Here is a 57671-nt window from a genome sequence, read left to right on the forward strand (position 1 = left end):
ACGAAGCCCAGCGGCGTGAAGCCTTGAGGCAGGACAGGCCACAACTGGACAGCAATCGTTTGCAGAACCGTGAATACACGCCGCAGAGAATGGCTCCGGATCAGACCCGGGTGCGTGAACAACTGCAGCAGGATGGCAACAGGGAGCGGAACTGGTCACAGCCTCAGCGAACCCTGGAGCAGCCACGTGCGTTGACTGAGCGGCAGGACAGAGTGTATCAGCCGCAGCCTTCGGTTCAGCGGGAGCAGTCTGTGCCCCGTTATCAGCCAGAACTGCGCAGCAGGCCTGAACCTCAACAAAACCGCAGTTTTGAACGTCAGGCTACACCACGTTTCGAGGCTCCTAAAATGCAGAACGTGCCACGTGAGCGTCCGCATACTGCGCGGGAACAAGGCCGGGATCAGCAGCCGCGGGACCTGAACTAGACCGCAATGCTCAGTCCGTCAATCCCGGTGAACACACCGGGATTTTTTTGTAACAAGGAGTGCAGATGTCAGTGCTGAACAGAGTATGTAGGCCGTTTTGGGGAACTGTTGTCTGGTTGTTGGTGATCTGGCCGGCTGCGGCAGACACCTTACAACAACGGATTGAGCAACTGACGCGATCGCACAAAGCGACAGTGGGCGTCTCTGTGGTGGACCCCTGGGGTTATCCGGTGGTGGAGCTTAACGGCTCTACCCAGTTTCCACTGCAAAGTGTGTTTAAGTTTTATCAGGCACTGTATGTGCTGCATCTGGTGCAGCAGAACCAACTTTCCTTGCAACAGCCGATCCGGATTGAACGCAAGAGCCTGCTGCAAAACAGCTGGAGTCCGATGCTGAAACAGCATAAAGAGGACAACTTCAGCCTGACACTGGCCGAGTTGCTGCGTTATGCCGTGCGTGACAGCGATAACAATGCCTGTGATGTATTGTTTGATTTAACTGGCGGGCCAGCGCAACTGGAACTTTATTTGCGCCAGTTGGGGATTCAGGAATTACAAATTCGTGCCACAGAGCGGCAAATGCACAGTGGCTGGTCGGTGCAATTTGAAAACTGGAGCAGTGTCGGGGCCGCCAGCCGCATATTGCAGCGTTTTCTGTCTGGTCAGCTGTTGAATGCCCAATTGCAGCGTCAGCTTTGGCTGTGGATGAGCCACAGCAGCACTGGGCAAAACAGGCTGCGTGGCCAGTTGCCAAAAACCGCTATTGTGGCGCATAAAACCGGCACCTCTGGCATTCAGGCGCAAATCCGGGCTGCAGTGAATGATACGGGGGTCATACTGCTGCCGGATGGCCGGGCTGTACTGGTTACGGTTTTTATTACGGCGTCGCGTGAAAGCCTGGATAAAGACGAAGCACTGATGGCTGCTATAGGCCGTGAGGTCTGGGATTTTTACCTGCAGCCGCCCCGTTATCAGGGGCTGACCGAATTGGTGGATGCGGACGTACCCAAATAAGCCGGAGCTTCAGAATTCAGCGTCTGTGAGACTCGCTTCTTGCTGTTGCTTGGGTATACACTGCGGTCAAATCAGATGTAATTCAGGAGTTTGGTATGCAGTTATTTGGTTCTGTAGCATCCCCTTATGTACGACGCTTGCGTTTATTGCTGGCCGGTCAGCCTTATGAATTTGTCGCCCTGAATATATTTGAATCGGCAGGGCGGGCGACTCTGGTGGCACACAACCCGGCGCGCAAAGTGCCGGTGCTGGTGGATGGCGGGCAACATGTGTTCGACTCCAATGTGATTTATCGTTATCTGGCGCAAAAGCTGACATTGCCAGCCTTAAGCTGGCCGGAAGAAAATACCCTGACCCTGATTAATGCCGTCAATGATTCATTGGTGGAGCTGTTGTTGTGTCAGCGCTCCGGCCTGGATACCGGCGAAGACAAACTGTTTTTTAACCTGCAGCATGAGCGGATTGAAGCTTGTCTGGATGCATTAAACGAGCAGGTGAAGCAGGGCGGTTTTGCCCGCTGGGATTATCTGGCGATGAGTTTGTTTGCACTGGTGGACTGGCTGGAGTTTCGTAAACTGGCAGACCTGAAACCTTATGCAGCCCTGCGTCAGTTTGTACAGCAGAATCAGCAGCAACCCGCTGTAGCAGAAACGGATCCGCGTTTAAGTTGAATCTGACTCAAAATTGAAAAAAAAGGCCGGGTAACCGGCCTTTTTTCTGTACTGAGTGTGGCACTTTAATCGACACCGATAAAACCACCGGTCTGGTGAGCCCAGAGCTGAGCATAAATGCCACCGGCCGCGATCAGTTGCTGGTGAGTGCCCTGTTCGACAATCTTGCCTTTGTCCAGCACCACCAGCCTGTCCATCGCAGCAATGGTGGACAGGCGGTGAGCGATAGCAATCACAGTTTTGCCAACCATCAGCTGATTCAGACTGTGCTGAATGGCGGCTTCCACTTCGGAATCCAGTGCTGAGGTGGCTTCGTCCAGGATCAGGATAGGTGCGTTTTTCAGCAGCACCCGCGCTATGGCAATACGCTGGCGCTGACCTCCGGATAACTTGACGCCACGTTCACCCACTTGCGCATCAAAACCTGTATTACCGTTGGGGTCGGTCAGCTCGTTGATAAACACATCCGCCTCCGCCAGCCGGGCCGCGTCCAGCATTTCCTGTTCGGTGGCGTCCGGACGGCCATACAGAATATTTTCCCGCACACTGCGATGTAACAGGGAGGTATCCTGAGTCACCATGGCAATGTGCGCGCGCAGGCTTTCTTGTTGCACCTCACGGATGTTCTGACCGTCAATGCGGATTTCCCCGCTGTCAGCGTCATAAAAGCGCAGCAGCAGATTGACCAGGGTGGATTTACCGGCACCGGAGCGACCCACCAGACCGACTTTTTCACCTGGCTTGATCGATAAGTTCAGCTGATTAATCACCGGGCCCTGCTCGTTGACGGCTTTACCGTAATTAAAGCTCAGACCTGAAAATTCAATCTGTCCCTGGGGTACCGACAGTGCAGGGGCGTCCGCTTTATCAACAATTTGTTGTGGTTTGGCCAGGCTGCTGATGCCGTCGGCCACAGTGCCGATGTTTTCAAACAAAGCGCTGACTTCCCACATGATCCACTGCGACATGCCGCTTAACCTTAAAGACAGGGTGACCGCGATAGCAATAGCGCCAACACTGATCGCATTCGCGGACCATAACCAGATGGCCAGCGTGGCAATGGCAAACACCAGCAGGTAGTTGATGCTTTGCACCCAGACATTCAGCCAGGTGGCGAGGCGCATCTGGCGATACACCGGCTTTAAAAATAACTCCATACTCTGCCGGGCATAGGCGGATTCCCGGTCGGTATGGGAAAACAGTTTAATGGTGCTGATATTGGTGTAGCTGTCGACAATACGGCCCGTCATTTCTGAGCGGGCGTCAGCCTGTTGGGTGGAAACCTGTTTAAGACGCGGCACAAAATAGCATTGCAGTGCAATATACAACACCAGCCAGACCAGCATAGGCAACACCAGGCGCCAGTCCGCCTCAGCAATCAGGTACAGCATGGACCCGAAATAGACCAGCACATACACCATCACGTCCAGCAGCTTCACGGCGGTTTCCCGCACGGCCAGTGCGGTTTGCATCACTTTGGTGGCGATACGGCCGGCAAATTCATCCTGATAAAAACCGAAACTCTGTTTCAGCAGGTAACGGTGCGCCAGCCAGCGGATTGACATTGGGTAGTTACCCAGAATGGTCTGGTGGATCATGGCGGAATGCAAAAACACCAGCACAGGCAAAACCACCACCAACATCAGTCCCATGCTGATCAGTGTGCTTTGCTCTTCCTGCCAGAAGGTGTCCGGATTTTTTGTCACCAGCCAGTCCACCAACTGGCCCATATAACCAAATAAAGACACTTCCAGTGCCGCCAGCAGGGCAGTGAGCACCGACATGACCAACAACGGAATTACCATGCCTTTGCTGTAGTGGCGGCAGAATGCATAGAGACCTTTGGGGGGTTGAGTCGGTTCTTCGGCAGGAAAAGCCTGAGTCAGGCGTTCAAAAAAATTCAGCATACAGATCCTCAAAGTGCTGAGCGGCAAGCGCGCCATTTTACGATATTCGGCCGCTTCTGGGGCCGCTAATTTGACAACACAGAGTTTTTCTGCGGTAAAACGAAAAAACACTCACGCATCCTTTCTGGTGTGAATCGATTCTTTGAAAGAAATGAAACCCAACTTTCGGCTAAATCTCAGTTGGTTAGCTGGTTTATCTGAGCGAGTGAGGCAGAAAAATGAAAAATTCACCCTTAAAACAGCCGCTTGGCTTGCTTGCAGTTAAGCCCACGCTTCCTAAACTTGCAGAAGGTTGACACAAAACAGACCTGTAGCAGCAGAGGTGGACTGTGATTGATGACAGAGAAATTGAATGGCAATTGACTGAAGCGCAAATTCAGGCCAATGCCGTGTTGATGTGCTATCGGCAGGTAAAGGAACAAGTGGAGCAATGTGAGGACTATGCCGAAGACGTCAGCGACCAGCACAGATTGTGTGATGACCTCTATCAGTCGATCCACAGCTTGCTGTGGCACCATCACCAGTTGTCCAGAGTGTTCTGGCCAGCTAAATGTTGTGGTGAACCTGGCCTGGAATTATGCCATAAAGCCATGGCCCTCAGAGCCGAACTTAATTTACCGGACTTGCAGCACCCGCTGCGCAATGAAACCTTGTGGCGGCATGGTGCTGAACTTTATCGGGTGGTGCATGAGCAAACGGATCCCAGATATCAGATGCATCATGTTGCCAGTGAAAACAAGGTGATCACCTGGATGGACAATGATGCCATGTTTTGCCTTTATGAGCCGGCTACTGAACGTTTTATGCTGCATGGCGATGAGTTTTTTCTGGTCAGCCTCTGTGAGCTTGCCAGTGAGCTGCACCTGATGATCCAGCAGCGGCTGGAGCACCTGCGCCGGTTCTCTGTGCATTCTTCGCATCAGCATTCTTCCGCTACGCCGGGCTGGGGTCACAGGGCCTGACTGTGTCAGGCGTTTGCCCGGCAGAGGCCTCAGCTGGGCAAAAAAGACGCAGTCAGCATTTTGCCCGTTGCATTTACCTCTTAATTCATTATGATGTGTGCCACGTCGGTACGTAGCGCAGCTTGGTAGCGCACTGTCATGGGGTGTCAGGGGTCGTGGGTTCAAATCCCGCCGTACCGACCATTTAAATGCCTGAATCCTATAAGTAATTCTCCACTTCAAGCCATTCATCTAATTTTTCTGTACCAAATCAGTACCAATATACAGTTACTCATTCGAAAGGCGATTTGGACCTTTGACACTATCTTAGCTGTGTGTAGTCCACTGACCCATTTAACTATGCGCTCCGATATTCATTGATGGACTTCTTTTAGGTAAACTTTTCAAAAAGCAAATTTTCTACTTTGAGTGCTCGTGCAATTTTTTGCTTGGTCGTTGGTCAAACTTGTCCAGAATTGTGGGCTTTATCGGTTGCTCGATACTTTTACATTTTTTGTTGAAACCTTTAAAAGGTTTGGTTTAGCGCCGATATATACGGAAAGTAAGGCTGAAAGTTGCAGCGACAGTAGTTGCCAGAAGTTGCAAGATGCGGCCTGACAGCAAGGATAAGTCATCGTAGAGCTGGAAGTTTAACGGTGTCCTACAATTAGTATTGCAGGACACATTTTAAGAAACTTCAGTCGTAAAAACAGTTGAAGTTTTAGCAACAGCTAAGTTAAGTTGAGTGTAACAGTAAGTGAACTTGTGGTTCGGTTGACTTTAGGTTTGGTTTAAGTAGCGCAATAGTGTTGTGCTGGAGTTGGGGATTAGTATAATTCGCCCCCAATTTCTTAATGGATTGTAATGGGGTTTTGTTAATGGCTGTTTTTTTTCTTGTGTTGAAAGATGACCAGCAATCTCAAGCTGACTTTGATAAGTTACGGACCAGATTAATTGAGAAATTTGGAGTTGAGAATTTGTATTCAATCTCACCTTCACAGCACTTAATGGCGCATAACGAATTATTTATGCCTCAACAAATAGCCGATTTTATTGGTGAAGACTTTTCAAAAGGAAGTAATGGTCCATATCTTTTGGTGCCTGTAAGTGCTTATTGGGGGTATCACGATAACGCGCTTTGGTCTTGGCTTGCTGGAAAGGTTTGAGTTTATGAGTCAGTATAACACCGCGCCAGGATCGCAGACACAAGGTGGCGATCAGACAATAAAGCAGGTTGCACAATGGATGCAAAAGCAGCAGAACAGAATAGATGAGGAGTTAAAAGAAGCTACAAGTAAACTTGTGGCTCTTGATAAAACAACTGCTTTGACAGACCAAAAAGTAAGTGAAATCAGTACAAGCCTTACATCATTCAAACAAGATACAAAGACTGATTTAAAAGAGCTTAGAGATTCCATAAGCAGCCTGAAAACGACAATCGCTTGGGCTGGTGGCGCAGTTGCTATGCTGGGGTTTGTGATCGGTCTTGCAATAGCTTTGCTGCGATTTATTCCAAAATGAAGATTAAACATAAATAAAACCCTACACTGACCGGGTTTTTTATTCCCCAAACAACCGCCCTCTGGCGGTTTTTTCGTTTCTGTAACTAAGGAAAAGCTATGGCTATTAGTTCCTCCATTACCAAAGATGGCTGAATGCATTGCAAAAAATAAGTGATAGCCTCCAAAGTATCAAAAATCATCAGACTAAATAGCAATTTCAGCGGCCGGCACTTCCACCCACTCAACGTGGCCACGCTGGTAAATCTTCGTCGACTTCGAATCAGTGTGCGCGGCCCGGGCCTGCGGATCTACGCCAGCTTCTGTGAACAGGTGAATGCTCAGGGCCCGGATCTCGTGGAACGTCGGCCGAGCTGATTTCTCCAACTCTCCATAGAGGTTCAGGTTGTCACGAATAGCTGAAAACTCTTCGCTAATCAGCCGGGATACAACCTGGGTCTCATGAGTGACCAGCTTTGACATTGGTACCCGGGCTGACTTCGGTTTGTGCACCAGGTAAGGCGAAAATAGGCCATCAGATCGGCTGTCGTCCACAATTCGTTTTAGCTCTGGTGTGATTGGGATTGCCACCCGGCTGGCTTCTTTCTTGTGGACCTTCTGGCGGTGGATCTTCATTACGCCGTGCACCATCAAACCGTTCTGCAGTGCAGGTTTGTCGAACCACTCGCAGTCCCGGTACTTAATGCGGGACACTTCCAGAACTGCATGGGTTGTTTGCAGGGCCAGGCGCATTGCGATGGCCAGCCAGTGCGGTGCGGCATCAAGTATTTGTTTGTAGGCCTCGAAAGAGAGGCGCTGTCTGGCTTTGTCTTCAACTGGCTTTGTTTTCTTCAGGTCCGCTGGATTGCTACTCATGGCTGACATGTCGCACAGGTAGTCGAACACCTTTTTCAAGTAGGAAATTTTCCGGTTATACACATTGTTCGATTTACCGGCGCAGAACTCGTTCAGATACGTGTTCACAAGTTGCAGATCGATGGTTTTTGACATCACCGCACCGAACTTGGCCTGCAGCCGTTCAGTGTCTGCCAGAAACGTCCGCCAGGCGTTGTCGCCAAGCTTCTCCTCTTTCCGGACCCGCTCCACGATGATTGGCAGCCAGTACGACAGGGGACGGTTAAACTGATCACCTCTTTCGCTTATGACCAGGTTTGCTTCTAAAAGCAGCTGAGAGTCCTTCTGCTTTGGGTGCTGTGGTTGACTAAATCTTATAACGACAAACCTCGGCATTGAGTTGCACCGACAAATGCATCAGCTCTTTGCTGATTGCGGCAGAGGCCGAGGTGTCGCTTGAGGTTTCTTGAGCAATCACCACAATCTGATGCACATTTTTATTGATCATCTCCGAGACAGTGGTTTGTTCTTCCGCTGCACTGGCGATCTGGTTATTCATATCGTTGATGGTAGACACCGACAGCTGAATTTCCTGCAGGGCAGCATCGACCAGCTCAGCCTGCTGCACAGTGTTCTGGCTGTGTTGTTTGATTTCATTAATGGCTTGCACGGCCTGGTCTGAACCCTGTTGCAACGACACAATCATCTGGTTGATTTCATCGGTGCTTTTGGCGGTGCGGGCGGCCAGAGTCCGCACTTCATCGGCCACCACGGCAAAACCGCGGCCATGCTCACCGGCGCGGGCTGCTTCAATAGCGGCGTTCAGCGCCAGCAGGTTGGTCTGATCGGCAATGGAGCGGATCACATCCAGTACGGCCCCTATATTTCTGGAGTCTTCGCCGACTTTGTCGATCACCGAAACGCCCAGTTGTACCTGCTGCTCCAGACCACCGATCACACTGATGGCTCTGTGCAGTTTGGCGTTGGCTTCGTGCACCTGGCTTTCGGCATGATTCGCCGCCTGAGCGGCCTGGCTGGCACTCTTGGCAACGTCTTCTGCGGTGGCTGACATCTCGTTAATGGCCGTGGCCACCTGATCGCTTTCGCTGTGCTGCTGTGCCACACCCGCTTCAGTTTTTTGCATCAGTGCGGCCAGGTTTTCAGCGGACTGGCCCAGGCTGCGCATTGAGCTTTGTACCTGACCAACCAGGGCAGCCACTTTGCCGGAAAACTGGTTAAAGGCATTGGCCAGAGCGCCTAACTCATGACCGACGGAAGCATCCAGTCGTTTGGTCAGATCGGCCTCGCCTGAGCCGATGTCTTGCATTGCCTGAACCACTCTCAACAGCGGGTTTAAGATGGCTTTGGCAAACAGGGTGCCGATAAAAATAACCAGGGCGACCAAGACCAGGGTGATCAGGGCATTTTGCACTAAACCGGAGTAAATCTGTTGTTCCATCACGGCACGTTGTTGCTCGATCATCTGTTCCAGATCGTCAATATAAAAACCTGTGGCCAGTACCCAATCGTCCAGCAACACGGCTTTCGCCAGCTTAGCTGCAGCCACTGTGCTGCCCGGTTTGGGCCAGTTGTAATTGATGTAATCCCCGCCTTTTTTCGCGGCGGCTATATACTCCTGCACTAAATAGCGGCCTTCCGGCGATTTACTGTCGAAAAAGTTGTTGCCTTCCCGCTCAGGTTTGTCGGCACTGACGATCTGCACACCCTGTTGGTCGTAGACAAAGAAGTAGTTGTTGCCATTTTCATACCTCAGACTGCGCAGAATGGCCTTTTTAGCCGTTTCATCTGAAGCTGAGCTGACGGCAGTGCTGGCCAGTTCCAGCAGGGTATCGAGCTGCTGCTTCCGCTCGTCATACAAAGAGGCGCGCAGGTGGGTGACCCGGTCTTCGGCTTCCTGCTGCGCCGTGACATAGGCTTTGCCTATCAGCACCAATGCCAGGATAAAAACAGGAAAAAAAGCCAATAAAATCAGCTTGGTTTTTAAAGAAACAGCATTCATAACAGCCTCGTTTTAAAAGTGCCACTTCAGCAGCAGGTTCAGATTGTATTCGTCGCTTCGCACTGCGGGTTGATCCCGGACACCGAATTTATTCAGCCACAGCACATATTCAAAACCAAGATAGATTTTGTCCTTAATATTCAGCGGTTTGCTTAAAAGCCATTTAAACTGCGACGTCATATTCAGGTTGGCTCTGTAATGGTCTTTTCCGCTTGCCCAGTCGATAAAACCATCGTACAGAAATTCCTGCTCCCCCAAGGCAAAAGGTAAACCCCAGGTGATGGTGGTTTGCCAGTTGTCACTGCGCCCGTCATTGTGGCGGCGGTACAGATTGACCTGCAGGTATCGGAATAACGGCACATCCAGATTCAGCCCAAGGCCATACAGCAGGTGAGTGGCGCTGTTGGACATTTCCACTGTGGTCGCCACACCAACATCACTGATCAGGCCCCACTTGGTGTCTGCCAGCCCCAATTTGGAAAAGCTCCAGCGCGGAGCCCATTCGGCATAATTGCTTAAATCGCCCTGATCCGGCCGGATATGGTCAAGAAAGAAAAAGCTGTCGCCCCAACTGGTTGCGGCAGCATGTTCAAACGTATAGATATCCCGGTTATTGTCACCCAACCGGTAATGATCGCCACTGAGGTAACTGACTCTGTAATCCTGCCAAATTACAGCAGCCTGAGCGTAGGAACAGCACAACAACACAGCAAGCAAAAGCGTCTTTTTCATAAGCAGGGGAAGTGTGTAAAAGTAGGTGAACTAATACTGGCAGCTAAGCTTGGGAAGTCAACCTAAGTTGTGGATTTAATTGATAAATAATATCTAAAGTGAGTGGTTCTTCGGTTTGTTCCTGAATGGGGTTTTAAAACTTTAATAAAAAGTCGCAGTGGTTTTGCTGATGAGTTAACAGACCACTGAGGCTTGAACTGCACAATAACAAATTCAGCTCAAACTACATCTGACTGCGGGCTGTCGCTGACAAATTGTGCCGGGAATTTCTGTTCGGATTCCATCCAACCTAGTAGTTCATTCAGTGGTGCAGTGCGAGGTTTCAGCTGCTGCAAAAACGTCACTGGCAGATAAAAATGATTGTCAAAAAACACAAAGGGCTGCTGCTTTTGCTGTGCATTTTCCATGACTGTATTTTCAGGACCACACAAGGATGCACTGCAATAAATGCGATTTTTATGGTCCAGGATAAGTCTGGACTGATGCTCTGCGCACCAAAACCTGAATTCGGCTGTTACTGTGATGATGTTCAACATGGCATTTGCTCTGTGTCCACTGCAAATGTGCTTTTCTGATCAGCAAAGCTAAGCCAGGGGGCTGGTTTAGCCAGACCAAACCCCTGGCCGTACTCAACGCCCAATTGTTGTAACAATTCACAACTTTGCGGATCAAGAACATACTCGGCAATCACTTTGCGTTTCATACTTTGGGCCACATTGGCAATGGCTTGCACAACCACCGCATCTGAACTTTCGGCTTTAAGGTGAGAGATAAAGGTGCCGTCGATTTTGACGTAATCGACATTCAATGCCTTGAGTGAACCAAATGACGCCATACCCACACCAAAGTCGTCCAGTGAAAAGATGCAGCCATAAGCTTTGATAACTTTTATAAAGTGCTGGGCCTGTTTAAGATTGCTGATAGCGGCTGTTTCGGTAATTTCAAAACAGAGCCGGTGACCAGCAACACTGGTCTGGGCGAGTGCTGTGTCCAGCCAATCCAAAAACTGTGGATCACACAACGAAATGGCTGAAATATTTACAGCACATTTATGGAGATTTTTTTGATACTCAGGGTGTTTTTCCAGTTCCAGAAGAACATGCTGAATCACCCACTGATCAATGCTTGGCATCAGACCCTGCCGCTCAGCAACAGGTATAAAATCACCGGGGGTCATCAGTGGCCCTTGTTCTGGTTGCAACCGCAATAGAATTTCGATTTGAAAGGCGCTCTGCCCATCCAGGGAAAAAATAGGCTGAGCCCATAATTGAAATAAATTCTGCTGCAGCGCCTGTTGCAACAATGCCAAAACCGCTCGCTCATGGCCCATCTGACTCCATGCTGGGTTATGGTCATTTACCACATAATACTGGTTTCGCCCTGAGTTTTTGGCAACATAACAACCGGCGTCGGCGGCTTTCATAGCTTCCACTGCAGAGACGGTGCTCCGGTTCAGTTCCATGCCCCCTATACTTGCACCAATATGAAAAACCTGTTGCTCAAAGCAAAATTCAAAACCGGCCAGTTTTGCCAGGACCAGATCCAACTTTTTGCACACAAGATTTAATGGTAAATTTCTGATTATAATACAAAATTCATCACCACCTACCCGGGCAAGTGAATCTTCTTTGGCAAGGCAGCTTTGCAACAATGCCGCGACCTGAATCAATAACTCATCGCCTGCCTGGTGACCGCAGCTGTCATTGACCGCTTTGAATCTATCCAGATCGATAAAACACAAACAGGCCTTTTCTCCGGTCCGTACACTGGATTCTAACTCTTCACTGAATGCCAGCCGGTTCAGTAAACCGGTCAGAGCATCGTGTGTGGCTTGGTACTGGATCCGCTCCTGTAAGTTCTGTTCGACCGTGACGTCATGAAGGGTCAGGGCGACGCCACGTTCTGTCCGGACCATCTGGAGCTTGAACCAGTCGCCGTTGAAATCTTTGCCTTTGGTGCGGAGCAGGGCCTGATAAGGCACTTTATGCCAATAAACTTTATGCAGTTGCTGTTCCAAATCAGGCTGACCTAATTTGTGGCAGACAACCCGCACGCTGGTGTAGGACTCTATTAACTTAAGGGGGGAGAAATAATGCCTTGCCATCGCATTGCAACTAAAGAGGACAAACTTGTGCTTGCTGCCAGAGGTACTTTTGACAAACAACAATACCCCATCCAGTGAAGCATCGGCCGCGGACTGATACAGCGACTGGATGTCTTTGACATACAGTTCCCGGTTTAACCAGTTGGACAGCGCCAGGCTGAACACAGTGGCCAGCGCAGAACCAAACAGGAAGATAAAAATGGCGCCTGTCACCGAGACCAAATCACTTTGCACTCTGAGCCTGAATTCATTGTTAAAAAAGCGGACTGTCTGGTCTGCATAAGGCTGCGCCGGTAACAAGTGATTTAAACTGAATACCGTTTGTTGCCGGTCAGAAAACTCTACGGCCAGATGTTGGTACTGTAAATCATTGGTCAGGGTTAACAGCATGCCACGAATATCAATAATGGCGACTACCTTGCCGTGAGGGTGGTTATCGCGCAGTAAAGGCAGAGCGACTGCAACGAAGTACTTTTGATTAAGTCGTATCGTCTGATACAGAGGCTCAGCAACCGTCTGTGTTGGTAATAAGATGGCGAGTACCTGCCCTTTCAGTAATTGCGGATGGTGTTGGCGGATGGACCATTGGATGATGCCAGCTGCGTCAGTAAACAGCAGATTCTCAAAGCCTGGCAGCATTTTGGCCAGTTCTTTGGCTTTGACATTAAACCAGTCATTGGGGTTACTTAATGCCACAGGCCAGCTGTTGCTCAGCGTATGCAGTGCCCTTAGACGGTCGGCAGAAAATATTTCCAGCGAGGTACTCAGTTGCTCCGACAGATTCTGTGCCTTGATTTGGCTGTCTTCAAGTTCCTGAATGTAATAAAAACGGGCAGTCAGGGCAGACAAAAGTACGACAAACATAAAGTTCAGTAAGGGCAGTAATTCCCAAATCCGCCTCATTGACAGCTCCCATAGGTATGACCAGTCTAGGGTACCGACAAATTGTTTCGGTTTTATTTTAAAAAAAAGGGCCACCAATGGGCCCTAAAAAACACAAACAACAGGGAGTTCAGCGACAAGGACACTGAACACCTCTGTAGCCTAATCGAGCACAATGACAGCCAGATGAATCAGGCCGGTCATGTGGCTAAAAACGACCTATGACCCGGACACTGTCGTCCACCAGGCTCTCGTCGGTAAACCCAATAAAAGCGGGTTCCCGGCTGACCAAATCTTTGATTCGTTCAAGGCTGTCTACTTCCAGGGGAGGCTCACCATTGCCGGTAAACAGCATCTTTGCCCAAAGGGCCACATAGCGGCTGTCAGGCAGGCCCAGTACCTGTTCAATGAACACTTCACGAAGCGGATGACGCTCTTTGAGCATCACAGGTTGAGCGCCTGAGCCGCCGGGGAAGGATGTCACTTTACCAAGATAAATCTTTTTCACATCGTCCATGCTGATGGTGGAGCTATTGCTGGCGTTGACAATCACAACATAGTCCGCAAAAGCGGGCAGGGCTGCACATAAGAAAAAGGTGATGACTGCGATAATCTTCATGGTGACTCCTAAAAGGAAAAATCCAGAGCCACGGCAATTGCTGTTGCATCTGTGTCACCATCCTGGTCTTTATCGATAAAAACTGCCGCATCACCTTTGTCACTGAAATCCGTCAGTTCCAGCTTTATTGCTGCTTTGGAGCTGAGGTTATAACGGGTTCCCACACCCACAGAGCTGTAATGATCATCCAGATTAACCGGGTTGCCTATGCTGGTTTGGGTTCCCTTAAAGGAAGAATAAAACAGATAAGGGGTCCAGGGGCCCATGCGGTAAGCCAGAGAGCTGAACCAGGAACTGTAGATGGTGTGGTAGTTGTTCCATTCGGTGATGAAATAGAACGCGCTGTAATCGACGGACAGTGACACATCGATAAAGCGGCTGTCAGTCCATTGGCCGCCATACAGAGGCTCAGAGCGAGACTCCTCGTCAGCGTAAAGCCTGTAGTTTTCTTTCCCGTCCAGGTAGCTGAGCCTCAGGTTGAACCAGTCGATATTGGTATCGACCACCAGACCTTTCAGCTGCTTATACTCTTTGCTGGAACGAATATTCCGTACCCCGGTAAAGTGACCTTGATCATCGTAAAGCTGTTCGGTTTTGTACTGTTCTATGGTGGTCAACAGCTTATTTGGATCGGTATTCTGCTGACCGGCATAGAGTTTGAAGGCGGTAGTGCCAAGCTGCCAATTCATCCTGTGTTGCAGACTGGCACCATGGAAATTGGTAATTGCCAACGAATAGGCATCTGACGGGACTCTCAGCCAGGGATAGGCGATGCCGATATCCATAGCGTCGGAGTAGTGATACACAGGTAAACGCATCCGCCCCAGTTGCAGCCTGCTGTCTGGTGTGAGTTGGTAACTGGCGTAAAACCACTCCAGGTCGGGTTGAAAATCATTCACGCCTCGGGTCATCAGCTGGCCCGTGATACTCAGACTGGATGTGGCTTTGTATCTGCCCTGAATGCCCAGGCGCGATTCCGTCTGAAAATCTACATCATTTTTATACTGTCTTGCCGCCTCCGGTAATCTGGCCCAGTAGCCATCACCTTGCAGGACCGAGCCGCCGACAATGGAACCAAAACCAGATACTGAAAAATCGTCATTGGCATAACTGGCTGGCAGCTGCATGAGCGAAGTCGCAACCAGGCTGACGACCACTTGTTTCATCAAACTATCTCAGAGTAATAAATTCATTAGTTGGCGTGAAATTAAAAGTCTGAGTTGCAACTTCAATGTCAGAATAATGAAGTTTTTATGAAAGCACGGGGTTGGCTGTTTTGTTCTGCAACCCAGCAACTATCCGGTAACTGTGCTGGCATGCACCTGGGTCGTGCATCATGCAGGTGAGCATCAGCTCGTCAGGTTGATGCCGGCCGACAAAATCCTCTATACCTTGTTTGACTGTGGCTGCATCCCCCACCACAGAGCAGGCCAGTGCCTGGTTGACATAGGCTTTTTCATGCGGCAACCAGATGTCGTCCATACTGGCGACCGGTGGCGGTAGCTGGCTGGCCTGACCACGCACCAGGTTGACAAACTGCTGCTGGGCAGAGGTAAACAATAGTTGCGCCTCAGCCGTGCTGTCTGCTGCGTACACATTGAGTGCCAGCATCAGGTATGGTTTGTCCAACTGGGCCGAAGGCCTGAATTCCTGGCGGTATAACGCAGAGGCCTGGGTCATCAGCGCAGGGGAAAAATGAGAGGCAAACGCATAAGGCAAGCCCAGCTGTGCCGCAAGCCTGGCGCCAAACAGGCTGGAGCCCAGGATCCACAAAGGCACATGCAGACCCTGTCCCGGTACCGCCAGCACGTCCTGCCCGGCGGTGGCATTGGCAAAATACCGCTGCAGTTCCTGCACGTCGGCCGGAAACTGCAGATCAGAGTTTGGACTGTGCCGTCGCAGAGCCTGGGCTGTGGTGTGGTCACTGCCTGGCGCCCGGCCCAGACCCAACTCAATCCGGCCTGGATACAGAGTGGCCAGGGTGCCGAATTGTTCAGCTATCACCAATGGCGAATGATTCGGCAGCATAATGCCACCGGCGCCCAGCCTCAGGGTGGAGGTGGCAGCAGCCAGATGGCTGATCAGCAGCGACGTGGCTGCGCTGGCAATACCGGGCATATTGTGGTGTTCGGCCAGCCAGTACCTGTGGTAACCCAGTTGCTCAGCGTGTTGGGCCAGGGCTTTGCTGGCGGCGAAACTGTCAGCAATGCTGTATCCACTGGAAACGGGGGCTAAATCGAGAATGGATAAAGGAATCATCAGAGCTCCAAAAAGCGGCCTGTGAATTTTTGACCGCTTGGTATAAAACTACTGATGCAATGGGGGCCGGCTGCCATCCTTTCAAGAATTCTGCGTTTAATGGCCGCTGACAGCAGAGAAGGGCTACAGCTGTGTACTGAAAGCCTCCACCCAGCCCTGGTAAACATGTACCCCTATCAGCACATTGACCGGGAAGGTAATGCCCAAGGAGGCCAGCATGGCCAGGCCAATATTGGCGTCCGGAACACTGGCCCGCACGGCTGCCGGGGCGGCAATGTAAGAGGCGCTTGCAGCCAGAGTGGTTAACACCAGCAGTGAACCTGAGGGCAGCTGCAGAAGCAATCCCAGGCCTAAACCCACAGCGGCCAGTGCAAAAGGTGCAACAGCGGCAAACAGCATCAGACGCCAATGTGCCCAGGGGAGCGGATGACAGACTTTGGAGGTGCAAAGCCCCATTTCCAGTAAGAACAGTGCCAGCATGGTTTTAAAGCCACCAATCAGCGCCGGCTCAATTGGCGCCAGGCCTTCAGGCCCATACACATAACCAATCAGCACCCCACCACCCAATAACAAAACGCCGCGGCTGGTCAGGGCTTCCCGCCAGATTTGGCTTTGTTTGCCCTGATGGGTCAATGCACCATAAAGCCCCAGCATAATGACGATGGCCGGCAGTTCCAGCATCACCAGGTAGAGTGTGGTTTCAGGCAGCAGCACCAAACCGGATTTCTCCGCCAGTGCCAAAACCACCGCAAAAGTACCGGCACTGACGGAGCCATAATGGGCGGCAATACTGACCGCATCGGCATTGTTCAGCCGGACCAGGTAACGCAGCAGGGGGTAACACAACAAGGGAATGGCAATCCCCATGGCGGCCACACTCAGCAGATCCGGCAGCATGGCCAGGCTGGCCTGCCCATGCAGGGCTAAACCACCTTTTAAACCAAGCACCAGCATCAGCAGAATGGATAAGGTTTCATAAATGGACTGAGGTACTTTCAAATCTGACTTCAACAGACCTGCCAGCAGACCAAAGGCAAAAAACGCAATCACAACATCAGGCATATCACACCCCTTATCAAAACTGGCTGGGCATTTTGCCTGCCTTTGGGTATATTTGATAATTAATTGTTTTGAGGTGTCGCATAGATAATTATCAATATGAATATCCGGCATTTAACCTTCAGATTGTTACAGGTGTACCAGCAGGTGGTGCGCACAGGCTCTGTTTCTGCTGCCGCCAGAGTCTTGCATCTGACCCAGCCGACCGTCTCTTTGCAGCTAAAAAAGCTCACTGAGGAAATTGGCGAAACCTTATTGGAACCCAAGGAAGGCAAACTGGTCCCGACCTTTGCCGGTCAGGCCCTGTTTCAGGCGGCCAGCGATCTGTTCAGCCGTTTTGACGACTTGGCCAATGAACTGGCCGACGCCAGAGGCGGGCAGGCGGGCAGGCTCAGTATTGGCATTGTCACCACGGCCAAATACGTGATGCCGGCTATTCTCGGCGCCTTTGACCGGGCTTATCCCAAGCTGCAGGTGACACTGAATGTGGGGAACAGAGCGCATATTCTGCAGCGTTTTGCCGCACAGGAAGACGACCTCTACCTGTTCAGCCAGCCGCCCAGTGGTGAATTGGTGCAGGCCGGCCGTATTATGAAAAACCCCTTGCAGCTGATTGCACCCATGGACCATTGGGCAGCAGCGCAGCCACAGCCTTTGCAGTTTTCCCAGTTAAAAAATGAGCGGTTTTTAATACGTGAACCTGGTTCTGCCACCCGAATGCAGTTTGAAGCCTGGCTCAGTGGCCAGGGCATTGAGCTGACCCGCACTATGCAAATTGAAAGCAATGAAGCGATCCGGCTTGGGGTGGCGTCGGGGCTGGGGTTGGCCGTGTTGTCGGATTACACCTTAAAACACGCTATGCAAGGTTTGACGCTTATTGACGCTGCGGGCTTTCCGTTGCACAGCCACTGGTATCTGGTGGCGCGTAAAGACAAACGCCTTGGGGCGCCAGCCCAGCGGTTTATTCAGTTTCTCGCCAGTCAGCTGCAGTCTTGTGTCGACCCAAACCAGGTCGTCAGTGATATACAGCAACTGCCTGAGCATTTTGTTTTAACCTGAAAATGTAAAAATAAAGTTTACCAGGTAAGCAAATTGTCATTTTTATTGCCTAGTATAAAGCCGCAGCCAGGGAGGCAGAACAAAATCACCAGGGAGGTACTGGCATAACAACAAAAAATGGGAATAGTGATGAAAACATTTGCTTTACTGGGTCTGGCGCTCTTCAGTGCAGCCAGCTCAGCCAACCTGCTGATCACCGAAGTGCTGTACGACGCACCCACCAATGACAACACCGAAGAATTTGTCGAGCTGTACAACACCAGCTGTAGCAGCATCAATTTGCAGGGGTACAGCCTGCAGGATAATGGCGGCAGCTTTGCGTTATCCGGTACAGTTCCAGCACGCAGTTACTTTTTGGTTGCCAAAAACACCAGTGCTTTTCAGTCCTTGTTTGGCGTCAGTCCACAGCAATCCGGCATGACATTGGCCTTTGGCAACAGTGGCGATTATGTGCGGCTTAAAAATGGCAGCACTGAAGTGGATGCAGTGGGTTGGGAAGGCGGTTTGTCCGGCTGGAACCTGAATGCGGTCGATAAATCCATCAGCCGAACCAGCAGCACCGACAGCAATTCGCCAGCCGATTGGTCCGTGTCTGCAAGCACAGGCAACCCGGGCTCTGGTGTATTCAGCACTGACTGCGGCGGGGGCGGAGAACCCGGTGGAGACCCTGTCAATGAAGCTGAGTATTATGCAGCCGCCGCCGGCAAAAGCGGCAGCCAGCTGAAATCGGCGTTAAACGGCATTTTACGGGGGCACCTGCGGCTCAGTTATGCGGAAGTCTGGACGGCACTGGAATACACAGACGAAGATCCGGCCAACAGCAACAATGTAATTCTGCTGTACACAGGCCGCTCTCAGGCCAAGAGCTTCCGCGCTGGTGCCAGCAATTCGCAGGATGCCTGGAACCGGGAACACGTCTGGGCGAAAAGCCATGGTTTTCCCAATGAAAGCCAATACGCGTACACCGATATTCACCATTTAAGGCCAGCCGATGTATCGGTGAATTCAACCCGCGGCAATAAAGACTTCGACGTCGGCGGCACAGAAATAGGCGAAGCGCCAGGCAATAAAACCGACAGCGACAGTTTTGAACCGCGCAATGCGGTAAAAGGCGATGTGGCCCGCATGATGTTTTATATGGACGTGCGTTATGAAGGTGGCGACGACAGCGGGGTGACTGATCTGGTACTGCGCAACTATGCACCAACAGGCAGCAGCGCGCCAGAAATGGGCAAACTCTGCGTGTTATTGCAGTGGCATTTGCAGGACCCGGTGGATGCCACTGAAACCCGCCGCAACAACCGCATTTACGAACGCCAGCAAAACCGCAACCCCTTTATCGATAACCCGCAATGGGCTCAATCGATTTATGGTGCCGCCTGCGGTCTGTAACCAGAGTGAAAAGCCGAGGACCCAACAAAGCCCACTGAGTGGGCTTTTTTCTGCTTTGATTCTGTCGCCACTTGTGACGGGTTCTTTCTGCGGGCATTATGGTTTTTTTTTGCGCGTCTGGACTTCTGTATGTCTTTATGGATCCCTTTTACCTTGTTGGCGGCGCTGATGCAGGCTATCCGCAATGCGCTGCAAAAGACGTTATCGACACAAACCTCGGTACTGGGCGCCACGCTGGCGCGATTTCTGTTTGCCAGCCCGCTGGCGCTGCTCTACCTGCTGGGGTTGTATCAATGGCAACCTTATGACTGGCCAGAAATCTCGGCTGCCACTGTCGCTTATGTGCTGGGGGCGGCAGTGATGCAAATTCTGGCGACTGCACTGATGGTCAAACTCTTCACCTGGAAGAACTATGCAATAGGGGTGGGGCTGGCAAAAAGCGAAGCGGTGTTGGCCGCGTTGCTTGGTGTGCTGTGCTGGCAGCTCGAGATGAGTATGACTGGCTGGTGTGGTGTTGCGCTTGGTGGTGTAGCGGTATTTTTGCTGGCAGGGGCCAGCAAAACCAAAGCACTGAGCTGGCCTGTGCTTGGTCTGGGGCTGGGCTCGGGCCTTGCGTTTGCACTGGCCGGGCTTTGGGTGCGTGACGCTGCGCTGTCGACGGGCCTGGTGTTTTTGCCTGCTGCGGCCTGGGTATTGCTGGCGGTGATCCTGACCCAAAGCCTGTTGCTGGGAGCTTGGGTACTGCTGAAGGAGCCTGCAACCTTGGTTACCTTGTGGCGCTATCGGCGCTTAACCTTTCTCAGCAGTCTCACCAGTGCACTGGGCTCATTGGGTTGGTTTACCGCGATGAGTCTGCACAGTGTGGCTTATGTCAAAACGCTGGGACAGGTGGAAGTTTTATTCAGCCTGCTGATTTCAACCCTGGTGCTTAAAGAGCGGCTGAAAGCCGGGGACCTGGCCGGTTTGGTAATGGTGGTGGCAGCCGCTGTGCTGGTGATGTGGGCCTGATCAAGTCCATGCCCTCAGCCTTTTTGCTGTCAGCGCAGTTGCGATCAGCGTATTTGCCGTTACACTAGGGCCGGTTTAAGCGCCTGCATTGCACAACCCAGCAGATTACAAAAAGGCGCAGCCAGAATGGAGCCTCAGTACCATGTCGTTAATTTCTGCCGGACAAGCATCAACCCAACTTCAGGCGACCGCCGATTTTCTTGCCCTGACCCGTGAGCAGCCAGACCAGTTGCCCGCTTTCGAATTTCAGCTGCCCAATGGCACCCGCATTGCCGTCTGGCATACAGGAGTGTTAGTGGCAGAGCCTGCAGAACCCGGGGCGCAAGACATCGTATTGTCCTCTGGTATCCATGGCAATGAGACGGCTCCGATCGAACTATGCAATGCGATACTGCGTGATGTGTTGCAACAAAAGCTGCAGCTGACCGAGCGGGTGCTGTTTTTATTGGGTAACCCCTGGGCTATCAATGCCGGGGTGCGGGAAATTGAAGATAATTTAAACCGGCTGTTTTCCGGCCATCACAGCCAGGCGGGTGGTCCCAACAACGAAGGTGGGCAGAGTAAAGAACGGGAACGGGCCAGGCTGCTGGAAGAGAGCGTGCTTACGTTTTATCAGCAGGCCCCGTCCGGTCAGCGTGTACGCAAGCTGTACGACTTACACACCGCCATTCGTGGCTCGCGTTTTGAAAAGTTTGCGGTCTATCCGTTTTTGCATGGCAAAAACTGGAGCAAAACTGAACTGCAATTTCTCAAAAGCTGTGGCATTGACACCTTCTTGCTGATGCAAAGCCCGGCCAGCACCTTCAGTTATTTTGCGGCGCAAAGCTGTCAGGCCCATGGCTTTACGCTGGAACTTGGCAAAGTGCGGCCTTTTGGGCAGAACGATTTAAGCCGCTTCAGTGCCGCCGATAGCGCGCTGCGGGCTCTTATCAGTGGTCAGCCGCTGCAGTTTCCTGAGTTTACCGAAGCCGACTTTAACTTTTACGAAGTACGCCGCGCCATCAACAAACAAACCGACGCGTTCAGGTTGTGTTTTGCAGACAGCATCGAAAACTTTACCACTTTCCCGGTTGGCACTGTGCTGGCTGAAGATGCAGGCGTGCAATACCAGGTTGAAGTCGAAGGCGAAGCGGTGATTTTCCCTAACCCGAAAGTCGCTGTGGGGCAGCGGGCCATGTTGCTGGTGAAGCCGGTATCTGTGGCCGGCAAAGTTGGCTGACGGCGAAAAAAAACGCAATCAGTACAAAATGCCATACAGCAAGCAGCCTTCAGGGCTGCTTTTCTGTGCACTCTTGGTTGCAATGCAGTTTACGTAAAGGTAAAGTTGCGGCCGTTTACTTGAAATAGAAAGAACTAAAGAAGGTCGGTTCAGGCCTCAAATTGTCAGGGCTCCGGGGGCAATCCAAGCGTTCGCGTTTTGTGTTGTACTCTGGGTGACCATCGTCTGACGGAAACAACCAAAAGAGACACCTATGACGAACCCGAATAATGCCACCATATCCACGGTGCACAGTGCTGGCTTTACCAGCGGCTATGCGTTAGAAATTCCCACCCTGCGAGTGCTCAAAGATGATGGCACTGTCTATGAAGGCGCAACCCTGCCTGAACTGAGCAAAGAGCAGGCGCTGAAAATGTACGACACCATGCAGTTTATCCGTGTGCTGGACGAACGTATGCTGGCGGCACAACGTCAGGGCCGTATCAGCTTTTATATGCAGTGTCTGGGCGAAGAAGCGGCCACCATCGGCAGCGCCGCCGCTTTGCATGACCAGGACATGATCATGGCGCAGTACCGTGAGCAGGGGGCATTGCGTTACCGGGGTTTTAGTCTGGAACAGTTTATGAACCAGCTGTTCTCCAATGAAAAAGACCTGGGCAAAGGGCGCCAGATGCCGGTGCATTATGGCAGTAAAGACATTTATTACATGACCATTTCATCGCCGCTGGGCACACAAATCCCGCAGGCAGCCGGTTATGCTTACGCGCAAAAGCTGCGTGGTTTGCCTAACATCACCTTGTGTTATTTTGGCGAAGGGGCCGCCTCAGAAGGCGATTTCCACGCCGGTCTGAATATGGCGGCGGTGCACAATGCACCGGTGATTTTCTTCTGCCGTAACAATGGTTACGCCATTTCAACCCCGGCCAATGAGCAATTTAAAGGCGATGGTATTGCCTGCCGTGCTGTGGGCTATGGCATGAAGTCCATCCGGGTTGATGGCGCCGACATTATGGCGGTGTACCAGGCGACCAAAATGGCCCGTGACTATGCGCTGGCACACAACGAACCTGTGTTGATTGAATCTATGGCTTACCGGCTGGGCGCACACTCCTCATCAGACGACCCAAGCGGTTATCGTTCGAAAGAAGAAGAAGAACTGTGGCGCAAAAACGATCCGGTCTCGCGTTTCCGTCTGTGGCTGGTGAAACAGGGCTGGCTGGATGAAGAGGCCGACAAAGCCAAACTGGACTTATTGCGTCAGGAAATTCTTGATGCGCTGAAAGTGGCTGAAAAAGTTGCCAAACCAGGTATTGAACACCTGATGTCAGACGTTTATGCCGAGCCTATTCCACTGCTGAACGAACAACTCGAAGAACTCAAAGCTCATATCAGAAAATACCCGGATGCCTATCCGGTGACGGCGGGGAGATTAGACTAATGGCCAAAATGAATATGCTGCAGGCGATTAACAACGCGCTGGATTTAGCGATGGCCAAAGACGACGCCGTGGTCTGTTTTGGTGAAGACGTGGGCTATTTTGGTGGGGTGTTCCGAGCCACCAGCAAACTGCAGGAAAAATACGGCAAAGCCCGTTGTTTTAATACGCCTTTGACTGAACAGGGCATTGCCGGTTTTGCCAATGGCATGGCGGCGCAGGGCATGAAACCTGTCGCTGAAATTCAGTTTGCCGATTATATTTTCCCGGCTTTTGACCAACTGGTGAACGAAACCGCTAAATTCCGTTACCGCTCAGGCAATGAATTTAACGTCGGTGGCCTGGTTATTCGCAGCCCCTACGGCGGTGGTATCGCCGGTGGCCATTACCACAGCCAGTCGCCAGAAGCCTACTTTGCCCACACGCCAGGCCTGAAAATTGTGGTGCCGCGTGATCCGGCTCAGGCCAAAGGTTTATTGCTGGCGGCTATTAACTGCCCGGATCCGGTGATTTTCTTTGAACCTAAGAAACTCTACCGCGCTTCGGTCGGTGAAGTGCCGGAAGACTACTACGAGCTGCCAATTGGCCAGGCCGAAGTGGTGAAAGAAGGCAAAGACGTCACTGTGCTTGCCTGGGGCGCCCAGATGGAAATTATCCAGAAAGCGGTGGAAATGGCCGAAGCCGATGGCATCAGCTGTGAAGTGATTGACCTTCGCAGCATTCAGCCCTGGGATGCCGATACGGTGGCGGCCTCAGTGCTGAAAACCGGCCGTCTGGTGATTAACCATGAAGCACCGCTGACCGGTGGTTTTGCCGCAGAAATCGCTTCGACCATTCAGAAGCGGTGTTTCCTGCACCTGGAAAGCCCGATTGAACGGGTTTGTGGTCTGGATACGCCATACCCGCTGGCGCTGGAAAAAGAATACGTGGCCGACCACCTGAAAACTTACGAAGCCATTAAACGTTCGTACCATTTCTGAGGGCAGGACTGATGAAAAAAGATTTTATTCTGCCGGATATTGGTGAAGGCATTGTTGAATGCGAAGTGGTGGAATGGCTGATTAAAGAAGGCGATACCATCAAAGAAGACCAGCCGGTCTGTGATGTGATGACCGACAAGGCGCTGGTGCAAATCCCGGCTGTGTATGACGGTGTGGTCACTAAGCTGTATTACCAGAAAGGTGATATCGCCAAGGTGCATGCACCGCTGTTTGAAATGCAGCTGGCCGGCACTGCGCCTGCCGTTGCCGCTGTGGCGGCGCCGCACGCTCAGGCGGCGGTTTCTGGCACAGTGCTGGAAGACTTTATCCTGCCGGATATCGGCGAGGGCATAGTGGAATGTGAAATCGTTGACTGGCTGGTGAAAGAAGGCGATGTGTTGGCGGAAGATCAGCCGGTCTGTGACGTAATGACGGACAAAGCCCTGGTGCAAATTCCGGCCAAACATGCGGGCAAAGTGGTGAAACTGTATTACGCCAAAGGCGAAATTGCTAAGGTGCACAGCCCGCTGTTTCAGCAGCAAATTGCCGGTGCGATCCCCGCAGCTACAGCGTCCACACCTGTGCAGACTGCTGCTTGCCCTCTGGCCACCAAAGCTCCAACGGCAACACCGGCCAGCTTTGTCTCTTCAGGCAAAGCGGTGGCGAGCCCAGCCGTGCGGCGTTTAGCACGGGAACTGGGTGTCGATTTAACCCAGGTGCCAGGCTCGGGCGACAAAGGCCGGGTTTACAAGCAGGATGTACAGGCCTTTGCCTCAGGCGCAGCAGCTCCTGTCCAGGCAGCCGCTGTGGTGGCAGTTGCCACACCGGCCTCCAGTGCAACCGCCGGTGGCAGCCGCAAAGAACCGATTAAAGGTGTGAAAGCGGCGATGGCACGGCAGATGATGGAATCGGTGTCGACCATTCCGCATTTTACGTACTGCGAAGAAATCGACCTGACCGACCTGATTGCGCTGCGCCTGCAGCTGAAAGATCAGTACGCCAAACAAGGCGTGAAGCTGACGATGATGCCGTTTTTTATGAAGGCCATGTCGCTGGCTTTGCAGCAGTTCCCGATTTTAAACAGCCAGGTCAACGCCGACTGTACCGAACTGACGTATTTTGATGACCACAACATTGGCATTGCGGTGGATTCCAAAGTCGGTCTGCTGGTGCCGAATATCAAAGGCTGTCAGGAGAAGTCCATTCTGCAGATTGCCACTGAACTGACCAAACTGACCGAAGCGGCACGCGAAGGTCGTGTCAGCCCGGCCGATTTAAAAGGCGGCACCATCACCATTTCCAATATTGGTGCCATTGGCGGCACTGTGGCGACCCCCATTATCAATAAACCGGAAGTGGCCATTGTGGCGCTGGGCAAAACCCAGCAACTGCCGCGTTTTAATGCCAAAGGCGAAGTGGAAGCCCGTTCCCTGATGCAAATCAGCTGGTCAGGCGATCACCGCGTGATTGATGGGGGCACCATTGCCCGTTTCACCAATTTGTGGAAGAGCTACCTGGAGCAACCGGCTTCGATGTTACTGAGTCTGCGTTAAGCGCTGGCTTCCATACGGTATTTTTGTTAAAACCCTGCCATTGCAGGGTTTTTTATTGCGCCAGAGCACAGCATTCGATGGAAAAACATCAGTTACGGAATTTTTATATACCGGAAGAACAGTCGGTTTATCTGCTCAACGCCAATGACGCGAAAAAGTTAAAGGACTGGGTGGCGCTTTGTATGTCGGAGCTGGAAAAACTCGGTTACCGCCAGATCGAACTGGTTGGCAAAGGGGCGTACGGCTTTGTATTCGCCGGGCTGGACAGCAAAGACAGCCAGGTGGTGTTTAAATTCAGCCGGGTAAATTTACCACCTCATATTCAGGAGCGGCTGGCCGATGAAGCCTATATGCTGTCGCAGCTGCAGCACCCGAATGTACCGCCCTACCTGACCTATCAGTTGGTGAAAAAGCAGGGCATTCTGATGATGGGCCGTGCCAAAGGCATGGACCTGGAACACTACAGTCTGCGTCATGGTCGCTTGCCGGTGCGTTTATTGCTCAATATTGCGGCTCAGCTGGCCAGCCTGTTGCAGGTGCTGCGGTCGCATCAAAAAGACGGCGAGCCTGCGCCTTTGGTGCATGGCGATGTGAAACCGTCCAATATTGTCTATGACGAAAGCACAGGTCAAATCAGCCTGGTCGACTGGGGCTCGTCGGTGTTTGCCCAGCTGGATGCCCAGGGGCAGTACATCAGCAACAATGTGATGCAGCTGATGTCCTCCGATTTACAGACCACCAATGCGCGTTTGGGCGATGTGTATTTTATCGGACCGGAACAGCGCAGCGGCGCCTTATCCAGCCCACGTTTTGATGAACAGGGTGTGGCCAGCACTTTGTATGCGCTGGCGTCCGGCCAGTCCTGTCGTTTTGGCCGTAAGGCTATTCCGGCGCGTAGCCTCGGCTTACCGGTGGAGTTTGCCACCTTGCTTGACAGCCTGCTGGCCGACGACCCGCAATTAAGGGCGCAGGCTGGCGATTATTTTCTGCAGCGCATGCCACAACTGAAACAGCTGGTCACGCCAGACTTGCCTTTGCTGCCCACCAAAGCAGAGCTTCCGGTGCGGGTGGAGGTGAAAAAGGCGGAGCTGGATACAGTGGTGTACTCCTCCCGCAAGTCCTTCCTGCGTGAACACAGTGATGAAGAAGGCATTCAGTATGTCGACGATGTGCAGCTGGAGCGTTACTACAAAAATTACCTTGAAGGCATGGGCGAAACGGAAAAAGCCTTTGTGGCGGCTGTCAGTCGTTTGGGCCGTTACCCGGTCACAGGGGGCCTCGCCATTCATTGGCGGGCGGACGGGGTCTTTATTGATTCAAGCCTGAACCTGTTTGACGACAGCCTGCAGCAGGCCTTTGCGGTAGCGGTGAACAATATGGTGCAGCTGGCCAGGGCCATTGCCAAAGTGGGCGTGTTTAAGGCCTGTTTGTTTGATGCGCGCCAGACCATCCACCTGGCCAGAGACCAAATGGATCAGGCCTTTGTGGTGCCGGCCGGTACCAGAATTCAGTATCAGGTAGGACAGAGCCTGCCAGATGAACCCAGTGCGCAGCACAGTTATTTTGAAGATGGCAAAGATCCGGATGAACAACTGGTGTTGCCAGATGCCATTATGGCGGACCTGGCGGCATTGAACCTGATCCGTCACACCGGCTGTATTATTTTTGAAGTGACGGCCTTTTATATGAAAATACACAACTATTTTCGTTTGCTCGACCCGGGCAAAGAACAGGAGTTTGCGTCGTTGCTGGCCGATATTCTGGCCAAAGTGCCGCTGATCCAGGGCGAAGGGGTTGGTGGTTTTATGAAACTGCCACACAAAGAAACCCGCCGTTTCAGTCATCAGGCCCAGCAACAGGTCTGTTATTATCCGGCCAATCCGCTGGCCTATATGCAACCCGGAGTTGAGTGATGCGTTTGCTTGTTGTTGTCTTGATATTTTTCACTGCTGCAGTGAAAGCCGACCCCCATAGTTTCAGTAATTCAGATTTGGTCTCCCATCCACACCTGAATCTGGATCTGACCGCCGACTTTGCCAAAAAACAACTGTCTGGTTTTGTGGAGCTGGAGCTGGAATGGCATCATCCGGATACACGTGAACTGGTACTGGACAGCCGCGATTTAACCATTGGGCGCGTTATGGGGCAAACAAGGGAGGGAAGCTGGCAGCTGTTGCCGTATCAGTTTGGCGCCAAACAGGCCGACCACGGCCAGGCGCTGATTATTGCCTGCCAGCAGCAATACAACAAAGTGCGGGTCTATTACCAGACCAGCCCAAATGCATCAGGCCTGCAGTGGCTCAGCGCAGAACAGACCACAGAAAAGCAGCAGCCCTTCCTGTTCAGCCAGTCGCAGTCCATTCATGCGCGCAGCTGGATCCCCTTGCAGGACACACCGGCACGTCGGCTGACCTTCAGCGCCCGTATCCATACACCCAAGTCATTGCTCGCTGTGATGGGGGCGGACAACAGTGCCAATACTGAACGGGACGGGGATTACCAGTTTAAGATGCCTCAGCCAATCCCGGCTTATCTGATTGCGCTGGCGGTCGGCGACTTGCAGTTTAAAGCCATGTCGGACCGCACCGGGGTCTATGCGGAAGCCGCCTGGCTGGACAAAGCTGTCGCCGAGTTTGCCGACACCGAACAGATGATGCAGGTGGCAGGGCGGATGTACGGAGATTATGCCTGGGGCCGTTACGACATTCTGGTGTTACCAGCCAGCTTTCCGTTTGGGGGCATGGAAAATCCGCGGTTGTCTTTTATTACGCCGACCGTCATTGCTGGCGATAAAAGCCTGGTCAGCCTGATTGCCCATGAGCTGGCGCATTCCTGGTCGGGCAATCTGGTGACCAATGCCAGCTGGCACGAGCTCTGGCTCAATGAAGGGTTCACCAATTATGTAGAAAACCGCATTATGGCCGCCGTCTTTGGTGAAGACCGGGCTTTGCTCGAGCGCCAGCTGGCGGTGCAGGAACTGCAGGCTGAATTAGCGGAACTGGACCCGGCAGACACCCGACTGGTGACCGATTACACAGGGCGGGATCCGGATGAAGCCTTTACTCAGGTGCCTTATGTCAAAGGCATGTTGCTGCTGCAGTTTCTTGAGCAGCGTTTTGGCCGTGAAAAATTCGATGCCTTTTTAAAACACTATTTCGCCAACTTTGCTTTTCAAAGCATGAACACCGAGCGCTTTTTGCGCTATTTACGCCAAACCTTGTTGCAGGAGCCAGACACCGTCAGCTTCGGTGAAGTGCTGGAGTGGCTGAACCAGCCAGGTCTTGCCAGTACCTTTGTGGCGCCTCAATCCGATGCCTTTGCAAAGGTCGATCAGCAAACCCGCCGTTGGCAAGAAAGTGGCGAGCTGGACAAATTGCTGACAGAGGACTGGTCTATTCACCAATGGTTACATTTTATTCATCAGCTGTCTGCTAGTGTCCGCCCTGAGCAACTGGCGGCGCTGGATCAGAAATTTGGTCTGAGTCAGAGCCAGAATGCCGAGATTGCCTCCGCCTGGTTTAAGCAGGCCATCAGCCGCAATTACCAGCAGGCATTGCCGCATATCAAAACTTTTTTATTGCAGGTTGGGCGGCGCAAATTTGTGGTGCCTTTGTATCAACAACTGGCCGCTATGCCGGGTGGTAAAGCCATGGCGCTTGAGATCTACCAGCAAGCCAAGGGCGGCTATCACCCACTCACTCAGGTGGCCGTCGAGCGGGTACTGAAGCTCTGATTTCAGGTCAGGTTCAGTCAGCGCCTGCCAGACTGAACCTGACGAACTGAAGGAGAATACCAATGAAAACCTACCCCCTGGTGCTGAGTGCACTGTTGTTTGTAAGCCCTTTGTGGGCGGTTGAACCCCAAACACCGCTGGTGTCGGTGTCTGGCTCTGCGGTGCTGCAGGCTAAACCCGATGCGGTGAAGCTGACGATGCTGATCCAACAAAAATCGGAGCAGGTCAGTACCGCCAAAACTCAGGTTGACGAGCAAACGGACCAACTGAGTAAAGCCTTGCTTAAGTTGGGGGTTAAACCGGAGTTTTTCAGTAACGCGCCGCTGCGCATCCAACCGGATTATCAGCATGACCCTGAGCAAAAGCTGCCACAGCGTTATCTGGTGGCGCGGGAAGTGAACGTGACCTTGCAGGACTTGAGTCTGTACAGCACCGTGTTGCAAAAAGCCGCCGATCTGGGGGTGACACAGCTGAATCAGACCGAGTTTTTGGTCAGTGATGCACCGAAGCTGTATCAACAGGCCTTGTTGGATGCCTATGCCAATGCCCGTAGCAAAGCAGAGTTACTGGCCAAAGCCAACCAGATGACACTCGGCAGCGCGCAGCGCATTCAGGAGCAGGGCTATGCTCCAGCTCCTGTCATGCGAATGACCAAAGCGATGGCCGACAGTGCGGAAGTGGCCTTTGGTCAGACCGATATCCGTGCTGAAGTGTCGGTTGAGTTTGAAATGACCAAACCTTGATGCCACGGGACCAGGGAGCATAAACTTTTCTGCCCAGAGGTTTAAATTTGCCGTTAAACCAAGTAATGTAAGGGCCTTTGAAGTCTGGGTAGTAAAAGAGTTCATGAGCGAAAGCAAAGCTGAATTTTATGCGTTGTTGGTCCAGCAGGCCAAAGCACTGATAGAAGATGAACCGGATCTGGTCGCCAATATGGCCAACCTGAGTTCATTGTTATTTAATGAAATGCCTGATCTGAATTGGTCAGGCTTTTATATTTTAAGAGGTGACACCCTGGTGCTGGGGCCTTTTATGGGCAAACCTGCCTGTGTGCGTATCCCTGTAGGTAAAGGCGTTTGTGGCACTGCAGTGTCGAGTGGTCAGGTGCAATTGGTGAAAGATGTGCACGAATTTCCTGGCCATATTGCCTGCGACGCTGCCAGCAATTCAGAAATTGTGCTGCCTGTGCGCCTGCGCGGCGACATTATTGCGGTGCTGGATATCGACAGCCCGAGCCTGGCACGTTTTGATGCAGAGGACCAACAGGGGCTGGAGCAACTGGTGGCTGTGTTTGAACTGCACCTGGCCGCTACTTTATGAAAGATTTAACCAGTGTGCATGACTACCTGCTCAGTCCCGGCGATGTCGGGGACTGGGAAGGGGAAGAAGAGCTGGTCGCAGATAAAATCAATGCCGTGTTCCATGCCGTCTGGCAACAGTTGCCAGAGGACAGTCCGCTGGCTGTGATTGACGAGTTGATGCACAGTGTCTGGAACGAACTGCGCGGTGGTTATGTGCTGCTGGAAGCGGATGAAGACGAACTGGTAGACTGGGCTCTGGCTTATGTCGACCAACGATTAGAAGAAGGTGTGGATCCAGACGATCCTGCCGAAGATGATGAAGAAGAGTAATTTTGCATGACAACTGCGATTGAACAAAACCCGGCTCAGAGCGCTGGCAAGGATGTAAAGCAAGTGCTGGCTCAGCTCAGCGAAAAATTTCCGCTGTGTTTTAATCTGACGGGTGAAGCTAAACCTCTGAAAATTGGTATTTTTCAGGATTTAACTGAGCGTCTGACCGAAGAAGATGGCATCAGTAAAACGCAGATCCGTCATGCGTTACGTATGTACACGTCCAGCTGGCGTTACCTGTCCGGTGTGAAACTGGGTGTCGCGCGGGTGGATCTGGATGGTCAGGCGGGTGAGCTGATTGACGAACAACAAGCTCAGCATGCTGCTCAGACGCTGGAACAAAGCAAAGCCAAAGCCGCTGAAAGCCGCAAAGCCCGTCAGGCTGAAGAGCGGGCCAAGCAGCGCGAACAGCAAAAGGAACAACGTAAAACCCAAGGTGCTGACAAAGCTGGTTACAAAAAAACGGCTGCCAAAACCAAGTCAAAAAGCGCACAATCAGAGCGGTCAGAGCACAAGGCCAAAGCGGTTGAATCCAAACCAGAAATTGAACTTATGGCGGTGGATTTTGCCTCATTACAAGCTGGTGCTGCTGTGCAGCTGAAGGTTGGTCAGAAGCCGGTTCCTGCAACTGTTGTTGAAATCTCAAAAAATGACGTTGTGGTACAACTGAACTCAGGCATGGTGATTAAAACCACCGGCGATAAATTGTTCCGCCTGTAACCAAATACGAGAGACTCATGAATAGATTATCCGCTGTGGCAGCTCTGGTGATGCTGATGTCGGGGGCTGTGATTGCAGCACCTGTGATAGATCCAACCCCTGAACTGAAACAGGAACCCCAACACGCCACAGCTTCAAAGCGGGTCAGCAACTACTTTAGCCGTGAGCACTACCTTGGGGTTCGGATGGATGATCAGCTGTCGTCCAAAGTGTTTGACCGCTATCTGAAAAGCCTGGATTTTTTCAAAAATGTGTTATTGAAGTCGGATATTGACGGCTTTGAAAAATACCGGACTAAATTTGACGATGCGATGGCGTCTGGCGATTTTGCTATTGCTTACGAGATGTTTAATCTGGCACTGAAACGCCGGATGGAGCGTTTTGATTATGCCATTACGCTGCTGGACAGCCCCTTTGATTTTACCCAAAAAGACGCTTATGAATTTGAGCGCGAGGATTCGCCTTGGGCGACCGATTTGGCTCATCTGAATGAGTTGTGGCGGCAAAAGGTGAAGTACGATGCACTGAACCTGAAACTGGCCGGCAAAGATGATGCAGAAACGAAAAAGCTGCTGAAAAAGCGTTACGAAAATGCAAAAAAACGCCTGGTTCAGACCGAGAGTGAAGACGTTTTCCAAATCGTGATGAACGCTTATGCGCGCAGTATCGAAGCCCATACGTCCTATCTGTCACCCCGTAACGCTGAGCGCTTCCAGCAGGAAATGAACCTGTCGCTGGAAGGCATAGGGGCGGTGCTGCAGGCTGACGATGATTTCACTGTGATTATGAGTCTGGTGCCTGGTGGTCCGGCTGACTTGAGCAAAAAAGTGAAAGTCAAAGACCGTATTATTGGTGTGGCACAAGGCGATGAAGAGTTTGTCGATGTAGTGGGCTGGCGCCTCGACGACGTCGTGGATCTGATCAAAGGCCCGAAAGGCTCGACAGTGCGGTTGCAGGTGCTGCCAGGTGGGGATGCGACCACAGGCACGCCAGCACAGGTGACTATTGTCCGCGACAAAATCCGGCTGGAAGACCGCGCGGCCAAGGCCGAAGTGGTAGACCCTAAACTGGCGCCGCTGGGTAAAAAAATTGGCGTCATCAACATTCCCAGTTTTTACAACAATCTGACTGAAGATGTTAAAAAAGAGTTGGCCAAGCTGAAACAAGACAAAGTGGATGGCGTCATCATCGACTTGCGTGGCAATGGCGGTGGTTCTTTGCCTGAAGCTATTTCACTGAGCGGGCTTTTTATTGAACGCGGCCCAGTGGTGCAAATCCGTGAAGCCGGTAACCGCATTGGCATCAGCCAGGATCAGGACCCGTCGGTGTATTATGATGGCCCGCTGACCGTGATGGTGGACAGGTACAGCGCGTCTGCTTCAGAAATTTTTGCGGCAGCGATGCAGGATTATGGCCGGGCACTGATTGTCGGTGAACATACCTTTGGTAAAGGCACAGTGCAACAGCACAGAGGGCTGGGCCGGGTGTACGATATGTTTGAGGAATCGCTCGGTTCAGTGCAATTCACCATTGCCAAGTTCTACCGCATCAATGGCGGCAGTACGCAGCATAAAGGCGTGACGCCGGACATTGTCTTCCCGTCACCTATAGAACCTGGTGAGTGGGGCGAAAGCAAAGAAGAAAATGCCTTGCCTTGGGACAGTATTCCTGCCGCTCAGTACAATGCCTCCAATGAGATCCGCAAAGCTGTGCCTGTGCTGCTGCGTAAACACGAAGAACGCTTCAGCAAAACCCCTGAATACGCCTATCTGATGGAAGATATTGCGCTCTATAACAAAGAGAAAGACGAAAAAACCATTTCGTTGAATGAAAAAGAGCGGCTGGCCCGCAAAGAAGAAAATTCGGCAAAAGATTTAAAAAGGGTAAACGAGCGTCTGGCCCGCCTGAAGTTACCAGCGGTAAAAACGCTGGACGATGTGCCTGAAGTTCTGGAAAAATTGGACCCATTGCTGGAAGAGACGGCGCAAATCACCATTGATTTGCTCAGTCTGGGTCAGATGGCCAAACGAGCCGAATCACGCTGAATAAAAAAAGGCGGTGCAAACACCGCCTTTTTTATCAATAGAATGAAACCAAAGAACTGGCCCAAGCCAGTCGGGACATACCATGGAACACAACACCTCAGTCAAAGAACCCAGTTTTCTCGATGCCAGCCTTCCCCTTGTGGTGTTGGTATTTTTATTGGGCCTGTCCGTCTTTTTGTACGGCAGTGATTCGTCATACGGTCCGAACCAGATCGCACTTTTTGTGGCCGCAGCCGTGGGGGTCATTATTGGCCTGAAAAATGGCTACAGCTGGACCGAAATAGAGCAGGCTATGGTCAAAGGCATTTCATTGTCTTTAGGCGCCTTGCTGATTCTGTTTTCTGTTGGCGCCTTGATTGGCACCTGGTTATTGTCGGGCACCGTGCCTTCATTGATTTACTACGGCTTACAGATCCTGGACCCGTCCTGGTTTTATGCCGCCAGTTGTTTGTTGTGTGCTGTGGTGGCGTTGGCGATCGGCTCCAGTTGGACCACGGCGGCCACCATTGGTGTTGCCTTAATTGGGGTGGCATCGGGGCTTGGGATGTCACCTGCTGTAACAGCCGGTGCTATTGTGTCAGGTGCTTATTTTGGCGACAAAATGTCACCGGTCAGTGAAACCACCAATCTGGCACCGGCAGTAGCCGGCTCCAACTTATTTGACCATATCCGCCACATGACCTGGACGACCGTGCCCAGTATGGTGTTGGCACTGATCCTGTTCTCTGTTGTAGGCTTTAATTCAGAAGGCAACGCTGACGATTCAACTATTCGCGCTATCAGCGAAACCTTGCAGCAGCATTTTGAGATCAGCCCGCTGATGCTGGTACCACTGTTGGTGCTGATGGTGATGGCCGTCAAAAAAGTACCGGCTTTTCCAACTGTTTTTATCGGTGCGTTGCTGGGGGCCGTTTGGGCGGTCATCTTTCAGCCTGATCTGATCCAAAAAATGTCGGATGCCGGGCTGAATCCTGTGCTGGCCCAACTGAAGGTGGTTTGGACCACCTTGCATGGTGGTTTTGTGATTGAAACCGGCAATGCCGAACTGGACAAATTGTTGAATGGTGGTGGCATGGTAAAAATGCTGAATACCTGCTGGCTGATCTTCTCCGCCATGATGTTTGGTGCTGTGCTGGAACACATTGGTTTACTGCGTAAATTTATTCAGGGCATTCTGGTCTGGGCCAAGAGCACAGGTTCATTGATCACCAGCACCATCGCTACCTGTTTTGCCACCAATATTCTGACCGCCGATCAGTACATGTCCATTGTGATGCCTGGCCGGATGTTTAAAGAAGAGTATGAACGCCGTGGTCTGGCACCGGTGAATTTGTCCCGGACTCTGGAAGATGGGGGGACCATTACCAGCCCGCTGATCCCCTGGAATACCTGCGGTGCTTATATGCACGGTGTGCTGAATGTGAATCCGCTGGATTATGCCGCCTATGCGTTTTTTAACCTGATTAACCCGGTACTGGCGGTGATTTATGCCTACCTGGGCATTAAAGTGCTGAAACTGACTCCGCCGGACACCCCCTACACAGCCGCGGTGCAAAATAAATAACAGCAACAGCAGGCCAGTTTACTGGCCTTCTTTTTACTCCTAGCATTGGACAGACTTCATTCTGATTTAACCAGTGGATACGACAGCGATGACTCAGACCACCACACGCCAGGCCAAACGACTGGCTGATTACCAAGCCCCGCAGTTTACAATCACAGATGTCGAACTCTGGTTTGAGCTGGAGCCACAGTGCACCCTGGTGACCGCCCGTTATCAGGTGAAAGCGCAAAAAAAAGGCGCCAGTCAGTTGGTCCTGGATGGTCAGCACCTTGAGCTTGTTGCCGTCACACTGGATGGTCAGCCTTTGGCTGCTCAGCAGTATGAGGTGACGGACGAGTCGTTAACAATTTTTGCAATGCCTGCCCAGGCTGAACTGGAGTTACAGGTTCGCATTAACCCTGCAGCAAATACAGCACTCGAAGGTCTGTATTTGTCGAATGGGGCATTTTGCACCCAATGTGAAGCCGAAGGCTTCCGCCGAATTTGTTATTACCTGGACAGGCCAGATGTGATGGCACGGTTTACCACCCATATTAGTGCCGATAAGCGCAGTTACCCGGCGTTATTGTCCAATGGCAATAAAGTCGCAGAGCGGGAGCTCACTGACGGCCGCGTTCAGGTAACCTGGGTTGATCCATTTCCTAAACCCTGTTACCTGTTTGCGCTGGTCGCCGGTGATTTTGATTGCCTGAAAGGGGATTACATCACGCGATCGGGTCGCAGAGTGGCGCTGGAGTTTTATGTCGACAAAGGCAATGCGGCTCGCGCCGAGTTTGCGCTTGAAGCCTTAAAACGGGCCATGCGTTGGGATGAACAGACTTATGGTCTGGAATACGACCTGGATATCTACATGGTGGTGGCGGTCGACTTTTTTAATATGGGGGCGATGGAAAACAAAGGCCTGAATGTTTTTAACAGCAAGTATGTGCTGGCGGACCCTCAGTCAGCCACAGACACTGATTTGTACAATATCGAATCTATTATCGGTCATGAGTATTTCCACAACTGGACCGGCAACAGGGTAACCTGCCGCGATTGGTTTCAGCTTAGCCTGAAAGAAGGTCTGACGGTGTTTCGTGACCAGCAATTCAGTGCGGATATGGCCTCGGCTACCTTGAGCCGCATCGACGCCGTCAAAACTATCCGTACTCATCAGTTTGCTGAAGATGCAGGCCCAATGGCACATCCGATCCGGCCACAGCAGGTGCTGGAGATGAATAACTTCTACACAGTGACTGTCTATGACAAAGGCGCAGAAGTGATCCGGATGTTACATACATTGCTTGGGCAAGACGGCTTCCGTCAGGGCATGGATCTGTATTTTGCCCGGCATGACGGGCAGGCGGTCACCTGTGATGATTTTGTCAGTGCCATGCAGGATGCCAATGGGCGTGATCTGAGCCTGTTCCGCCGCTGGTACAGTCAGTCTGGCACGCCTGTACTGCAGGTGAATTCAATCTTCCACCCTGAGTTGCAGCAGCTCGAACTGCAATTTTGCCAGCACACTGCACCGACGGCTGACCAGCAGGAAAAACGCAATCTGCTACTGCCGGTGCGTATAGAGCTGTTATGGCCAGAGCACCAGGAGACACATCTGGTGGAAGTGACAGACTATCAGCAAAGTAGTGTATTTCACGCGGCTCAGGAGCCTGTGGTGGTGGTTCTGGCCGATTTTTCTGCACCTGTACGCCTGCAGTACAATCAAAGTCTGCACCAACTGCTGACCGTGGTGAAAAGCGCAGAAGACGGTGTCGCCCGTTGGGATGCCATGCAGCAGATCTGGAGTGACTTAATCCGGCAGTCGGTGCAAAGGGCGCAAGTGCTGACCGTCCCTATCGAACTTTTGAACCTGTACCGTGAGTTATTGCGCCAGCCGCAGGGAGATTTGGCTTTTATCGCTGAACTTTTGACGCCCCCCTCCTTTGAATTGCTGGCTGAACAGTACCAACCTGTGCCGGTCGATGCCCTGTTGGATGCGCTGCAACAGATCCGCCGTCAGCTCTCAGCCCAATTAGCCGCAGAATGGCTGCAGTGTTATCAGCAACTGACCAGCACACCTTATGCTTACCAACAACACCAAGTGGCAGAGCGTGCGTTCAGGGCCTTATGTCTGGATTATCTGGCGATGCAGGCAGAGGGAGCCGCCCTGTTACAGCAAGCGTATCAAGGTGCTGATAACCTGACCGATCAACTGGCGGTACTGAAAGCCTGCCGGAATGCGGAGCATCCCTTGTTTGACCCGCTGATGGAAGAATTTGAGCGGCGCTGGCGTCAGGATGTCCTGGTACTGGACAAATGGTTTGCGCTCAAAGCCAGCCTGCCAGCCGCAAAGACCTTGGCTGAATTACAGCAACTGACTTCACATCCGCAGTTCAGCTGGCAGAATCCAAACCGGGTCAGAGCGGTATTTATGGCTTTTGCCCAGCAAAACCCGGCGATATTTCATGCCGCCGATGGCTCGGGGTATCAGGTTCTCAGCGACGTCATTCTGAAACTGGATCCCATCAACCCGCAGTTGGCAGCACGGCTGGTGACGCCTTTATTGTCCTGGCATCGCTTTGAGCCTGGCAGGGGCGAGCAGCTCAGGGCAGTGCTGTCCGCAATGTCGGCTCGCCCGGGTTTAAGCAATGATTTGTATGAAAAACTGAGTAAAAGCCTGAGCCACTAAATGCCACAGTACCGTTTTCCATTGCTGTTGGATAAAGCCCAGTGTCTGGCCTTTTATCAGGGCAGGATCACCGATGTGGTGGTCTATGCCTCCAATGGGCAGACAGTGCAGTTACCGCTGCGTCATTTTCGTCCTTATATGCAACATGAGGGGCTGCAGGGGTACTTTGTATTAACACTGAGCGATGACGGCAAGTTTGAGCAGTTACAGAAAATTAATTAGAGCTATTACTTTAAACAAGGGATTAAAACAACCCCCTCGCTTTTTTATACTTTAGCCTGTGTTTTCATTAAGTTAGCTCGGTTGTGGCAGTAAAAACCAGATGACTCAAACTGGTGCAACGACAGTCACCATGGGCAGTGGTGAAAAACTGAATAGAAATCAAAGGATTTGCTCTGTGGCAAGCCTTGCACCCTGATCAAAATGATGCAATGATTTCCTTGAAATGGGCTGAGCTCCGAGCAGTTGGCTGGCCTGATAAATAAAAAAGAACAAAGACCTGCAGGGACAGGGGGGAGACTAACCAATGAAAAAACAGCAACTTGCCTTTGCTAAACACAGATTAGCAGCCGGCGTTGCTTCGGCGTTGTTTGCGTTAACCGCAGGCTCCGCTCAGGCCGCCACATTCAATTTTAATGATGTCGATGTTGTGTTTGACTCAACCTTTTCGTACGGAGCCAGCTGGCGTGCTGAAGACCGTAATTTCGACACCATCAGTAAGGTCAACCACCCGCGTTTTAACTGGTCTGGTTATACTGCCTTTGGTAACCCTGTGTACACCGCCGCGGAGATTTGGGCGCAGCCTGGTTCTTATTCCAGCAATGGTGACGCCGGTAACTTGAATTTTGATAAAGGCGATATGTTCTCTGAGGTGTTTCGTGGCACCCATGAGTTGTCCATTGCCAAAGATGATTTAGGTTTCTTCAGCCGCTTTACCTATTTTTACGATAAAGCGCTGATGGATAAAGATGGGGCTTACACCAATCCGCTGTCAGGCAACAAGGTAGACCCATGTGCCGATAAAGACGCCCGCGAACTGGCGTGCCGTGACATCCGCTTACTGGATGCTTATGTGTATGGCAATTTTGCGTTGAATGACGGCGCGAATCCGTTATCTGTGCGCATAGGTCAACAAGTTCTCAGTTGGGGTGAAAGCACCTTTATCCCCCACGGTATTAACATTACCCCTGTGGATGTAGGCACCTTACGTACGCCTGGTGCCGATTTGAAAGAAGCCTTTATTCCGGTGGGGATGGCCTGGGCATCTTTAGGTTTGACTGAGAATTTGTCTGCCGAAGTCTTTTATCAGTACGAATGGCAGAACAGCTATTTGCCTGTGCCTGGCAGCTATTTCTCCACCAACGATTTTGCCGGTGAAGGCGGTTATGCCCAGAACGTACAGTTAGGTTTTGCCGGTAACCCGGATATTGATCTGGATTTCCTGGTACAGGAAATGAATGCCTTGTCCACTCAGGCAGGTAGCATGCTGCAGGTGCTGGGCAATCCAAATGCCACTGCTGCGCAAAAATCGGCGGTGGTCAGCGCCATGCTTGCCTATTCCACCAAAGTGACTTTGCGTCCACAAGGTTCAGCCGGTGAGATTGAACCGGAAGACGGTGGTCAGTATGGGATTAAATTCGAATACTTTTCGCCTGAACTGAATGACACAGAGTTTGCGCTGTATTACATGAATTACCACAGCCGTACTCCGTTGATCTCTGGTATTGCCTCTGACTTCACCGTGGGTCCTGCTGATCGCGGCGTGGTCCAGTCCCTGGTCTATCTGCAACAGAATGCCGGTAACATTACCGCCGACAATATTGCCGGTATGGACGTGTTCTCCAAAGCCCTGGTGCAATACCCGGAAGATATCAAATTATACGGGTTCAGCTTTAACACCACAGTAGGCACCACCTCTGTGGCCGGTGAGCTGGCACACCGCAAAGATGAACCACTGCAAATTGATGACGTGGAAATTCTGTATGCCGGTATGCCTGAGCAACTGGCCAATGCCGGTTTACGTCCGGAGCTGGAAGGCATCAGTCAGGTTGGCCGTGCCGATGGCAATAAAGTCATGCCGGGTGAGTTTGCCCAAGGCTATATTCTGACCGACACCACCCAGGCTCAGATCACCATGACGCACTTGTTTGGTCCTATGCTGTTTGCCGACAACTTCAGCATGCTGGCAGAAGTGGGCGGGATCAAAATTCACGATATGCCAGACCCATCCGTGCTGCGCCTGAATGGTCCGAATACAGACCGCAGTGGCGGTCCATTGCTGGGTACCATCAACGGTGGTCCGCTGGTGAACAAAGATGGCTTGCATACAGCCCTGTCGAATGGCGCCGAGACCAATCCGTTTCCGACTGCTTCAGCCTGGGGTTATCGTTTACTGGCCAAAGCCGACTTTAACAACGTCTTTGCCGGTGTGAATATGAACCACAAACTGGTGTTTTCGCATGACGTGAACGGTATTACACCGGATCCGCTGTTTATGTTCTCCAAAGACAAAAAATCTGTCGGTTACACCATTGGTTTTGATTACCTGAATCAGTGGTCAGCGGAGTTTTCTTACAACGCGTTCTGGGGGGGCGTAGGCACGACCAACAACACTGCAGACCGCGATTTTGTATCGTTTAACATCAAGTATTCTATTTAAGGGACGGGGATATAGACCTATGAAAAAAATTACCCTGGTCGCGTCGACCATAGCTTTTGTGTTGAGCTGTGGCGCTATGGCAAAACTTCCAGCGGATCAGGTCGCGCGTTTAGGTGCTGATCTGACGCCGCTGGGTGCGGAAAAAGCAGGCAATGCGGATGGCAGCATCCCGGCCTGGGACGGTGGTATCAAAGCTGCTCCGGCTGGCTACAAAGTGGGGGACCACCATCCGGATCCGTTTTCAGGTGACAAAGTGCTGTTTACTATTGATAAGTCCAATGTCAATCAATACAAAGCCTTGTTAAGCCCTGGTCAAATCCGTCTGTTCGAAAGTTACCCGGACAGCTATAAAATGCATGTGTATCAGACCCGGCGTACTGCGTCATTCCCTCAGTATGTCTATGATGCCACTAAAAAAATTGCATCGACAGCTGAGCTGGTTGAAGGTGGTAACGGTATTGTAAATGCCGCTATAGGTATTCCGTTCCCGGTGCCGCAAAACGGCCTGGAAGCCATTTGGAACCATTTATTGCGTTACCGTGGTGTGGCTGCCAGCCGCAACGGTGGTCAGGTGGCACCAACCGCTTCAGGTGATTTTGTCACCATCGGTTTTGATGAGCAGATCATGTTCAAGTACTCAGCGCCGGATGCCACAGTCGACGCCCTGCAAAAAGAGAACATTCTGTTCCGCTTTAAGCAGGCGGTGACTACGCCAGCCCGTCTGGCCGGTACAGCCTTGCTGGTTCATGAAACCATGGACCAGATCAAAACACCTCGTCAGGCCTGGACTTATAACACTGGCCAACGTCGTGTCCGCCGCGCGCCTAACGTGGCGTATGATGCGCCAGGCACAGCGTCCGACGGCCTGCGTACCACAGACGACTTCGATATGTTTAACGGTTCACCCAACCGGTATGACTGGAAACTGGTGGGTAAACAGGAATTACTGATCCCATACAACAGCTACAAAATGCACAGTAAAGATGTGAAGTACGCTGACCTGATCAAACCTGGTCATATCAACCCAGAGTATGTGCGGTGGGAAAAACACCGGGTTTGGGTGGTGGAAGCCTCGCTGAAGCAGGGCACCAGCCATGTGTATGGCAAACGTGTGTTCTTTATTGATGAAGACAGCTGGCAAATCCATGTGGCAGACCTGTATGACAACCGCGGTGAGTTGTACCGTGTGGCTGTGGCGCATGGCCTGAACTACTACGAAGTGCCAACGCACTGGAGTACATTGGAAGTCTATCATGACCTGAACACTCGCCGTTATCTGGCTATTGGTCTGGACAATGAAGACAAGATGTATGACTTTGGTGTCAAGCTGACGGACAACGACTTTACGCCGGCCGCGCTGCGCCGTGAAGGCACCCGCTAATCCGCAGCCCTAAGAGAAACGGTTGGCTTGGGCCAACCGTTTTTGTTTCAGAATAGATACTGAGTGAAAACTCTAATGAAGTTAACAACATTCTCCTTTGCCGCTGTGCTGAGTCTGTCCGCTCAGGCGGCTGACAGCGGTCCGATTCAGGCGCAGCCGGCGTACCAGTTGCCACTGGCCCAACATTCCTTATTGACCGACCTGGTGAAGGTTTCTGACCAGCTGTATGTGGCCGTGGGCGACAGAGGCCATGTGCTGACGAGCTCCAATGGCGCTGACTGGGCTCAGGCGGCCACACCGCTGCAAAGCTTATTAACCTCAGTGTATTTTGCCGATCCGCAGCATGGCTGGGCCGTGGGGCATGATGCCAGCATTATTGCCACCAAAGATGCTGGCAAGAGCTGGCTGTTGCAGCAGTACAAACCCGAAACTGATAAACCTTTGTTTGATATTTTGTTTGAAAACTCAAGCCATGGCATAGCTCTGGGCGCTTATGGCATGTTTTTCCGCACCACGGATGGCGGCAACAGCTGGCTGGCTGAGTTCCACGAAGAACTGGTTGGTGATGAAGACCGTGAATTTCTGCAGGAATTAAAAGAAACCGACCCTGAAGGCTATGAAGCGGAAAAAGCCTCGATTCTGCCGCACTTTAACCGGGTGTATTTGCATCAGGGCACTTTGTATCTGGTGGGTGAGGCTGGCTTTTTTGCCACCAGCCAGGATTTTGGTAAAAGCTGGGTGCGTCAGCCAGAGTTTTACAACGGTTCCCTGTTTGGTATTACCAAAACCGCCAAGGGCAGTCTGATTGCTGTGGGGTTGCGTGGTCATGCCTTTCGCAGTACTGACGAAGGCCAAAGCTGGCAGGCCATCAGTCTGCCATCGCAGGCGACCCTGAACAGCGCATTTTCGGATGATGCCGGTCATCTGTACCTGACCGGCAATGCCGGTACTTTACTGAAAAGCACTGACGACGGAGTGACCTTTGTCAACACAGCCACCCAGGACAGCAAAGCCATACTGAATGCGCTGGTGATAGGCCAGCAACTGGTTCAGGTGACGGAAGCTGGTTTGCGTTTTACCCCTGTTAAAGAAGACTAAGCCTTATGAGTCTGAATAGTATCGTCAATCGTTGTGAACAGGCCCTGTTCCGCCACAGAATACCGGTGATCCTGCTGTTTGTGCTGGCCACCCTGGTGTTATTGTTTAAAGCCAGCCAGATTAAACTGGATGCGGCCTTTACCAAAAACATTCCGCTGCAGCACAGTTATATGCAGACCTATATGAAGCACGCCAAAGATTTTGGTGGCGCCAACAATATTCTGGTTTCGGTCTGCGACAGCCATGGCTCTATTTTTAACGAACATTTTTTTACCACCTTTAAAAAAGTGCATGACCAGGTCTATTACCTGCCAGGTGTTGACCGCAGTCTGGTTAAATCGCTGTTCAGCCCCTCAACCCGCTTTGTAGAAGTGGTGGAAGACGGTTTTGCCGGCGGCCCTGTCATACCGGCAGAGTTTACGCCTAGCGAAGCTGGCCTGGCCGAAGTGAAAGCCAATATCGAAAAAGCCGGTATTGTTGGCCGTATGGTGGCCGATGATTTCAGCTGCGCCATGATTACGGCGCAGTTGCTGGAAGTCGACCCGGACACCCAACAAAAGCTGGATACCATTGCCTTTGCCAGCCAGCTGGAGCAGCAGGTGCGGGCTCAGTATCAGGACGACAACACCAGCATTCATATCATTGGTTTTGCCAAAATGGTGGGCGACGTGGCGGACGGTGCCAAAGGCGTGTTGCTGTTTTTTGCAGTGGCCATTGCCATTACCAGCGTCATGGTGTACCTGTTCAGCAGTTCGGTCATGTTGACGCTGTTGCCTATTGCCTGTTCACTGATTGCAGTGATCTGGCAAATGGGTCTGCTCAGTACCGCTGGTTTTGGTATAGACCCAATGTCTATTCTGGTGCCATTCCTGGTGTTCGCCATCGGCGTCAGTCATGGTGTGCAAATGATCAATGCCACAGGCAAATTTGTTGCGTCCGGGCTGGACGCCAAATCTGCGGCCCAGGCCAGCTTTCGCAAACTGCTGATCCCTGGTGGTGTCGCCTTGCTGTCTGACACTGTGGGTTTTCTGACACTGCTGATTATCGATATCGGTGTGATCCGTGAACTGGCCATAGCCGCCAGTCTCGGGGTTGGTGTGATTATCCTGACCAACCTGTTTTTGCTGCCGGTGCTGATGTCTTACATCCGGTTCAGCGACAAGTACCAGCAGAAAATCCGTCAGCCTCACCCGGGCATTGACAAGTTCTGGCATGCCATGTCGGCTTGTGCCACACCCAAATATGCCGCCCTGATCCTGGCCATTACTGCTGCCTTGTTTGCGTATGGCTGGCAACAAAGCAGCCAGCTGAAGATTGGTGATTTGCATGCCGGAGCGCCTGCACTGCATGAAGACTCGGTGTATAACCAGGATACCTTTCTGATCACAGACAAATACGCCATTTCGGTCGATTACATCAATGTCATGGTGGAAGCCCCAGCCAATGGCTGTACCTTCCATGATGTGATGGAGCGTATCGATCAGTTCCAGTGGCAAATGGAAAATGTGCCAGGTGTGCAGTCTGCCGTGTCCTTGTCTTCGGTGTCTAAAACCATTAATGCGGCTTACAACGAAGGCAATATGAAATGGCGGGTTTTGCCACGCACCACCGAAAGTCTGGTGCAGGCGTCCAGCCGGGTTGAGACCAGTACAGGGCTGTTAAACACCGATTGTTCCGTCATGCCGGTCATCCTGTTTCTGCAGGATCATAAAGCGGAGACCATCGAAAACGTAGTGGCTGAAGCCAAACGGGTTGGCGCAGAGCTTGAAACCGACAGCCTTAAATTTAAACTGGCCTCTGGCCCAGTCGGGGTGATGGCAGCGACCAATGAAGCGGTGTCAGCGGCTCAGACCCCGATGATGTGGTGGGTGTACGGCGCGGTGGTGTTGTTGTGTCTGCTGAGCTTCCGCTCTGTCCGGGCCACTGTGGCTGTCATTGTTCCGCTGTACGTGGTGTCGATGCTGGCAACCGCACTGATGACTCATCTGGAAATTGGTCTGACAGTGTCGACCTTGCCGGTGATCGCGCTGGGCGTTGGTATTGGTGTGGATTACGGCATTTATATTCTGTCAAACATGACGCAGCTGTTACGAAATGGCACCTCGTTACGTCAGGCCTACTTTACAGCCTTGCAGGAAACCGGCAGCGCAGTGCTGTTTACCGGTCTGACGTTGGCGATTGGTGTCAGCACCTGGGTCTTCTCCGCACTGAAGTTCCAGGTCGATATGGGCATACTGCTGACCTTTATGTTCCTGGTGAATATGCTGGGGGCTGTACTGGTGTTACCGGCCCTGGCTGCCTTGTTCTGGCGGAAAAACAAAACTGTCGGTTAAAATCTGCACATTCATTTTTTGCATGATTAAACACGAAAATGGCCTTAGGGCCATTTTCTATTTAAAGCAGATGAATACTTTGTCAAATCAGCCATTTCTTTGCTGGACCAACCAGAACAAAAGCTATAAATAAAGCTCGAAAAGGCGGATAATAGTCAATAAACTTCGCACCTGACACGCTCTGCAAGTAAAGAAAACCCGGTGTCTGGCACTGAGGTTTCAAACAAGGATTACAAAATGGCACTCATAGACGGTCAACCCTCTGTATTACTCCAAAACGTAAGTAAGCTGATCCGCTCCAAAGTGAAAGACCAGGTCGATCTGGTCGAGAAGTTTGCTTTTACCCTGTACGGCGACATGTCGCATGAAGATTTATTCGGACGCAATGACAGCGATTTATATGGCGCCGCGCTGAGTCTGTGGCAAAGCCTGAATGGCCACACGGACGACAAAGCGCTGATCCGGGTGTTTAACCCGGAAATCGCCAAACATGGTTGGGAATCCCGACACACTATCGTCGAAATCGTGGTGAAAGACAGTCCGTTTTTAGTGGACTCGGTGCGCATGGCACTGAACCGGCAGACCATTACGTCACACCTGTTATTGCATTATCCGCTGCAAACCGTTCGGGGTGACAATGGCGATATCACTCAGTTCCATAAATTGGGCACTATCGGCAATGCCAGCACTGAACAAACGGTGTTTCATATTGAAATCGACCGGATGACCGACAAAACGGCTATTGATGCGTTAAAGGCTGAATTGCAGTCGGTGATGGAAGATCTGTCTCTGGCGGTACAGGACTGGCGTCCGGTGCGTGAAAAGCTGAAACAGGTGATTGCTGATTTACCACAACAGGCCAGTCACAGTGAGCCGGAAGAACTGAATCAAACGCTGGAATTTTTAAACTGGATGGTGAAAGACAACTTCACTTTTCTGGGCTACCGCGAATACCGTATTAAAGCGGTGGAGGGGGACCATAAAATTGAAGGCGTCAATGAAGGCGCTATGGGCCTGATGCGCCGCTCAGTATCCCGTGACCTGATGTTGTCCGAATTGCCGGCTCAGGCCCGTAAACAGGCATTGAATTCGTCGTTGCTGATCCTGACCAAAACCAACAATAAATCCCGTGTGCACAGACCGGCTTATATCGACTATGTCGGGGTGAAGAAGTTTGACGACAAAGGTCAGGTGATAGGTGAAGATCGTTTTATCGGTCTGTATTCTTCCTCTTTGTACAACAACAGCGCCGCCGATATTCCATTGCTGAAAAGTAAGCTGGCCAAAGTGATGGCCAAGTCTGGTTTTGCTGTGGGCACCCATGCCTACAAAGCGCTGCTGAATATTCTGGAAACCTACCCGCGCGATGAGCTGATCCAGGCCACAGTGGACGATTTACTGGACGTGTCGACCGGTGTGCTGCAAATGCAGGAGCGGGATATGACCCGTCTCTTTGTGCGTAAAGATGCCTTTGGGCGCTTTGTTTCTGCCATGGTCTATGTACCGCGTGAGCGTTACAACACGCAGTTGCGTAAAGAAACCCAGGCTATTCTGGCGCAATCTTTAGGCAGCACAGAACCTGTTGAATTCACCACCTACTTCTCTGAATCCGTTTTGGCCCGGACTCATTATTTTGTCCGGATCAACGACAACAGTATCGAGTTTAATGTGAAAGAAATTGAACGTAATTTAGTGGAAGCGGCCCGCACCTGGGAAGACAAGCTGGAAACCGCCTTATTGGCCCATTATGGCGAAGCCCGGGGCCGTGAGTTGTCACGTAAGTATCTGAACGCGTTCCCGCGGGCTTACAAAGACGAAATGCTGCCAAACGACGCGCTGGTGGATATCCAGAAGCTGGAAGCGCTGAACGACGAGCACAAGCTGGATATGCTGTTTTATAAACCGCAGGAAGAGCGGGATGACAGCAAAGCAGTGCGGTTGAATCTGTTCCACAAAGATCATCCCATTCATTTATCCGACGTCTTGCCAATTCTGGAAAACTTTGGCCTGCGGGTGATTGGCGAAACGCCATACGCCGTGCGTTGCCCGGACGGCAGTGTCAGCTGGATTTTGAATTTCTCGATGGAAGTGAACGGTGAAATGCCGGCCGATTTTGAAACGGCGCAACTGTCGTTCCAGGAATCATTCGCCAAAGTCTGGAACAGTGATCTGGAAGATGACGGCTTTAACCGTCTCATCCTGGGCGCCGGTCTGACAGGCCGTGAAGCCTCATTGCTGCGAGCCTTTGCCAAATACAAACGTCAGATTGGTGGCACCTTCAGCCAGGCTTATGTCGAATCTGCCTTTGCCCGCTACCCGCAGCTGGCGCGTTTACTGGTGACCTTGTTTAACAGTAAGTTTGACCCGGAAGCTGCTGCCTCTGCTGAGCAGATTGCCGGCATTGAAACTGACATCCTGGCGCAGCTGGAGCAAGTAGCCAACCTGGACGATGACCGTATTTTCCGTCGTTTCCTCTCTATTATTCAGGCCATTGTGCGCACCAACTACTTCCAGAATGCGGAAGATGGTTCGCAAAAGCCTTACATTTCATTCAAAGTCCGTCCGGCGCAGATTCCGGATATGCCATTGCCCTTGCCATTCTTTGAGATCTTTGTCTACTCACCCAAAGTGGAAGGGGTGCACCTGCGCTTCGGTAAAGTAGCCCGTGGAGGCCTGCGTTGGTCAGACCGCCGTGAAGATTTCCGTACCGAAGTGCTGGGGTTGGTCAAAGCCCAACAGGTGAAAAACACCGTGATAGTCCCGGTCGGTGCCAAAGGTGGTTTTGTCTGTAAGAAATTACCCACCACAGGTGGCCGTGATGCCTGGCTGGCAGAAGGTAAAAACTGTTACCGCACCTTTATCCGTGGCTTGCTGGATGTGACCGACAATATTGTTTCAGGACAAATTGTGCCGCCCAAGTCGGTGGTGCGTCTGGACGAAGATGACCCCTATCTGGTGGTCGCAGCCGACAAAGGCACAGCCACGTTCTCCGACATCGCCAACGGCATTTCGCTGGAATACAACCACTGGTTAGGCGATGCCTTTGCTTCTGGCGGCTCCAACGGCTACGACCACAAGGGCATGGGCATTACCGCCCGTGGTGGCTGGGAGTCGGTGAAACGTCACTTCCGCGAAATTGGCATTGACTGCCAGACCACAGATTTTACCGTGGTTGGGATAGGTGATATGGCCGGTGATGTGTTTGGTAACGGTATGCTGTTATCCGAACATATCCGCCTGCAGGTGGCGTTTAACCATATGCATATTTTTGTCGACCCGAACCCGGTGTCGGCAACGTCCTTTGCCGAGCGTCAGCGCCTGTTCAACCTGCCGACCTCCACCTGGGATGATTACGATAAGTCGCTGATTTCCGAAGGCGGCGGCGTTTTCTCCCGCAGTGCCAAAGCCATTAAGCTGACGCCACAAATGCAGCAGATGCTGGGCACTACAGCCACCAGCCTGACGCCAAACGAGTTTATCCGCGCCGCGCTGATGATGCAGGTGGATCTGATATGGAACGGTGGTATCGGCACTTATGTCAAAGCGACAGACGAAAGCCATGCCGAAGTGGGTGACCGGGCATCAGAACCATTGCGCGTCAATGGCAAAGACGTCAAAGCCAAAATGATCGGGGAAGGCGGTAATCTGGGGACCACCCAACGTGGCCGTATTGAATACGCTATGCATGGCGGCCGGATTAACACCGACTTTATCGACAACGTCGGTGGTGTGGACTGTTCAGACAATGAAGTCAATATCAAAATTCTGTTGAATGCGCTGGTCGCCAGCGGCGATATGACGCTGAAACAGCGCAATGAACTGCTGTACAGCATGACCAATGACGTTGCTGACATTGTGATCAACGACTGTTACCGTCAGACCCAGAGTATTTCAGTGTCTATGGTGCTGGGCGCTGAGCAGATGAAGGAATACACCCGCTTTATCCATGCGCTGGAAAAAGACGGCAAACTGAACCGGGAACTGGAGTTCCTGCCCTCTGATGATGCGCTGGCAGAACGCACTGCCAAAGGTCAGGGCCTGACCCGTCCTGAAATGGCCATTCTGACTGCATACGGCAAGATGGTGCTCAAAGAGTGGCTGGTACTGCCTGAGATCTATGAAAACAGCTACTTCAAACGTCATCTGTTCAAAGCCTTCCCGCAGGTATTGCAGGACCAGTTTGCCGCTCAGATGGAAACTCACCCGCTGAAAGCCGAAATTATTGCCACTAAGCTGGCCAATATGCTGGTCAACGACATGGGGGCGAACTTTGCCCACCGTATGATGGAAGAAACAGGTTCGTCCATCGGTGAAGTCGCGTTGTGTTACACCATTGCCCGTGACCTGTTTGATGCAGAAGCTGTGGCGGCGCAGATTGAAGAGCTGGACAATAAGATTGCCGCTGATGTGCAAATCCGCCTGTTACACCAGTTACGCCGTACCATGCGTCGTACCACACGCTGGTTCCTGCGTCATCGCAACAAAGCGCTGGATATTCAGCAAACGGTGGAGTTTTTCAAACCGGCCTATCAGGCGGTGTCCGAACACCTGCACCGTCTGATGGCGCCAGTGGAAGCCGAACAAATTGCCGCCAATGCGGACAAACTGGTCGAGCAGAGCATTCCTGCACCACTGGCCCGTTATATGGCCCAGCTGAGCAGCCTGTTCTCTATTATGGATATTGCCCAGGTGGCCGCAGCGGAAAACAACGATTTGCTGTTGACCGCCGAGATTTACTTCAAGCTGGGCGACCGTCTGGACTTGCACTGGTTCCTGGAGCAAATCACTCAACAGCCGGTCACCAACCACTGGCAGGCGCTGGCCCGCGCTTCGTACCGTGAAGAGCTGGACTGGCAGCAACGCGCCTTATCCGCTGTGGTGGTGCGCAGTTGTGGCGGTGCTTGTGACGCCGATGCCGTGATCAGCCAATGGATCAGTGCTCATGAAGGGGTATTGGCCCGTTGGCGCCTGATGCTGGCTGAGTTCAAAACCACCAAGAGCCATGAGTTCGCCAAGTTCTCTGTGGCACTGCGCGAGCTGATGTTGTTGAGCCATCACTGTGATCCTGTGAAATAATCACAGAAGTGGCTAAAATACCCCGGTTTTCACCGGGGTATTTTTTTGCCTGAACTTGTATCACTGCGCCAAGCCGCAGCAACCATGAGAAGCCAGCCCATTATGTTTTATTCTTTAGCCCGCTCTTTGATGTTTTGTACCGATGCCGAGTTCTCTCACCATCTGGCGTTGGGCAGTCTGAAGCATCTGAAAAATACGCCAGCCTCGTTGTTATGGCGCCAAACTTTACCGAAGAAACCTGTGACAGTGGCCGGGCTGCACTTCGATAATCCGGTGGGGCTGGCGGCTGGTTTGGATAAAAATGCCGACTGCATTGATGCCTTTGGTCAGATGGGGTTTGGCTTTATCGAAGTTGGCACTGTGACGCCACGGCCTCAGGCTGGCAATGACAAACCACGCTTATTCCGTTTGCCTGAAGCCCATGCCATTATTAACCGGATGGGCTTTAACAACAAAGGCGTTGATTATCTGGTCGAGAACGTGAAAAAGGCCAGTTACAAAGGTGTGCTTGGTATTAATATCGGCAAAAACAAAGACACGCCCAACGAAAAAGGCAAAGACGATTACATTGAATGCATGCGCAAAGTCTATGCCCATGCCAGTTACATCACGGTCAATATTTCGTCGCCCAATACACCGGGTCTGCGTGATCTGCAATTTGGTGATGCCTTGCTGGACTTGCTGCAAGCGGTCAAAAATGAACAGTTGGATTTGCAGGCGCAGCAAGACAAATACGTCCCTGTCTTTGTCAAAATTGCACCGGATATGGATCCTGTCGCAGTTCAGCAGGTCGCCGAAACCTTGCTGGCCAGCAAAATGGATGGTGTGATCGCCACCAACACGACGCTGGACAAAACAGCGGTCGCTCATTTAAAACATGGTCAGGAAATGGGGGGCTTAAGCGGTTTACCCGTGCAGCAAAAAAGCACCGAAATCATCCGGCAGCTGCGTGTGGCGCTGGGTCCGAAGCTGCCTATCATCGGCGTCGGAGGTATTGATTCGGCGGCTGCGGCGCAGGAAAAACTGGCAGCAGGAGCAAATTTGTTGCAGGTTTACAGCAACTTTATTTACCGGGGCCCGCAGCTGGTCAAAGAGATCGTGGAAAGCTTATAAGGATCAGTTTCTGATCCTGCAAATTTAGCACCAAATAATCTTTGGCAAGCCTCAAAGGCTGGGGTAGAACAACAGCAATCACCGAAGAAGGATGGTCGTTATGCTGTTTATCAACCCCAACTGGCGCTGGCAGTTTTGCCCGCAACAAGGCACCTTGCAGCTGTGCCTGAATGCGTCCACTGTGCTCTGTTCCGGGCTGAACCAAAAGCAGCTGCGGCACAGCCCAGTGGCACATGGGGACGTCGCCCCCCTGACGCTTGAGCATGCAAGCCTGCTGATGGAACAACTGGAACAGCTGGACGCCATTATGCCCGATGAGCTTGCGATGCAATGCGCATTGCGTTTGATGGTTATACGGCACTTTGCCGCCGCAGCAGTGCAAAAAAGCCATTATTTCCACTTCGGCACCGCATCCCGTGTTCTGGCGGATTACAGCCTGGTTGTGCTGGTGGGGCAAAGTCCGGCGAAAGCTTTGTTGTTCGCCACTGAAGGCCAGATCGCAGACTGCCTGTTGCTTGAATCTGTACAAACCCTGACCGGCAAAGAACTTTCTCCACTCAGTCATGTCAGAGTGCTGGCGAACAGATTGAGTCCTGTCACGGCAGGGGCGGCTTATCTGTTGTCCGCTTAGTTTCGGGGTATTTTGCCTGATCGGACTAGCCAGCACGGCTGCTGTAGGTAGAATACAGCTTCTTTTTTTGTGCTGGATGAATCATTAGTGTCTACTCAATCGGATCCTTTTCTGGAAATCCGTCCTTATCATGATGACGAAGTGCAGGGGGCCATCAGCCGCCTGTTGGATGATCAGGACTTCTTACACGCTATTCTGAATTACCGTCTGGCCAGCTGGCCAAAAACAGTACGTTATTTATTTACACCCTTTCTGCGTTGGTTATTAAAACGTAAAGCCAGTGGCTTAAAAACAGTGGCGGATGTTCAGCATCTGGTTGCCGACTTTCTGGAGCAAAGCCTGCGGCAAAGCTCCAGTGGCATGACAGTGTCCGGCCTTGAGCACCTGGATCCGAAACAATCTTATTTATTTGTGTCAAACCACCGGGATATTGCAATGGACCCGGCGCTGGTCAACTGGTGTCTGCACCAAAAAGGCATGGACACGGTGCGGATTGCCATTGGTGACAACTTGCTGAAAATGCCTTGTGCCACAGAGCTGATGAAGCTGAATAAAAGTTTTATTGTCAAACGCTCGGTCAAGGCGCCGCGCGAAATGCTCAAAGCTCTGAGCCAATTGTCGGCCTATATCAAACATTCCCTGGAAACCGGGCACTCCATCTGGATAGCGCAAAAAGAAGGTCGGGCCAAAGATGGCCTGGACCAAACGGATGACGCTATTCTGAAAATGTTTTTTATCGAAGGGAAAAAACGTGGTGAAGAATTTGCTGCGTATATTCAGGGATTAAAGCTGGTTCCGGTTTGTTTGTCCTATGAATTTGACCCACTGGATGAAGCCAAAGCCAATGAGCTGTATCAACTGGCGAGTACAGGTCAGTACCAAAAGGCAGAATTTGAGGATATTCAAAGCATAGTGCGTGGTATTACCGGACAGAAAGGCCGCATTCATGTGCATTTTGGCACACCGCTTCAGGGGGATTTTGCCACACCTGAACAAGTGGCAGACGAAATCGACCGGCAGATCTGGGCAGGTTATAAACTTTTCCCGGTGAATTATCTGGCGGCAGGCCTGTCGGATCGTTCAATTGCGGCGGCGGACCAACAACAGTACCAGCAAAAACTGGCTGCGTTGCCTGCGGGTTTACGTCCTTATGTTGAACAAATGTATGCCGCACCTGCAATTAAACAACGGGAAACTTATGGCCAGAACGTTGCAGTATAAGTACAAAGGGGTGCTGAAACAGCAGCCCTTCAGTTATGACAAGTACCATGACGCTTTTGAAGCCGCAGCGGCTGCCGAAGGGGTGGATCTGACGGCGTTCCGCAAGATGGAGCAACAGGTGGCGATGACCGCCAAAGGCAAAGGGGCATTGAAAGATTACCGCCGCAATGCCTTTGCCGCTTTAGGGTTTACCGATGTGGTCTTACTGAAAGAGGAGGCTCAATCCTGAGCCTGACCACAGGCTGTTTTACCACAACGTTGAATACGGTCACCGGCCTGGATCCCATGGGCTTTAAACCAGCCCAGCGGCATTTCCAGCGCCCCCAGCACAGGTCCGGCGGAAGGGCGGCTGGTTTGATCAAAAGGCTCCAGTGCAATCACCTGTTCAATGGTCCAGTCGGCTTTGATATAAGCCAAATCAAGAGCGGACGGTGTGTTATGCATCCAAAAGGCCATAGGCCGCACTGCGTCACCAATAAATAACATGCCGGTCTGCACATTGGGCCTGTCCATCAGGCCTTGTGCCCGTTGCTCGGGGCTGATGGCCAGTTCCACTTCAATCTGCTGTGAACCGACCTGCAACCACTCTTTGTCAAACCGCAGTGGAGCTGACGGGCCCTGTTGCGCCTGACAAGCCGAGCTGCACAGCAGAGTCAGCAGAAGTAATGCACGTGACATGGGAAATCCTCCAATAAAAAAGCCGGACCAAAAAGTCCGGCTTTTCCTGAATAAAACTGAACGCTTAGACTGCGGCCAGTGCCTGACGTGGGTCAGTGTATGGCAGAGACAGCGCGTCAGCAACGTGCTGATTAACCACCTGACCATTGATCACGTTCAGACCATTGAGTAAGTGTGCATCGTCCAGTAAGGCTTGTTTGTAGCCTTTATTCGCCAGACGGATAATAAATGGCAGGGTGGCATTGTTCAGCGCAAAAGTAGAGGTCAGCGGTACCGCACCTGGCATGTTTGCCACACAGTAGTGCACCACGTCATCCACAATGTAGGTTGGATCCGCGTGTGTGGTCGCACGGGACGTCTCCACACAACCGCCCTGATCAATAGCCACATCCACAATGGCGGAACCCGGTTTCATCCGCTTGATATGATCCGCAGTCACCAGTTTTGGCGCTGCAGCACCTGGGATCAGCACACCGCCAATCACTAAATCAGCAGCCAGTACATGTTTCTCCAGCGCATCAGCGGTGGAATACACAGCTTTCACTGTGCCACCAAACTGCGCGTCAATACGGCGTAACACGTCAATGCTGCGATCCAGCACTGTGACGTCCGCTCCCATCCCCACGGCCATTTGCGCTGCGTTGGTGCCGACCATACCACCACCGATGATCACCACTTTGGCTGGTTCTACCCCTGGCACGCCGCCCAACAGCATGCCACGACCGGCACAGGATTTTTCCAGTGCGCGGGCACCGGCCTGAATGGACATACGGCCGGCAACTTCAGACATTGGCGCCAGCAATGGCAAGCCACCGCGGTTGTCAGTGACGGTTTCGTAAGCGATACAAATGGCTTTGGATTTGATTAAGTCTTCAGTTTGCGGCAGGTCCGGTGCCAGGTGCAGGTAAGTAAACAGGATCTGGCCTTCGCGCAGCATGGCACGTTCTACGGCCTGAGGCTCTTTTACTTTGACAATCATTTCTGCCTTGGCAAAAACTTCTGCGGCGGTAGCCAGCACTTCTGCGCCAGCGGCCTGGTAAGCATCGTCACCAAAACCAATACCGGAGCCGGCGTTATGTTCGACAAACACCTGATGGCCGTGTGCAACCAGTTCGCGCACGCTGGACGGGGTCATACCGACACGGTACTCGTGGTTTTTGATCTCTTTTGGTACACCAATAATCATAATTATCCGCCTCTGTAGGGGTTGGTAAAATTTTTGGCTAGTATAGAGGGAGATATGCAGAATTACCTGTTGTTTTTAGGCTTCATCTAAGTTATTAATCCTGCATTCATCTCCATAAACATATTTTTATCTGCTATGTATGAGACCAGTAAAAGTGTCAAGAAGCTTGACCGGATCGACCGAAAAATTCTGACAGAACTGCAACACGACGGTCGCTTAGCCAATGTAGAACTGGCGAAAAGGGTAGGGCTCAGTGCCACCCCCTGTTTAGAGCGGGTTCGTAAGCTGGAGGCGGAAGGGTACATTCTTGGTTACACAGCGCTGGTGGACCCAACTAAGGTGGGGGCTCAGTTGTTGGTGTTTGTCGAAATCACGCTGAGCAAAACTTCCCCTGAAGATTTTGATGAGTTCAGCAAAGCGGTGCAAAAGCTCCATGAGATTCAGGAGTGCCACTTAGTGTCCGGCAGTTTTGATTTTTTACTGAAGACCAGGGTTGCCAATATGGCGGCGTATCGTGAACTCTTGGGCGAAACCTTACTCAGACTGCCCAGCGTGCGGGAAAGCCGCACTTATGTGGTGATGGAAGAAGTAAAGCAGACCAGCTTTGTTGCAGTGACGTAATGGGTGCAAGCCAAAGCTGTCTCTGGTATCTTTAAACTGTAGAATTCTAAGAAGTAAATGGAATAAATTTGTGTTGAATGAGGCCATCAGGGTGCGCGCCCAGGTACTGTTTTCGTTAAATGCCATGCAACGACTGTCTGAAGTGGGCTTGATCCTGTGCTTCGGTTTTGCGGCTTTTGTGTTGTTGGCGCTGCTATCGTTTGACCCGGCAGACCCCAGTTGGTCTCAAGCCGGTTATCAGGCCGAGATCCGCAATTACGCTGGTCCTAAAGGCGCCTGGTTTGCCGACATCCTGTTATTTTGTTTTGGCTGGATAGCTTTTCTGGTGCCGCCACTGGTGGCATTGGGCGGCTTTCTGGTACTGCGCCGGGCTCAAAGTCTGCTGCAGATGGATTTTATGATCCTGGGGCTGCGCCTGCTGGGGCTGGTGCTGACTGTCTTGGCAGCCAGTGCAATAAGCAGCATCAACTTTAATGACATTTATTACTTTTCATCCGGTGGCGTGGTCGGTGATGTGGTGGCCGACATGCTGCTGCCAAACTTCAACTTTATTGGCACTACCTTGTTACTGCTGTGCGGCTTGAGTACAGGCCTGACCATGGCCACCGGCATCTCCTGGGTTACCGTGGCTGATGAACTTGGTGCTTTGGTCTGGACCGCACTGAGTGGGCTTGTGCGGTTGCCGGCCAAACTCAATCAGTGGTTAAGCCGTAAGTATCAGCCTGAAACTGCTGTGCTGCCAGACTCCGGGCTGAACCAGGCCGCTATCACTTCGGTTCCTGAGAGCTCCGCCCTTGACCCTGTCTCTGTCCGTCTTGCTCCGGCTGAACTGACGGATACCAAGGCTGAGCCTCAAGCTGTGGGGGATATGGCCTCTGTCAGTGCCAGAATGGACCCCTCTTTTGGTGAAATCAGCTTGTCGGCCACTGTCATCCAGGATGCGGGGCAGCGAACGCCTTCAACTGGGCAGGACACGCCCCAGGTGCGCCTGACCGGCGCTGACGACGATGATTTTGATCTGCCCTGGACTGAACCTGTGACGGCCCCCAAACGCGGCTATTTTGCAGCGCAGGACGAAGTGACGCCTTTGCCTTTCAGTCCGCTGGATGAGCAAACGCAATCCAGTGCTTTTGTGGCTGTGGATACGCTGGCTGACGATGATCTGACGTTCAGTGCGGCCGATGAACAACTCGATGCGCAGCGCCTGTCGCAGCTTGAGCAGCGTTTTGCTGCCTTGCAGCAAAGCTATGACGAGGTGCCGCCAGAGGAGGACGACGAAGACGACAGTCCGTTGCCCCGCAAAGCCGGTTTCAGTGCTGATGATTTACCGGCGCTGGCGTTGCTGGACAGACCGGACAAAGCCACCAATCCGATTGACCCGGCTGATTTGGAACGGGTTTCGCGGCTGGTGGAAGTGAAACTGCTGGACTTTGGTGTGGAAGCCAAAGTGGTTGGTGTTTACCCTGGCCCTGTGGTAACCCGTTTTGAGCTGGATTTAGCGCCAGGGGTCAAAGTCAGTAAAATCACAGGTCTGTCAAAAGACTTGGCCCGTTCCTTGTCCGCCATCAGTGTGCGGGTGGTGGAAGTGATTCCTGGGAAATCCTACATTGGCCTTGAACTGCCGAACCAGCACCGCGAGATTGTCCGGCTGTCAGAAGTGATAGGTGATGAGGTTTTTACT

The 57671-nt window shown here is 51.9% G+C and carries 45 protein-coding genes, 1 tRNA gene and 2 pseudogenes (2 of these 48 cut by a window edge); 36 read left to right on the forward strand and 12 right to left on the reverse strand.

Annotated elements, in window-relative coordinates; all coding sequences use genetic code 11:
- The 3 genes from WKJ04_RS01350 to WKJ04_RS01360 form a co-directional block, all read left to right on the forward strand.
- Positions 1–425 carry the end of a DUF3300 domain-containing protein gene (locus tag WKJ04_RS01350; protein ID WP_337878774.1) on the forward strand. 1099 nt of this gene lie to the left of the window's left edge, so the window shows 425 of its 1524 coding nt (coding positions 1100–1524); the start codon falls outside the window, past its left edge; the stop codon is at positions 423–425.
- Positions 426–490: 65 nt separating this feature from the next.
- Positions 491–1438, forward strand: coding sequence for a class A beta-lactamase (bla, locus tag WKJ04_RS01355; protein ID WP_337878775.1), 948 nt, complete (start codon positions 491–493; stop codon positions 1436–1438).
- Positions 1439–1533: 95 nt separating this feature from the next.
- Positions 1534–2109, forward strand: a complete 576-nt coding sequence (locus WKJ04_RS01360) for a glutathione S-transferase family protein (protein ID WP_337878776.1) — start codon at positions 1534–1536, stop codon at positions 2107–2109.
- Positions 2110–2174: 65 nt separating this feature from the next.
- Here WKJ04_RS01360 and WKJ04_RS01365 read toward each other — a convergent pair whose 3' ends face one another.
- A complete protein-coding gene (locus WKJ04_RS01365; protein ID WP_337878777.1) occupies positions 2175–4016 on the reverse strand; it encodes an ABC transporter ATP-binding protein in 1842 nt (613 codons plus the stop codon).
- A gap of 329 nt (positions 4017–4345) precedes the next feature.
- On the opposite strand from WKJ04_RS01365, the gene WKJ04_RS01370 reads away from it, so the two are divergent.
- The 4 genes from WKJ04_RS01370 to WKJ04_RS01385 all read left to right on the forward strand — a co-directional run bounded on the left by WKJ04_RS01370 (position 4346) and on the right by WKJ04_RS01385 (position 6478).
- Positions 4346–4978, forward strand: a complete 633-nt coding sequence (locus WKJ04_RS01370; RefSeq protein ID WP_337878778.1) for a hypothetical protein — start codon at positions 4346–4348, stop codon at positions 4976–4978.
- 106 nt (positions 4979–5084) lie between these two features.
- Positions 5085–5161: transfer RNA gene (locus tag WKJ04_RS01375), tRNA-Pro, on the forward strand.
- A 674-nt stretch (positions 5162–5835) separates the two neighbouring features.
- Positions 5836–6123, forward strand: coding sequence for a hypothetical protein (locus WKJ04_RS01380; RefSeq protein WP_337878779.1), 288 nt, complete (start codon positions 5836–5838; stop codon positions 6121–6123).
- A 4-nt stretch (positions 6124–6127) separates the two neighbouring features.
- Positions 6128–6478: a hypothetical protein gene (locus tag WKJ04_RS01385; protein WP_337878780.1), complete on the forward strand. Its 351-nt coding sequence runs from the start codon at positions 6128–6130 to the stop codon at positions 6476–6478.
- A gap of 185 nt (positions 6479–6663) precedes the next feature.
- Here the strand turns inward: WKJ04_RS01385 and WKJ04_RS01390 are convergent, their stop codons facing one another.
- From WKJ04_RS01390 to WKJ04_RS01430, 9 genes are all read right to left on the reverse strand, one after another.
- Positions 6664–7707: a hypothetical protein gene (locus tag WKJ04_RS01390; RefSeq protein ID WP_337878781.1), complete on the reverse strand. Its 1044-nt coding sequence runs from the start codon at positions 7705–7707 to the stop codon at positions 6664–6666.
- A complete protein-coding gene (locus tag WKJ04_RS01395) occupies positions 7679–9331 on the reverse strand; it encodes a methyl-accepting chemotaxis protein (RefSeq protein ID WP_337878782.1) in 1653 nt (550 codons plus the stop codon). The genes WKJ04_RS01390 and WKJ04_RS01395 overlap by 29 nt, the downstream gene beginning before the upstream one ends.
- Before the next feature lie 12 nt (positions 9332–9343).
- Positions 9344–10063, reverse strand: a complete 720-nt coding sequence (locus tag WKJ04_RS01400; protein ID WP_337878783.1) for an outer membrane protein OmpK — start codon at positions 10061–10063, stop codon at positions 9344–9346.
- Between the two features lie 218 nt (positions 10064–10281).
- Positions 10282–10599 (reverse strand): hypothetical protein, encoded by a 318-nt coding sequence (locus WKJ04_RS01405; RefSeq protein ID WP_337878784.1) that lies wholly within the window; start codon positions 10597–10599, stop codon positions 10282–10284.
- Entirely contained in the window at positions 10593–13070 is a 2478-nt protein-coding gene (locus WKJ04_RS01410; RefSeq protein WP_337878785.1) for an EAL domain-containing protein, read from the reverse strand. The genes WKJ04_RS01405 and WKJ04_RS01410 overlap by 7 nt, the downstream gene beginning before the upstream one ends.
- 187 nt (positions 13071–13257) lie before the next feature.
- The gene (locus WKJ04_RS01415; RefSeq protein WP_337878786.1) at positions 13258–13668 is read right to left on the reverse strand and encodes a phosphate ABC transporter substrate-binding protein; all 411 of its coding nucleotides are present in this window, start codon (positions 13666–13668) and stop codon (positions 13258–13260) included.
- 8 nt (positions 13669–13676) lie between these two features.
- Positions 13677–14834 (reverse strand): hypothetical protein, encoded by a 1158-nt coding sequence (locus WKJ04_RS01420; RefSeq protein ID WP_337878787.1) that lies wholly within the window; start codon positions 14832–14834, stop codon positions 13677–13679.
- Positions 14835–14919: 85 nt separating this feature from the next.
- On the reverse strand, positions 14920–15927 hold the full coding sequence (locus WKJ04_RS01425) for an LLM class flavin-dependent oxidoreductase (RefSeq protein ID WP_337878788.1): 1008 nt from the start codon (positions 15925–15927) through the stop codon (positions 14920–14922).
- A gap of 123 nt (positions 15928–16050) precedes the next feature.
- A complete protein-coding gene (locus WKJ04_RS01430; RefSeq protein ID WP_337878789.1) occupies positions 16051–16989 on the reverse strand; it encodes a sodium-dependent bicarbonate transport family permease in 939 nt (312 codons plus the stop codon).
- Positions 16990–17085: 96 nt separating this feature from the next.
- On the opposite strand from WKJ04_RS01430, the gene WKJ04_RS01435 reads away from it, so the two are divergent.
- The 26 genes from WKJ04_RS01435 to WKJ04_RS01560 all read left to right on the forward strand — a co-directional run bounded on the left by WKJ04_RS01435 (position 17086) and on the right by WKJ04_RS01560 (position 53734).
- Positions 17086–18045, forward strand: a complete 960-nt coding sequence (locus WKJ04_RS01435; RefSeq protein WP_337878790.1) for a LysR family transcriptional regulator — start codon at positions 17086–17088, stop codon at positions 18043–18045.
- Positions 18046–18174: 129 nt separating this feature from the next.
- Positions 18175–19437 carry an endonuclease gene (locus WKJ04_RS01440; RefSeq protein ID WP_337878791.1) on the forward strand — a complete coding sequence of 421 codons (1263 nt, stop codon included), beginning with the start codon at positions 18175–18177 and terminating at the stop codon, positions 19435–19437.
- A gap of 129 nt (positions 19438–19566) precedes the next feature.
- A complete protein-coding gene (locus WKJ04_RS01445; RefSeq protein ID WP_337878792.1) occupies positions 19567–20445 on the forward strand; it encodes an EamA family transporter in 879 nt (292 codons plus the stop codon).
- Between the two features lie 142 nt (positions 20446–20587).
- Positions 20588–21664 (forward strand): succinylglutamate desuccinylase, encoded by a 1077-nt coding sequence (gene astE / locus WKJ04_RS01450; protein ID WP_337878793.1) that lies wholly within the window; start codon positions 20588–20590, stop codon positions 21662–21664.
- Between the two features lie 253 nt (positions 21665–21917).
- Positions 21918–23102 (forward strand): thiamine pyrophosphate-dependent dehydrogenase E1 component subunit alpha, encoded by a 1185-nt coding sequence (locus WKJ04_RS01455; protein WP_337840195.1) that lies wholly within the window; start codon positions 21918–21920, stop codon positions 23100–23102.
- On the forward strand, positions 23102–24079 hold the full coding sequence (locus tag WKJ04_RS01460; RefSeq protein ID WP_337878794.1) for a transketolase C-terminal domain-containing protein: 978 nt from the start codon (positions 23102–23104) through the stop codon (positions 24077–24079). Before WKJ04_RS01455 ends, WKJ04_RS01460 begins: the two co-directional genes overlap by 1 nt.
- A gap of 11 nt (positions 24080–24090) precedes the next feature.
- Complete coding sequence (locus tag WKJ04_RS01465; RefSeq protein WP_337878795.1) at positions 24091–25632, forward strand: dihydrolipoyllysine-residue acetyltransferase; 1542 nt, start codon at positions 24091–24093, stop codon at positions 25630–25632.
- 77 nt (positions 25633–25709) lie between these two features.
- On the forward strand, positions 25710–27545 hold the full coding sequence (locus WKJ04_RS01470) for a protein kinase (RefSeq protein ID WP_337878796.1): 1836 nt from the start codon (positions 25710–25712) through the stop codon (positions 27543–27545).
- On the forward strand, positions 27545–29365 hold the full coding sequence (locus WKJ04_RS01475) for a M1 family metallopeptidase (protein WP_337878797.1): 1821 nt from the start codon (positions 27545–27547) through the stop codon (positions 29363–29365). Before WKJ04_RS01470 ends, WKJ04_RS01475 begins: the two co-directional genes overlap by 1 nt.
- Before the next feature lie 62 nt (positions 29366–29427).
- The gene (locus WKJ04_RS01480) at positions 29428–30108 is read left to right on the forward strand and encodes an SIMPL domain-containing protein (RefSeq protein WP_337878798.1); all 681 of its coding nucleotides are present in this window, start codon (positions 29428–29430) and stop codon (positions 30106–30108) included.
- Positions 30109–30211: 103 nt separating this feature from the next.
- Entirely contained in the window at positions 30212–30685 is a 474-nt protein-coding gene (locus WKJ04_RS01485; protein ID WP_337840189.1) for a GAF domain-containing protein, read from the forward strand.
- Positions 30682–30996, forward strand: a complete 315-nt coding sequence (locus tag WKJ04_RS01490) for a hypothetical protein (RefSeq protein WP_337840188.1) — start codon at positions 30682–30684, stop codon at positions 30994–30996. The genes WKJ04_RS01485 and WKJ04_RS01490 overlap by 4 nt, the downstream gene beginning before the upstream one ends.
- A gap of 6 nt (positions 30997–31002) precedes the next feature.
- Entirely contained in the window at positions 31003–31716 is a 714-nt protein-coding gene (gene proQ, locus WKJ04_RS01495; protein WP_337878799.1) for an RNA chaperone ProQ, read from the forward strand.
- 17 nt (positions 31717–31733) lie between these two features.
- Positions 31734–33761 carry a carboxy terminal-processing peptidase gene (gene prc / locus WKJ04_RS01500; RefSeq protein WP_337878800.1) on the forward strand — a complete coding sequence of 676 codons (2028 nt, stop codon included), beginning with the start codon at positions 31734–31736 and terminating at the stop codon, positions 33759–33761.
- An 82-nt stretch (positions 33762–33843) separates the two neighbouring features.
- A complete protein-coding gene (nhaC, locus tag WKJ04_RS01505; protein ID WP_337878801.1) occupies positions 33844–35325 on the forward strand; it encodes a Na+/H+ antiporter NhaC in 1482 nt (493 codons plus the stop codon).
- Positions 35326–35413: 88 nt separating this feature from the next.
- On the forward strand, positions 35414–37993 hold the full coding sequence (gene pepN / locus WKJ04_RS01510; protein ID WP_337878802.1) for an aminopeptidase N: 2580 nt from the start codon (positions 35414–35416) through the stop codon (positions 37991–37993).
- On the forward strand, positions 37994–38215 hold the full coding sequence (locus tag WKJ04_RS01515) for a DUF2835 family protein (protein ID WP_337840183.1): 222 nt from the start codon (positions 37994–37996) through the stop codon (positions 38213–38215).
- A gap of 304 nt (positions 38216–38519) precedes the next feature.
- Positions 38520–40652 (forward strand): DUF1302 domain-containing protein, encoded by a 2133-nt coding sequence (locus tag WKJ04_RS01520; RefSeq protein ID WP_337878803.1) that lies wholly within the window; start codon positions 38520–38522, stop codon positions 40650–40652.
- A gap of 19 nt (positions 40653–40671) precedes the next feature.
- Positions 40672–42033, forward strand: coding sequence for a DUF1329 domain-containing protein (locus WKJ04_RS01525; RefSeq protein WP_337840181.1), 1362 nt, complete (start codon positions 40672–40674; stop codon positions 42031–42033).
- 75 nt (positions 42034–42108) lie between these two features.
- Positions 42109–43131, forward strand: a complete 1023-nt coding sequence (locus WKJ04_RS01530) for a YCF48-related protein (RefSeq protein WP_337878804.1) — start codon at positions 42109–42111, stop codon at positions 43129–43131.
- A gap of 5 nt (positions 43132–43136) precedes the next feature.
- Positions 43137–45464 (forward strand): MMPL family transporter, encoded by a 2328-nt coding sequence (locus WKJ04_RS01535; protein WP_337878805.1) that lies wholly within the window; start codon positions 43137–43139, stop codon positions 45462–45464.
- Between the two features lie 237 nt (positions 45465–45701).
- Positions 45702–50540, forward strand: coding sequence for an NAD-glutamate dehydrogenase (locus tag WKJ04_RS01540; protein WP_337878806.1), 4839 nt, complete (start codon positions 45702–45704; stop codon positions 50538–50540).
- A gap of 102 nt (positions 50541–50642) precedes the next feature.
- Positions 50643–51653 carry a quinone-dependent dihydroorotate dehydrogenase gene (pyrD, locus tag WKJ04_RS01545; protein WP_337878868.1) on the forward strand — a complete coding sequence of 337 codons (1011 nt, stop codon included), beginning with the start codon at positions 50643–50645 and terminating at the stop codon, positions 51651–51653.
- 100 nt (positions 51654–51753) lie between these two features.
- The gene (locus tag WKJ04_RS01550; protein ID WP_337878807.1) at positions 51754–52284 is read left to right on the forward strand and encodes a hypothetical protein; all 531 of its coding nucleotides are present in this window, start codon (positions 51754–51756) and stop codon (positions 52282–52284) included.
- A gap of 87 nt (positions 52285–52371) precedes the next feature.
- A complete protein-coding gene (locus WKJ04_RS01555) occupies positions 52372–53505 on the forward strand; it encodes a 1-acyl-sn-glycerol-3-phosphate acyltransferase (protein ID WP_337878808.1) in 1134 nt (377 codons plus the stop codon).
- The gene (locus tag WKJ04_RS01560) at positions 53483–53734 is read left to right on the forward strand and encodes a DUF2960 family protein (protein ID WP_337840174.1); all 252 of its coding nucleotides are present in this window, start codon (positions 53483–53485) and stop codon (positions 53732–53734) included. Before WKJ04_RS01555 ends, WKJ04_RS01560 begins: the two co-directional genes overlap by 23 nt.
- Here the strand turns inward: WKJ04_RS01560 and WKJ04_RS01565 are convergent.
- Both WKJ04_RS01565 and ald read right to left on the reverse strand, forming a co-directional pair.
- Complete coding sequence (locus WKJ04_RS01565) at positions 53725–54183, reverse strand: DUF192 domain-containing protein (protein ID WP_337878809.1); 459 nt, start codon at positions 54181–54183, stop codon at positions 53725–53727. The genes WKJ04_RS01560 and WKJ04_RS01565 overlap by 10 nt on opposite strands.
- 64 nt (positions 54184–54247) lie before the next feature.
- Positions 54248–55369: an alanine dehydrogenase gene (gene ald, locus WKJ04_RS01570; protein WP_337878810.1), complete on the reverse strand. Its 1122-nt coding sequence runs from the start codon at positions 55367–55369 to the stop codon at positions 54248–54250.
- A 135-nt stretch (positions 55370–55504) separates the two neighbouring features.
- Between ald and lrp the strand changes: the two genes are divergently transcribed.
- From lrp to WKJ04_RS01585, 3 genes and pseudogenes are all read left to right on the forward strand, one after another.
- A complete protein-coding gene (gene lrp / locus WKJ04_RS01575) occupies positions 55505–55990 on the forward strand; it encodes a leucine-responsive transcriptional regulator Lrp (protein ID WP_337878811.1) in 486 nt (161 codons plus the stop codon).
- A gap of 124 nt (positions 55991–56114) precedes the next feature.
- Positions 56115–56621 (forward strand): annotated as a pseudogene (locus tag WKJ04_RS01580) (DNA translocase FtsK 4TM domain-containing protein); the annotation flags it as partial.
- 657 nt (positions 56622–57278) lie between these two features.
- A pseudogene (locus WKJ04_RS01585) lies at positions 57279–57671 on the forward strand (DNA translocase FtsK); its annotated part runs 1131 nt beyond the window's last position; the annotation flags it as partial.

The organism is Rheinheimera sp. (assembly GCF_037442345.1).
GTDB lineage: Bacteria > Pseudomonadota > Gammaproteobacteria > Enterobacterales > Alteromonadaceae > Pararheinheimera.

Coding starts and splice junctions, on each gene's coding strand:
- WKJ04_RS01405 (WP_337878784.1), bottom strand. CDS start 10,599: ATGTTGAACATCATCACAGTAACAGCCGAATTCAGGTTTTGGTGCGCA.
- WKJ04_RS01435 (WP_337878790.1), top strand. CDS start 17,086: ATGAATATCCGGCATTTAACCTTCAGATTGTTACAGGTGTACCAGCAG.
- lrp (WP_337878811.1), top strand. CDS start 55,505: ATGTATGAGACCAGTAAAAGTGTCAAGAAGCTTGACCGGATCGACCGA.
- WKJ04_RS01480 (WP_337878798.1), top strand. CDS start 29,428: ATGAAAACCTACCCCCTGGTGCTGAGTGCACTGTTGTTTGTAAGCCCT.
- WKJ04_RS01415 (WP_337878786.1), bottom strand. CDS start 13,668: ATGAAGATTATCGCAGTCATCACCTTTTTCTTATGTGCAGCCCTGCCC.
- WKJ04_RS01440 (WP_337878791.1), top strand. CDS start 18,175: ATGAAAACATTTGCTTTACTGGGTCTGGCGCTCTTCAGTGCAGCCAGC.
- WKJ04_RS01360 (WP_337878776.1), top strand. CDS start 1,534: ATGCAGTTATTTGGTTCTGTAGCATCCCCTTATGTACGACGCTTGCGT.
- WKJ04_RS01560 (WP_337840174.1), top strand. CDS start 53,483: ATGGCCAGAACGTTGCAGTATAAGTACAAAGGGGTGCTGAAACAGCAG.
- WKJ04_RS01520 (WP_337878803.1), top strand. CDS start 38,520: ATGAAAAAACAGCAACTTGCCTTTGCTAAACACAGATTAGCAGCCGGC.
- pyrD (WP_337878868.1), top strand. CDS start 50,643: ATGTTTTATTCTTTAGCCCGCTCTTTGATGTTTTGTACCGATGCCGAG.
- WKJ04_RS01550 (WP_337878807.1), top strand. CDS start 51,754: ATGCTGTTTATCAACCCCAACTGGCGCTGGCAGTTTTGCCCGCAACAA.
- proQ (WP_337878799.1), top strand. CDS start 31,003: ATGACAACTGCGATTGAACAAAACCCGGCTCAGAGCGCTGGCAAGGAT.
- WKJ04_RS01365 (WP_337878777.1), bottom strand. CDS start 4,016: ATGCTGAATTTTTTTGAACGCCTGACTCAGGCTTTTCCTGCCGAAGAA.
- WKJ04_RS01430 (WP_337878789.1), bottom strand. CDS start 16,989: ATGCCTGATGTTGTGATTGCGTTTTTTGCCTTTGGTCTGCTGGCAGGT.
- bla (WP_337878775.1), top strand. CDS start 491: ATGTCAGTGCTGAACAGAGTATGTAGGCCGTTTTGGGGAACTGTTGTC.
- nhaC (WP_337878801.1), top strand. CDS start 33,844: ATGGAACACAACACCTCAGTCAAAGAACCCAGTTTTCTCGATGCCAGC.
- ald (WP_337878810.1), bottom strand. CDS start 55,369: ATGATTATTGGTGTACCAAAAGAGATCAAAAACCACGAGTACCGTGTC.
- WKJ04_RS01420 (WP_337878787.1), bottom strand. CDS start 14,834: ATGAAACAAGTGGTCGTCAGCCTGGTTGCGACTTCGCTCATGCAGCTG.
- WKJ04_RS01410 (WP_337878785.1), bottom strand. CDS start 13,070: ATGAGGCGGATTTGGGAATTACTGCCCTTACTGAACTTTATGTTTGTC.
- astE (WP_337878793.1), top strand. CDS start 20,588: ATGTCGTTAATTTCTGCCGGACAAGCATCAACCCAACTTCAGGCGACC.
- WKJ04_RS01565 (WP_337878809.1), bottom strand. CDS start 54,183: ATGTCACGTGCATTACTTCTGCTGACTCTGCTGTGCAGCTCGGCTTGT.
- prc (WP_337878800.1), top strand. CDS start 31,734: ATGAATAGATTATCCGCTGTGGCAGCTCTGGTGATGCTGATGTCGGGG.
- WKJ04_RS01475 (WP_337878797.1), top strand. CDS start 27,545: ATGCGTTTGCTTGTTGTTGTCTTGATATTTTTCACTGCTGCAGTGAAA.
- WKJ04_RS01470 (WP_337878796.1), top strand. CDS start 25,710: ATGGAAAAACATCAGTTACGGAATTTTTATATACCGGAAGAACAGTCG.
- WKJ04_RS01525 (WP_337840181.1), top strand. CDS start 40,672: ATGAAAAAAATTACCCTGGTCGCGTCGACCATAGCTTTTGTGTTGAGC.
- WKJ04_RS01530 (WP_337878804.1), top strand. CDS start 42,109: ATGAAGTTAACAACATTCTCCTTTGCCGCTGTGCTGAGTCTGTCCGCT.
- WKJ04_RS01400 (WP_337878783.1), bottom strand. CDS start 10,063: ATGAAAAAGACGCTTTTGCTTGCTGTGTTGTTGTGCTGTTCCTACGCT.
- pepN (WP_337878802.1), top strand. CDS start 35,414: ATGACTCAGACCACCACACGCCAGGCCAAACGACTGGCTGATTACCAA.
- WKJ04_RS01465 (WP_337878795.1), top strand. CDS start 24,091: ATGAAAAAAGATTTTATTCTGCCGGATATTGGTGAAGGCATTGTTGAA.
- WKJ04_RS01460 (WP_337878794.1), top strand. CDS start 23,102: ATGGCCAAAATGAATATGCTGCAGGCGATTAACAACGCGCTGGATTTA.
- WKJ04_RS01395 (WP_337878782.1), bottom strand. CDS start 9,331: ATGAATGCTGTTTCTTTAAAAACCAAGCTGATTTTATTGGCTTTTTTT.
- WKJ04_RS01385 (WP_337878780.1), top strand. CDS start 6,128: ATGAGTCAGTATAACACCGCGCCAGGATCGCAGACACAAGGTGGCGAT.
- WKJ04_RS01425 (WP_337878788.1), bottom strand. CDS start 15,927: ATGATTCCTTTATCCATTCTCGATTTAGCCCCCGTTTCCAGTGGATAC.
- WKJ04_RS01445 (WP_337878792.1), top strand. CDS start 19,567: ATGTCTTTATGGATCCCTTTTACCTTGTTGGCGGCGCTGATGCAGGCT.
- WKJ04_RS01515 (WP_337840183.1), top strand. CDS start 37,994: ATGCCACAGTACCGTTTTCCATTGCTGTTGGATAAAGCCCAGTGTCTG.
- WKJ04_RS01390 (WP_337878781.1), bottom strand. CDS start 7,707: ATGCCGAGGTTTGTCGTTATAAGATTTAGTCAACCACAGCACCCAAAG.
- WKJ04_RS01455 (WP_337840195.1), top strand. CDS start 21,918: ATGACGAACCCGAATAATGCCACCATATCCACGGTGCACAGTGCTGGC.
- WKJ04_RS01540 (WP_337878806.1), top strand. CDS start 45,702: ATGGCACTCATAGACGGTCAACCCTCTGTATTACTCCAAAACGTAAGT.
- WKJ04_RS01490 (WP_337840188.1), top strand. CDS start 30,682: ATGAAAGATTTAACCAGTGTGCATGACTACCTGCTCAGTCCCGGCGAT.
- WKJ04_RS01535 (WP_337878805.1), top strand. CDS start 43,137: ATGAGTCTGAATAGTATCGTCAATCGTTGTGAACAGGCCCTGTTCCGC.
- WKJ04_RS01380 (WP_337878779.1), top strand. CDS start 5,836: ATGGCTGTTTTTTTTCTTGTGTTGAAAGATGACCAGCAATCTCAAGCT.
- WKJ04_RS01485 (WP_337840189.1), top strand. CDS start 30,212: ATGAGCGAAAGCAAAGCTGAATTTTATGCGTTGTTGGTCCAGCAGGCC.